At 64.8% G+C, this 55,507-nt stretch carries 56 protein-coding genes (1 of these 56 cut by a window edge); 21 read left to right on the top strand and 35 right to left on the bottom strand.

Annotated elements, in window-relative coordinates; all coding sequences use genetic code 11:
* The 3 genes from M8523_RS18005 to M8523_RS17995 form a co-directional block, all read left to right on the top strand.
* Positions 1-532: the 3' portion of an electron transfer flavoprotein subunit alpha/FixB family protein gene (locus M8523_RS18005; protein ID WP_282586280.1), read on the top strand. The gene continues 398 nt to the left of window position 1, outside the view; 532 of the gene's 930 nt are visible here — the last part of the coding sequence; its start codon lies off the left edge, out of view; it ends in the stop codon at positions 530-532.
* Positions 533-561: 29 nt separating this feature from the next.
* Complete coding sequence (locus tag M8523_RS18000; protein ID WP_282586279.1) at positions 562-1,443, top strand: 3-hydroxybutyryl-CoA dehydrogenase; 882 nt, start codon at positions 562-564, stop codon at positions 1,441-1,443.
* A gap of 294 nt (positions 1,444-1,737) precedes the next feature.
* Complete coding sequence (locus M8523_RS17995; RefSeq protein ID WP_282586278.1) at positions 1,738-2,304, top strand: HNH endonuclease; 567 nt, start codon at positions 1,738-1,740, stop codon at positions 2,302-2,304.
* A gap of 245 nt (positions 2,305-2,549) precedes the next feature.
* On the opposite strand, the gene M8523_RS17990 is transcribed toward M8523_RS17995, so the two are convergent.
* The 3 genes from M8523_RS17990 to M8523_RS17980 all read right to left on the bottom strand — a co-directional run bounded on the left by M8523_RS17990 (position 2,550) and on the right by M8523_RS17980 (position 4,324).
* Positions 2,550-2,810, bottom strand: a complete 261-nt coding sequence (locus tag M8523_RS17990) for a hypothetical protein (protein ID WP_282586277.1) — start codon at positions 2,808-2,810, stop codon at positions 2,550-2,552.
* Between the two features lie 77 nt (positions 2,811-2,887).
* Positions 2,888-3,826, bottom strand: a complete 939-nt coding sequence (gene ubiA, locus M8523_RS17985; RefSeq protein WP_282586276.1) for a 4-hydroxybenzoate octaprenyltransferase — start codon at positions 3,824-3,826, stop codon at positions 2,888-2,890.
* Between the two features lie 33 nt (positions 3,827-3,859).
* A complete protein-coding gene (locus M8523_RS17980) occupies positions 3,860-4,324 on the bottom strand; it encodes a hypothetical protein (RefSeq protein WP_282586275.1) in 465 nt (154 codons plus the stop codon).
* A 180-nt stretch (positions 4,325-4,504) separates the two neighbouring features.
* On the opposite strand from M8523_RS17980, the gene M8523_RS17975 reads away from it, so the two are divergent.
* Positions 4,505-5,257 (top strand): 16S rRNA (uracil(1498)-N(3))-methyltransferase, encoded by a 753-nt coding sequence (locus M8523_RS17975; RefSeq protein ID WP_282586274.1) that lies wholly within the window; start codon positions 4,505-4,507, stop codon positions 5,255-5,257.
* Between the two features lie 18 nt (positions 5,258-5,275).
* Here the strand turns inward: M8523_RS17975 and M8523_RS17970 are convergent, their stop codons facing one another.
* Positions 5,276-6,025 (bottom strand): methyltransferase domain-containing protein, encoded by a 750-nt coding sequence (locus tag M8523_RS17970; RefSeq protein ID WP_282586273.1) that lies wholly within the window; start codon positions 6,023-6,025, stop codon positions 5,276-5,278.
* 127 nt (positions 6,026-6,152) lie between these two features.
* Here M8523_RS17970 and M8523_RS17965 point away from each other — a divergent pair, with 127 nt between their 5' ends.
* Together M8523_RS17965 and M8523_RS17960 are read left to right on the top strand one after the other, a co-directional pair.
* Positions 6,153-6,785, top strand: a complete 633-nt coding sequence (locus tag M8523_RS17965) for a L,D-transpeptidase (RefSeq protein ID WP_282586272.1) — start codon at positions 6,153-6,155, stop codon at positions 6,783-6,785.
* A gap of 3 nt (positions 6,786-6,788) precedes the next feature.
* Positions 6,789-7,616, top strand: a complete 828-nt coding sequence (locus tag M8523_RS17960) for a DUF72 domain-containing protein (protein ID WP_282586271.1) — start codon at positions 6,789-6,791, stop codon at positions 7,614-7,616.
* A 247-nt stretch (positions 7,617-7,863) separates the two neighbouring features.
* Here the strand turns inward: M8523_RS17960 and M8523_RS17955 are convergent, their stop codons facing one another.
* The 8 genes from M8523_RS17955 to mnmE all read right to left on the bottom strand — a co-directional run bounded on the left by M8523_RS17955 (position 7,864) and on the right by mnmE (position 16,515).
* Positions 7,864-9,549 carry a thiamine pyrophosphate-binding protein gene (locus tag M8523_RS17955; RefSeq protein ID WP_282586270.1) on the bottom strand — a complete coding sequence of 562 codons (1,686 nt, stop codon included), beginning with the start codon at positions 9,547-9,549 and terminating at the stop codon, positions 7,864-7,866.
* Positions 9,550-9,564: 15 nt separating this feature from the next.
* On the bottom strand, positions 9,565-9,885 hold the full coding sequence (locus M8523_RS17950; RefSeq protein WP_282586269.1) for an ArsR/SmtB family transcription factor: 321 nt from the start codon (positions 9,883-9,885) through the stop codon (positions 9,565-9,567).
* A gap of 77 nt (positions 9,886-9,962) precedes the next feature.
* Positions 9,963-10,850, bottom strand: coding sequence for a ParB/RepB/Spo0J family partition protein (locus M8523_RS17945; RefSeq protein ID WP_282586268.1), 888 nt, complete (start codon positions 10,848-10,850; stop codon positions 9,963-9,965).
* A gap of 8 nt (positions 10,851-10,858) precedes the next feature.
* Complete coding sequence (locus tag M8523_RS17940) at positions 10,859-11,680, bottom strand: ParA family protein (protein ID WP_282586267.1); 822 nt, start codon at positions 11,678-11,680, stop codon at positions 10,859-10,861.
* Positions 11,670-12,296 (bottom strand): 16S rRNA (guanine(527)-N(7))-methyltransferase RsmG, encoded by a 627-nt coding sequence (gene rsmG / locus M8523_RS17935; RefSeq protein WP_428350851.1) that lies wholly within the window; start codon positions 12,294-12,296, stop codon positions 11,670-11,672. Before rsmG ends, M8523_RS17940 begins: the two co-directional genes overlap by 11 nt.
* 41 nt (positions 12,297-12,337) lie before the next feature.
* Entirely contained in the window at positions 12,338-14,209 is a 1,872-nt protein-coding gene (mnmG, locus tag M8523_RS17930; RefSeq protein WP_282586265.1) for a tRNA uridine-5-carboxymethylaminomethyl(34) synthesis enzyme MnmG, read from the bottom strand.
* Between the two features lie 176 nt (positions 14,210-14,385).
* On the bottom strand, positions 14,386-15,072 hold the full coding sequence (locus M8523_RS17925) for a YkoP family protein (RefSeq protein ID WP_282586264.1): 687 nt from the start codon (positions 15,070-15,072) through the stop codon (positions 14,386-14,388).
* A 132-nt stretch (positions 15,073-15,204) separates the two neighbouring features.
* The gene (gene mnmE, locus M8523_RS17920) at positions 15,205-16,515 is read right to left on the bottom strand and encodes a tRNA uridine-5-carboxymethylaminomethyl(34) synthesis GTPase MnmE (protein WP_282586263.1); all 1,311 of its coding nucleotides are present in this window, start codon (positions 16,513-16,515) and stop codon (positions 15,205-15,207) included.
* 38 nt (positions 16,516-16,553) lie between these two features.
* Here mnmE and M8523_RS17915 point away from each other — a divergent pair, with 38 nt between their 5' ends.
* Positions 16,554-16,706, top strand: a complete 153-nt coding sequence (locus M8523_RS17915; protein WP_282586262.1) for a hypothetical protein — start codon at positions 16,554-16,556, stop codon at positions 16,704-16,706.
* A gap of 34 nt (positions 16,707-16,740) precedes the next feature.
* On the opposite strand, the gene rho is transcribed toward M8523_RS17915, so the two are convergent.
* The 5 genes from rho to M8523_RS17890 all read right to left on the bottom strand — a co-directional run bounded on the left by rho (position 16,741) and on the right by M8523_RS17890 (position 22,601).
* The gene (gene rho / locus M8523_RS17910; RefSeq protein ID WP_282586261.1) at positions 16,741-18,009 is read right to left on the bottom strand and encodes a transcription termination factor Rho; all 1,269 of its coding nucleotides are present in this window, start codon (positions 18,007-18,009) and stop codon (positions 16,741-16,743) included.
* A 310-nt stretch (positions 18,010-18,319) separates the two neighbouring features.
* On the bottom strand, positions 18,320-19,474 hold the full coding sequence (locus M8523_RS17905) for a DUF4167 domain-containing protein (RefSeq protein ID WP_282586260.1): 1,155 nt from the start codon (positions 19,472-19,474) through the stop codon (positions 18,320-18,322).
* Positions 19,475-19,928: 454 nt separating this feature from the next.
* Positions 19,929-21,185, bottom strand: coding sequence for a dual-specificity RNA methyltransferase RlmN (rlmN, locus tag M8523_RS17900; protein WP_282586259.1), 1,257 nt, complete (start codon positions 21,183-21,185; stop codon positions 19,929-19,931).
* Positions 21,186-21,200: 15 nt separating this feature from the next.
* Positions 21,201-21,686, bottom strand: coding sequence for a peroxiredoxin (locus M8523_RS17895; protein ID WP_282586391.1), 486 nt, complete (start codon positions 21,684-21,686; stop codon positions 21,201-21,203).
* A gap of 30 nt (positions 21,687-21,716) precedes the next feature.
* Entirely contained in the window at positions 21,717-22,601 is an 885-nt protein-coding gene (locus tag M8523_RS17890; RefSeq protein ID WP_282586258.1) for a protein-disulfide reductase DsbD domain-containing protein, read from the bottom strand.
* 49 nt (positions 22,602-22,650) lie between these two features.
* Between M8523_RS17890 and M8523_RS17885 the strand changes: the two genes are divergently transcribed.
* A complete protein-coding gene (locus tag M8523_RS17885) occupies positions 22,651-23,253 on the top strand; it encodes a YqgE/AlgH family protein (protein ID WP_282586257.1) in 603 nt (200 codons plus the stop codon).
* 27 nt (positions 23,254-23,280) lie between these two features.
* Here M8523_RS17885 and M8523_RS17880 read toward each other — a convergent pair whose 3' ends face one another.
* The 4 genes from M8523_RS17880 to M8523_RS17865 form a co-directional block, all read right to left on the bottom strand.
* Positions 23,281-23,754 (bottom strand): cupin domain-containing protein, encoded by a 474-nt coding sequence (locus M8523_RS17880; RefSeq protein ID WP_282586256.1) that lies wholly within the window; start codon positions 23,752-23,754, stop codon positions 23,281-23,283.
* A 143-nt stretch (positions 23,755-23,897) separates the two neighbouring features.
* The gene (locus tag M8523_RS17875; protein WP_282586255.1) at positions 23,898-24,479 is read right to left on the bottom strand and encodes a cob(I)yrinic acid a,c-diamide adenosyltransferase; all 582 of its coding nucleotides are present in this window, start codon (positions 24,477-24,479) and stop codon (positions 23,898-23,900) included.
* Positions 24,480-24,545: 66 nt separating this feature from the next.
* Entirely contained in the window at positions 24,546-24,743 is a 198-nt protein-coding gene (locus tag M8523_RS17870; RefSeq protein WP_282586254.1) for a twin transmembrane helix small protein, read from the bottom strand.
* 28 nt (positions 24,744-24,771) lie between these two features.
* Positions 24,772-27,375: a TIGR02302 family protein gene (locus M8523_RS17865; RefSeq protein ID WP_282586253.1), complete on the bottom strand. Its 2,604-nt coding sequence runs from the start codon at positions 27,373-27,375 to the stop codon at positions 24,772-24,774.
* Positions 27,376-27,616: 241 nt separating this feature from the next.
* On the opposite strand from M8523_RS17865, the gene M8523_RS17860 reads away from it, so the two are divergent.
* From M8523_RS17860 to M8523_RS17850, 3 genes are all read left to right on the top strand, one after another.
* Complete coding sequence (locus M8523_RS17860; RefSeq protein WP_282586252.1) at positions 27,617-28,171, top strand: SHOCT domain-containing protein; 555 nt, start codon at positions 27,617-27,619, stop codon at positions 28,169-28,171.
* Between the two features lie 110 nt (positions 28,172-28,281).
* On the top strand, positions 28,282-28,506 hold the full coding sequence (locus M8523_RS17855) for an antitoxin MazE family protein (RefSeq protein WP_282586251.1): 225 nt from the start codon (positions 28,282-28,284) through the stop codon (positions 28,504-28,506).
* Positions 28,503-28,859, top strand: coding sequence for a type II toxin-antitoxin system PemK/MazF family toxin (locus tag M8523_RS17850; RefSeq protein ID WP_282586250.1), 357 nt, complete (start codon positions 28,503-28,505; stop codon positions 28,857-28,859). The genes M8523_RS17855 and M8523_RS17850 overlap by 4 nt, the downstream gene beginning before the upstream one ends.
* Positions 28,860-29,135: 276 nt before the next feature.
* Here the strand turns inward: M8523_RS17850 and M8523_RS17845 are convergent, their stop codons facing one another.
* The 4 genes from M8523_RS17845 to M8523_RS17830 all read right to left on the bottom strand — a co-directional run bounded on the left by M8523_RS17845 (position 29,136) and on the right by M8523_RS17830 (position 32,696).
* A complete protein-coding gene (locus M8523_RS17845; RefSeq protein ID WP_282586249.1) occupies positions 29,136-30,524 on the bottom strand; it encodes an AlbA family DNA-binding domain-containing protein in 1,389 nt (462 codons plus the stop codon).
* A gap of 320 nt (positions 30,525-30,844) precedes the next feature.
* The gene (locus tag M8523_RS17840) at positions 30,845-31,672 is read right to left on the bottom strand and encodes an ImmA/IrrE family metallo-endopeptidase (protein WP_282586248.1); all 828 of its coding nucleotides are present in this window, start codon (positions 31,670-31,672) and stop codon (positions 30,845-30,847) included.
* Positions 31,669-32,106, bottom strand: a complete 438-nt coding sequence (locus tag M8523_RS17835) for a hypothetical protein (protein WP_282586247.1) — start codon at positions 32,104-32,106, stop codon at positions 31,669-31,671. The genes M8523_RS17840 and M8523_RS17835 overlap by 4 nt, the downstream gene beginning before the upstream one ends.
* Positions 32,103-32,696 (bottom strand): hypothetical protein, encoded by a 594-nt coding sequence (locus M8523_RS17830; RefSeq protein ID WP_282586246.1) that lies wholly within the window; start codon positions 32,694-32,696, stop codon positions 32,103-32,105. Before M8523_RS17830 ends, M8523_RS17835 begins: the two co-directional genes overlap by 4 nt.
* A 166-nt stretch (positions 32,697-32,862) precedes the next feature.
* Here M8523_RS17830 and M8523_RS17825 point away from each other — a divergent pair, with 166 nt between their 5' ends.
* The 3 genes from M8523_RS17825 to M8523_RS17815 are packed head-to-tail and all read left to right on the top strand — an operon-like array spanning position 32,863 to position 35,620.
* Positions 32,863-34,122 (top strand): nucleotidyltransferase domain-containing protein, encoded by a 1,260-nt coding sequence (locus M8523_RS17825; RefSeq protein WP_282586245.1) that lies wholly within the window; start codon positions 32,863-32,865, stop codon positions 34,120-34,122.
* On the top strand, positions 34,119-34,589 hold the full coding sequence (locus M8523_RS17820; RefSeq protein WP_345894262.1) for a type II CBASS E2 protein: 471 nt from the start codon (positions 34,119-34,121) through the stop codon (positions 34,587-34,589). Before M8523_RS17825 ends, M8523_RS17820 begins: the two co-directional genes overlap by 4 nt.
* Positions 34,586-35,620, top strand: coding sequence for a CBASS cGAMP-activated phospholipase (locus tag M8523_RS17815; protein WP_282586244.1), 1,035 nt, complete (start codon positions 34,586-34,588; stop codon positions 35,618-35,620). The genes M8523_RS17820 and M8523_RS17815 overlap by 4 nt, the downstream gene beginning before the upstream one ends.
* Before the next feature lie 189 nt (positions 35,621-35,809).
* Here the strand turns inward: M8523_RS17815 and M8523_RS17810 are convergent, their stop codons facing one another.
* The 9 genes from M8523_RS17810 to M8523_RS17770 all read right to left on the bottom strand — a co-directional run bounded on the left by M8523_RS17810 (position 35,810) and on the right by M8523_RS17770 (position 47,033).
* Positions 35,810-37,696: a TniQ family protein gene (locus tag M8523_RS17810; RefSeq protein ID WP_282586243.1), complete on the bottom strand. Its 1,887-nt coding sequence runs from the start codon at positions 37,694-37,696 to the stop codon at positions 35,810-35,812.
* 1 nt (position 37,697) lies between these two features.
* Positions 37,698-38,717, bottom strand: a complete 1,020-nt coding sequence (locus M8523_RS17805) for a TniB family NTP-binding protein (protein ID WP_282586242.1) — start codon at positions 38,715-38,717, stop codon at positions 37,698-37,700.
* On the bottom strand, positions 38,714-40,945 hold the full coding sequence (locus M8523_RS17800; RefSeq protein WP_282586241.1) for a TnsB C-terminal domain-containing protein: 2,232 nt from the start codon (positions 40,943-40,945) through the stop codon (positions 38,714-38,716). Before M8523_RS17800 ends, M8523_RS17805 begins: the two co-directional genes overlap by 4 nt.
* Positions 40,942-41,688: a hypothetical protein gene (locus tag M8523_RS17795; RefSeq protein WP_282586240.1), complete on the bottom strand. Its 747-nt coding sequence runs from the start codon at positions 41,686-41,688 to the stop codon at positions 40,942-40,944. Before M8523_RS17795 ends, M8523_RS17800 begins: the two co-directional genes overlap by 4 nt.
* A gap of 197 nt (positions 41,689-41,885) precedes the next feature.
* Positions 41,886-42,302: a hypothetical protein gene (locus M8523_RS17790; protein WP_282586239.1), complete on the bottom strand. Its 417-nt coding sequence runs from the start codon at positions 42,300-42,302 to the stop codon at positions 41,886-41,888.
* A 99-nt stretch (positions 42,303-42,401) separates the two neighbouring features.
* A complete protein-coding gene (locus M8523_RS17785) occupies positions 42,402-42,872 on the bottom strand; it encodes a hypothetical protein (RefSeq protein WP_282586238.1) in 471 nt (156 codons plus the stop codon).
* Positions 42,873-43,373: 501 nt separating this feature from the next.
* Positions 43,374-45,347 (bottom strand): AAA family ATPase, encoded by a 1,974-nt coding sequence (locus tag M8523_RS17780; protein WP_282586237.1) that lies wholly within the window; start codon positions 45,345-45,347, stop codon positions 43,374-43,376.
* An 86-nt stretch (positions 45,348-45,433) separates the two neighbouring features.
* Positions 45,434-46,012: a hypothetical protein gene (locus M8523_RS17775; RefSeq protein ID WP_282586236.1), complete on the bottom strand. Its 579-nt coding sequence runs from the start codon at positions 46,010-46,012 to the stop codon at positions 45,434-45,436.
* 220 nt (positions 46,013-46,232) lie between these two features.
* A complete protein-coding gene (locus M8523_RS17770; protein ID WP_282586235.1) occupies positions 46,233-47,033 on the bottom strand; it encodes a metallophosphoesterase in 801 nt (266 codons plus the stop codon).
* Between the two features lie 347 nt (positions 47,034-47,380).
* Here M8523_RS17770 and M8523_RS17765 point away from each other — a divergent pair, with 347 nt between their 5' ends.
* The 7 genes from M8523_RS17765 to M8523_RS17735 all read left to right on the top strand — a co-directional run bounded on the left by M8523_RS17765 (position 47,381) and on the right by M8523_RS17735 (position 54,966).
* Complete coding sequence (locus M8523_RS17765) at positions 47,381-48,115, top strand: hypothetical protein (protein ID WP_282586234.1); 735 nt, start codon at positions 47,381-47,383, stop codon at positions 48,113-48,115.
* Positions 48,112-48,948 carry a DUF429 domain-containing protein gene (locus M8523_RS17760; protein WP_282586233.1) on the top strand — a complete coding sequence of 279 codons (837 nt, stop codon included), beginning with the start codon at positions 48,112-48,114 and terminating at the stop codon, positions 48,946-48,948. The genes M8523_RS17765 and M8523_RS17760 overlap by 4 nt, the downstream gene beginning before the upstream one ends.
* A gap of 282 nt (positions 48,949-49,230) precedes the next feature.
* Positions 49,231-49,479 (top strand): hypothetical protein, encoded by a 249-nt coding sequence (locus M8523_RS17755; RefSeq protein WP_282586232.1) that lies wholly within the window; start codon positions 49,231-49,233, stop codon positions 49,477-49,479.
* Positions 49,479-49,811, top strand: coding sequence for a hypothetical protein (locus tag M8523_RS17750; RefSeq protein ID WP_282586231.1), 333 nt, complete (start codon positions 49,479-49,481; stop codon positions 49,809-49,811). Before M8523_RS17755 ends, M8523_RS17750 begins: the two co-directional genes overlap by 1 nt.
* Positions 49,808-50,449, top strand: coding sequence for a type IV toxin-antitoxin system AbiEi family antitoxin domain-containing protein (locus M8523_RS17745; protein WP_282586230.1), 642 nt, complete (start codon positions 49,808-49,810; stop codon positions 50,447-50,449). The genes M8523_RS17750 and M8523_RS17745 overlap by 4 nt, the downstream gene beginning before the upstream one ends.
* 223 nt (positions 50,450-50,672) lie before the next feature.
* Positions 50,673-50,864, top strand: coding sequence for a ribbon-helix-helix domain-containing protein (locus M8523_RS17740; RefSeq protein WP_282586229.1), 192 nt, complete (start codon positions 50,673-50,675; stop codon positions 50,862-50,864).
* Positions 50,857-54,966 (top strand): PAS domain S-box protein, encoded by a 4,110-nt coding sequence (locus M8523_RS17735; RefSeq protein ID WP_282586228.1) that lies wholly within the window; start codon positions 50,857-50,859, stop codon positions 54,964-54,966. The genes M8523_RS17740 and M8523_RS17735 overlap by 8 nt, the downstream gene beginning before the upstream one ends.
* A gap of 65 nt (positions 54,967-55,031) precedes the next feature.
* Here the strand turns inward: M8523_RS17735 and M8523_RS17730 are convergent, their stop codons facing one another.
* Positions 55,032-55,409: a response regulator gene (locus M8523_RS17730; protein WP_282586227.1), complete on the bottom strand. Its 378-nt coding sequence runs from the start codon at positions 55,407-55,409 to the stop codon at positions 55,032-55,034.
* Between the last annotated feature and the right edge of the window lie 98 nt (positions 55,410-55,507).

The following is a 55,507-nucleotide window of genomic DNA, read 5'->3' as shown; positions in this document are numbered from 1 at the left end:
GACGGTGCAAACCCAGGACGCCCACAAGGTCATCACCGTGCGGACGGCAGGCTTTCCGGCCACGGGCCAGGGTGGGGCCGACGCACCGGTCGAGACGATCGCGGCCGTAACGGATCCCGGCGTTTCGACCTTCAAGGGGGAAGCCTTGGCGACCTCCGAGCGTCCGGAACTGACTTCGGCGAAGATCATCGTGTCGGGCGGCCGAGCGATGCAGAACCGCGAGAATTTCACCATCTATCTCGAGCCGATCGCCGATAAGCTCGGCGCCGCCATGGGCGCGTCGCGGGCGGCGGTCGATGCCGGCTATGCGCCGAATGATTGGCAGGTCGGACAGACCGGAAAAGTGGTGGCGCCGGATCTCTACATCGCGGTCGGCATTTCGGGTGCGATCCAGCATCTGGCCGGCATGAAGGATTCCAAGGTCATCGTCGCCATTAACAAGGACGAAGAGGCCCCGATCTTTCAGATCGCCGATTACGGCCTTGTCGGGGACTTGTTTCAGATCCTTCCCGAACTGGCCAAGGAACTGTAGAAGCTCGGCTGCGACAGCGGGAGAGCGGGATGACCGGTGTGATCCAGAAACTCGGGGTGGTGGGTGCCGGCCAGATGGGCTGCGGCATCGCACAGGTCGTCGCCACATCCGGCTTCCCCGTGGTTATCAACGATGTATCCGAAGAGCGTCTGCGAGCCGGATTGGCGACGATCAATGGCAATCTCGCACGGGCCGTCAAGAAGGGCCAAATCAGCGAAGAGACGAGGCGGCAATCGCTTGCGCGCATTCAGGCGACGCAAAGCTATGCGGACCTTGGCGATTGTGACCTCGTCATCGAGGCGGCGACCGAGAACGAGGCTGTCAAGCGGAAGGTCTATGCGAGTCTCTGCCCAAACCTGAAGCCAACCGCGCTCATCGCCTCGAACACGTCGTCGATTTCAATCACGCGGCTAGCCTCGACGACAGATCGTCCCGAACGTTTCATCGGCATTCACTTCATGAACCCCGTGCCGCGCATGCAGCTCGTCGAGCTGATCCGCGGTATCCAGACCGAGGCCGACACTTTTACAGCGGCCCAGGCCTTCATCCAGGCGCTTGGCAAGACCACGACGGTGTCGGAGGACTTTCCCGCCTTCATCGTCAATCGCATTCTCCTGCCGATGATCAACGAGGCGGTCTATACGCTGCATGAGGGGATCGGTTCGGTCGACGCGATCGACACCGCCATGCGGCTCGGCGCCAATCACCCGATGGGGCCGCTGCAGCTGGCCGACTTCATCGGGCTCGATACCTGCCTGGCGGTGATGCAGGTGCTGCACGAGGGTCTGGCGGATTCGAAGTACCGGCCCTGCCCGCTCCTGGTGAAATACGTCGAGGCAGGCTGGCTTGGCCGGAAGACTCAGCGCGGTTTTTACGATTACCGAGGCGAAACCCCGGTTCCGACCCGTTAGAGCGGCTTTAATCGTCACACCACTTCAACCACAAGAGAACCGCCTGAAGCGAACCAGCGGCGGTTTGTGTTCTTCACAAGGGTGTCATAGCCTGTGTAGACTATAGCTATTGGAAGGCCCTGCGCACTCCAGGGCCGGTGGTTCAAAGGCGTGAACATGACGCTTTACCGAAGATCGCGTACCGAAAGGCAGACACCCGGCCGCGATATCCGCGGGGTGACTGGCTGATGAGCCACTGCTCCGCGATCGCTAATCCTTCATCCAGTCGCTGGGGCGCAGAAAAGAGACGGACTCATGGGGTTCCATAGACCCATTCCGGAGCTCTGCACGCTGGTCCTGAATGCGGACATGCAGCCCCTCAGCTGGGGGCCGCTCTCGGTCTGGACATGGCAAGATGCCCTTGTGGCGGTCATCCAGGGCCGCGTGCACCAGGTCTCCTGTTACGACCTGGAGGTCCATTCGGCGTCTCGGTCCTTCGCGATCCCGTCAGTGGTCTCGCTGAAGAGCTATCACCGGCGCAAACGGATCTCGTTCACGCGCTACCACGTCTTCCTGCGCGATAGCTTCAGGTGCCAGTACTGCGGCAAGCAGGACGACAGCACGAACCTGACCTTCGATCATGTGGTCCCGAAGTCCAAGGGCGGGACGACCTGCTGGACCAATATCGTGACCTGCTGTTCCAGGCACAATCTGCAAAAGGCGGACAAGACCCTCAAGCAATCCGGTCTGACCTTGCGCCACCCGCCGTTCGAGCCGACGCCGTCCCAGCTCGACGCCATTGCCCGAAAGCAGCGTGTGCCGGACAATCTGCATTCGACGTGGCTGGATTACCTCTACTGGGATTCGACGCTGGAACCGTAGGGCCAGCGTACTTCCCCTACGTTCCTTCACGGTTCACACGTCGCCCCCGCAAGGCGTCTCCGTGTGGTGGCTCACTCCGGACGGAGTACAGTGGAGAACCGGAACCTGGGGCTCCGCGAGCAATGTCTGAGGCCGATCCGGTTCGACTTCGCGGCCCCAGGAGCCGGGAGCCGCTTTGGATTGCTGCGTGCGATGCCGCCATGCGTTCTGTCTCGGCTCGCCGAGCGCGCGCGGCGCCTATCCCATTATGCGGATCGTCGCGGCCGTGCGGATGGCGTCTCGCATTTGGGGCCAAGACCCAGAATGGCGGCCTCGAGACTGCCCTCGGCGGGCTCCGGGGCGCCGTCGAGCATCGTGTTGGTCAGAGCGTTCTCATAGGCTTTGGCCAGCCGCTCACGGGTCCAGGCACCGCCATAGGCCTTGAACTCTTCAAGAAGGTTCAAGTGAAGAAGCTCTCCAAATGCGGTATCGAGCGTGTTCTCGGCCATATGCGCCCCCTGTTTCATTCCTTAGGAGCGTAGAGGAGACGTGCTGAACCCCGTTTAAGTCGATCGTTCAAATGCGGCCGATCGGTGACGAAGCGTCAGACGCCCTGCGACCGCAGCAGGGCATCGAGCGTCAGGCCGAGGAAGAGTATCGTCCCGGCCAGCCTGTTGGAGCGGAACAGAGCGAGGGACCGGGTGGTATCGGCGGCGTCGATGCGGAACACCTGCCAGACGCAGTGTGCGGCAAAGCCGGCCAGTCCAAGGTAAGCTGCCGGGCCAACGCGGCCGGTCACCAAAGCTGCGGTTCCGCACCCGACCGCGACGGCGTAGAGGGCGGCGACGCCCCCACGCACACGGTCCCCGAAATACAGAGCCGTCGATCCGATCCCCACAACGGCATCGTCGCGCGTGTCCTGCAACGCGTAGATCGTGTCGTAGCCCATCGTCCAGAAGATCGCGGCGCCGTAGAGCAGGAACGCCGGAACCGCGAGGCTGCCGTAGAAGGCGGCCCAGCCCATCAGGCCTCCATACGCGAAGGCCAAGCCCAACACGGCCTGTGGCCAGTTCGTGACCCGCTTGGCAAAGGGATACAGCGCGACGATGAGGAGCGAGACAAGCCCGAGGGCGATGCTGAAACGGTTGAGGCTGAACAAGACGAGCGCGCCGACGAGAGCTTGCCCGGCCAGGAACACCAAGGCCCGCGTGACCGACACACGTCCGCTTGCCACCGGGCGCCCTTGGGTGCGTTCGACACGCCTGTCGAGATCGCGGTCGACGATATCGTTGAAGGTCGATCCTGCCCCGCGCATTGCGATGGCACCGACCAGAAACAGGAGGAGATGAAGCGCGTTGGGCATCGTCCGGGCCGCATCCGCGGCCAGCGAGGCGCTCCACCAGCAGGGGAGGAGGAGCAACTGCCAACCGATGGGCCGATCGATCCGGGCCAGCTGGGCATAAGGCCACCAGCGACGCGGCCACATGCGCAGCAACCAAGGAGCCGTCGTATCCGGTAAGGCGGCGGCCGGGCGCAGCGTCATGTCCGGCTCATAGGCGACCTTTCGGGTTACGGCTCAGAGCGGACCTTCGGGCAGTTTCGGCAGGGCTTCCTGCGCCTGCTGGGCCTGCTGAGTCTGCATTTGCTTCATCTTGACCGCGACCGCGCAGGCCTTGGCCGCAAAGCCGACCGTCTTCGCATGGGCGTCTGTCATCTTGGACACGAAATCCGGCGGCAGATTGCACCATTCCTGGTTCTTCGTGAAATACGCCATCCCTTCGGCTTCGACGCTGGCGAGGCTGCGCAGACGCGGACAAGCCGCGATCGGATCCAGCTTGCCGCCGTTCTTCTTGGCGATCCCGTTGATCTGTGCAACGGCATCTATCCGGCGCTTCATGATCGCGTTGATGTCGGTCTGACAATCGGCCCGCGCGGCGCCCCCACACAGCGAGACGAAGGATAGAGCCAGCGAAGCCAGGAGGACCGTCCGGGGCTGCCGGCTGACGGTGCGGATCGTTGACGTCGACGGTGCCTGGGTCACGGGTGAATTCCCTAGGGCCACAATATTGGTCGGGTCGCTGAGCGATGAAAGCATAGGCCCAGGGTTTCCGCAAAAAAGCGGCGGCTTCATGACTGTGACGCGAGAGTCGGGGAAAGCAATGCGAAACCGTCGTTTTCATGTGACAAGGCGCTGACTCGATCTCCATGCTACAGCGCGACCATGTCACGTCAGGATTTCACGTCTCCCCGTCTCTTTGTCGCCGGTCCTCTTGAGCCGCGACGTGAGATCGCGCTCGACAAGGGGCACGCCAACTATCTCCGCAACGTGCTCCGGTTGAATGCCGGCGCAAGCGTCTTGATCTTCAACGGAATGGACGGGGAGTGGCGGGCGTCCCTCTCGCTCCCGGCCAAGGGCGCTCCCTCGCTGACACCCGTCGAACAGATCCGCGCCCAACCGCCCGCACCCGACCTGCTCTACGGCTTCGCGCCTCTCAAACACGCCCGCCTCGACTACATGGTTCAGAAAGCGGTCGAGATGGGGGCGGGCGTGCTGCAGCCCGTGATGACCCATCGGACCCAGGCCACCCGCGTCAACCTTGAGCGCATGAGGGCCAATGTGGTCGAGGCCTCGGAACAATGCGGTATCCTGCATGTTCCGGAGGTCCGCGACGATCTCCGGCTCGACGCGCTTCTGGCCGCATGGCCGGCGGATCGCCTGCTCGTGTTTTGCGACGAGGACGCCGAGGTGGGGGATCCCGTGCAGGCCCTGCGTCAAAGGCTGGAGGGTGAAGCGGTCCCGCCGCTTGGCCTGTTGATCGGTCCCGAGGGGGGCTTCGACGACATGGAACGGGCAGCGCTCTGCCGTCTCCCGCAAACGATCCGTCTATCGCTCGGGCCGCGGATCTTGCGCGCCGACACGGCCGCGGTCGCGGCTCTCGCGGTGGTCCAGGCGGCGCTTGGCGATTGGCGCTGAGGGCCGAACATCGATCGTTCAGCTCTCGCGGCGGAGCCCAAGCGGTGCCAGAGCCGGTTGCAGTTGCGGCAGGCTGCGACGCACGACCTTCCTGACCATGACGGGACGATACAATTGCTTGGTGGCCTCGGCCACCAATAGCCCGGCGCCCGGCAGGCCCAGACGACGGCCGAAGCTTTCGAACAGCGGCGCCATCCGCAATGTCGTCTGCCGCTCGAACGGCGGGATGTAGAGGATCTCGCTAAACCGTTCCGGCGAGAACAGGCTATCGCGCAGCAGCCGGTGGAGCTGGCCCTTCGAAAAGGGCTGGCCATGCCCGAAGGGCGTCGTGTCGACGCTCGCCCACCAGCCGCGCCGGTTTGGTGCCACCGCGATGAGCCGGCCACTGGGTGCCAACACGCGCCAGACCTCGTCGAGCACATCGCGTGGAATCTCGGTGACTTCGAGCAGATGCACCAGAAGAACCCGATCCACGGAGCCATCCGGCAGCGGCAGGAGATCGGGGTCGACGAGGGCCGAGGATGTCAGGGACTGCGTCGCGTGAGGTGGCCAATGCACCACCCCCTGATCGGCGGGCATGAACGCCAGACTTCGCAGTGCCTCCTGGCGGAACAGGTCGAGATAAGGAAGTGCGAATCCACACCCGAGGACCGCGAGCCCGGTCGTATCGGGCCACCAATGGCGGATCACCGCCGCGAGAAAGCGGTGAGCCAGCCGCCCGAGCGGAGCCGCATAGAAGCTGCGAAGGTCGACGACATCGAGCGCCACTCTGGACGCTCACAGCCGGCGAAAGTGGAGGGATTTCGTCAACCTTGTTTTCAGCCCGTTGTTTACGCGCCCCCCATAACGCGAGACGTTCAAACCGCTCAAGCAGGTTCGACCCCGAGGCTTACCGATGCGTTTCGTCATTATGTTCATGGCCATGCTGGGTACGATGCTGGCCATGATGCAGGGCGCCGAGGCGCGCGTGCGAATCCGGGTGGATCTCGCCTCGCAGACCATGCAGGTGAGTTCAGCCAGCGGGGCCTATGTATGGCCGATCTCCTCCGCGCGTTCAGGCTTCCGCACCCCGCATGGGACCTTCGGGGTCAAGTGGATGGAAGCGATGCACCGGTCGCACAAGTACCACAACTCGCCGATGCCGCATTCCATCTTCTTCTCCGGCGGCTATGCGATCCATGGCACCTACGCGACGGGATCGCTTGGCCGGCCTGCCTCGCATGGATGTATCCGGCTCGCGCCGCAGAACGCGGCCTTGCTCTACGGACTCGTCAAGCGCGAAGGGGCGCAGATCGCTATCAACGGCGCGGTGCCGGCGGGCGGTCGCGTCTATGCCAAGCGTAATGTCCATCCGACTGTTGTTTATGCCAGCAGCCGGAGCCGGAATAGCATCCCACGCGCCGCCACCTATGCCTATGATGGCGGCCAGACCTACGATTACGGTCGCCGCCTGCATGGACGGGCGCTGGGCTATGCGCCGGCAGCGCCGGGCATGGGAGAATGGTTGCTCGATCCGGGTGGTTGGTGAGGCATGGTCAAGCGGCCGGCGGGAGCGATCAGGGTCGGGATTGGCGGCTGGACATTCGAGCCCTGGCGGGGAACATTCTACCCCAAAGGATTGCCTCAGAAGCAGGAACTCGCTTATGCCAGCAGCCATCTGACCGCGATCGAGATCAACGGCACCTATTACGGCTCGCAGAAACCCGAAAGCTTCGCCCGTTGGCGTGATGAAACCCCAGACGGCTTCATGTTCGCCGTCAAGGGCCCGCGCTTCACCACCAACCGGCGGGTTCTGGCCGAGGCGGAAGCCTCCATCGAGCGCTTCGTGACGGGCGGCGTGACTGAGCTCAAGGACAAGCTTGGGCCGATCAACTGGCAATTTCTGCCGACCAAGAGCTTCGACCCGGCCGATTTCGAGGCTTTTCTCAAGCTGCTGCCGACTGAGGCCGACGGCTTGGCCCTACGGCATGTGGTGGAGGTACGACATCCAAGTTTCCGGGTGCCGGAGTTCGTCGCACTGCTGCGAACCTATGGCGTCGCGACCGTATTGACCGACAAGGAGGAGTTTCCTCACATCCCCGACGTGACGGCGCCCTTCGTCTACGCCCGTCTGCAACAGGCCTCGGAGGCGTGCGAAACCGGCTACGCTCCTGCCGAATTGCAGCACTGGGCCGAGCGGGGCGGCACTTTCGCGGCCGGCGGCTGCCCCAAGGACCTCGACTATGTCGTACCGCCGCCGCGGAAGGGCGCCGCGCCGCGCGACGTCTTCGTATTCATGATCAACGGCCACAAGCCCAAGGCCCCCGCGGCCGCTATGGCGCTGATCGAGAGGCTTGGGGCGAAAAGCGACGCGCCTTAGCCCGCCGGTGGAGGGGGAACGAGCCACCTCTCGATCGACGCGAGTGCTTTCCCCCCCCACCGTCTTTGCGAGGAGCGAACCTACGCGGCAATCCATGCGGCGCCGGGGGATGGATCGCCACGCTTCGCTCGCGATGACGGAGCTCCCAGCATCGCTAGCTGCCCTTCTGGGCTCTTATAGACGCGAGCTCATGAGTTGGTGGCGTCCGCGTTGCCCGCGCACGGACCTCCGTCGGTTCCGTCCAGGCTTATCCTTTGTGGGCCGCAAGTCCCTCCTGCCGAAGCTGCGACAGGCTCTTCGCAGGCGTGAGGGCTTCGGGATCGACCTTCACATGGATGATGGCCGGGAGCCCGGCCTGCAGCGCTCGCTCGAACGCCGGCGCGAAATCCTGCGTCCGCTCCACCGTCTCGCCGTGGCCCCCGAAGGCGCGGGCATAGGCGGCGAAATCCGGGTTGTGCAGGTCGGTGCCGGACACACGCCCCGGATAGGTGCGCTCCTGGTGCATGCGGATGGTCCCATACATGCTGTTGTCGACCACGACGACGATGATGTTCAGGCGATATTGCACGGCGGTCGCGAATTCCTGGCCGTTCATCAGAAAGCAGCCGTCGCCCGCGAAGCAGACGACACAGCGCTCGGGCGCGACCCGCTTCGCGGCGACCGCCGCCGGCAGCCCGTAGCCCATCGACCCTGAGGTCGGGGCCAGCTGGCTGCGCGCTCCAGTGAGCCGCATGTAGCGGCCGACCCAGATGGCGTAATTGCCAGCTCCATTGGTCACGATGGCGTTCGCGGGCAGGCGGTCCCGCAACCACATCACGATTTCGGCCATGTCGACGGGTCCAGGCACGTCGGCGGCTGGCTGACCCGTCCAGTCAAGGTAATCCTTGCGCGCGGACCGGGTTTCGGCGGCCCAGCGCAAAGTCTGGGGCGGCTGAACGCTTTCGAGCGTTGCCGCGAAGGTGGCCGGGCTCGCCTGGATTCCCAGGGCCGGATGATAGACGCGGCCGAGTTCCTCGGACCCCGGATGGATCTGCACGAGCGTCTGGCCGGGCGAGGGGATCCGCAGCAGCGTGTAGGATTGCGACGGGATCTCGGCCATGCGGGCGCCGAGCAGGATCAGGAGATCGGCCGCCTCGATCCGGGCCTTCAATCGGGGGTTCGGTCCAATGCCGATTTCGCCTGCATAGGAGGAATGATCGGCGTCGAAGAGCGACGCGCGCCGGAACGAGGTGGCGACCGGCAGATCGAACCGTTCCGCGAAGCGGCCGACGCTGGCTCGGGCCGTGGTGGTCCAGCCGGAGCCGCCGAGAACCAGAAAGGGCCGTTGCGCGGCCCAGAGCAGCTTTTGCAGTTCCGCCATTTGGGTCAGGCCGGGCCAGGCCTGCACCGGCTCCACCCGGGAGGCGTCCGCCACCTCCGCGACATCGACCAGCATGTCCTCCGGCAAGGCGATGACGACGGGTCCCGGGCGGCCCTGCAGGGCGACATGGAAGGCACGCGACACAAGTTCGGGGATACGCGCGGCATCGTCGATCTCGACGGCCCATTTGGCGGTCGACCCGAAGAAGGCGGCGTAATCCATTTCCTGGAAGGCGCCGCGCCCTCGCATGCCGCGTTCGATCTGGCCCACGAATAAAATCAGCGGCACGGAATCATGCTGGGCGATATGGATCGCATGGGCCGCGTTGGTGGCGCCCGGTCCCCGTGTCACCATGGCAATGCCGGGCCGGCCCGTCAGTCGTGCATGGGCGTCGGCCATCATGCCGGCGCCGGCCTCCTGCCGGCATACCGTGAGGGCGATCGGCGAGTCGTGCAGCGCGTCGAGAACCGCGAGGTAGCTTTCCCCCGGCACGCAGAAGACGTGGTCGACACCCTGTGCCACCAGTTGGTCGACAAGGATTCGCCCGCCGGTTCGCGCTTCTCGTGTCGTCATTCGTGATCCTGTCGTTCAGTCGCGGCTGAGGTCGGCGGCCACAAGAGCCAGCAGACCCGGAAACCGGCTTTCGAGGTCGTGGCGCCGCAAGGTTGCGGCCCGGCTGTTGCCGCGGTTCTCCTGACGGATCAGGCCCGCCTCCCGCAAGACCCGGAAGTGATGGGTGAGCGACGCCTTGCTGACCGGCAGATTGAACGACACGCAGGTGCGTTCGTGACCTGCCTGGCAGCGCAGCAGATCGCCGACCACACGCCGACGCAATGGGTCGGCCAAGGCGGACAAAACGGCGCCCAACTCCATCTCGTCCAGGTCAGGGTGGCCCTCGGCGTCGGGCATATTGGTTCGCGACCTCGACTATCGTCAGCAACGGCCGGAGCATTCCGGCAACATCGCCCTACCCTATCCCTCGTCGGTTACGACCGCAATTGGCGACACAGGCTGTGCAGCTGTTCCAGCGTGTTGTAGCGGATGCGAAGCTCGCCGCCGGCGCCTTGATGATTGAGAGTCACGGAGAGTCCGAGAAGGTTGCTGAGTTCTTCGGCCACGGCGGCGGCTTCCGTGCCCCGCCGGGGCTTGCGCGGCGGCAGGACCTCGACAACAGCCGGGGCGGCTCGCTTGTCCTGCTGGCGCTGCGCCAGTTGCTCGACATCCCGCACATTGAGGCCGCGTTCGATGACGCGTCGCGCCACTGGTTCGGGATCGTCGAAGGCGAGCAGCGCCCGGGCGTGACCGGCCGTCAACTGGCCCGACGTCACCATGCGGCTGACCGGCTCGGGCAGCTTCAGCAACCGCACCGTATTGGCCACGTGGCTGCGACTCTTTCCGATCACCTTGGCCAGATCGGTATGGGAATAGCCGAACTCGCCGCTCAACCTGTCGTAGCCGCGCGCTTCCTCGATGGCGTTGAGGTCGGCACGCTGCACGTTCTCGATGATGGCGAGTTCGAGAGCCTCCTGGTCGTTGACCCTGACCACGATAACCGGGACATCGCCTTGCCCGGCCAGTTGCGCGGCACGCCAGCGACGCTCGCCCGCAATGATCTCGTAGCGATCGGTGGTGCCCCGGAGAGGCCGAACGATGATCGGCTGCAGAATTCCTTTCTCGCGGATCGAGGCCGCGAGATCGTCGAGTTCAGCGCCGTCGAAGGCATGTCGCGGATTATGCGGATTGGCCGCGAGCGCTCCCACCGGCACCCGCATCTGCTCGCGTGCGGCATCGGCCACCGGCATCTGGGCGCTGGTGTCGGCCAGCAGCGCCGCCAGGCCCCGCCCGAGACGGGGACGGGAATGTTCTTCGGCCATGCTCATCCTCATGCCGCCTGCAGGTGCCGTTCGCGCTGGATCACCTCCGAGGCGAGCTTCAGATAGGCTTGGCTACCGGCACATTTCAAATCGTAGAGCAGCACAGGCTTGCCGTGCGACGGTGCCTCGGACACACGGACGTTGCGTGGAATGACGGTGTCATAGACCTTATCGCCCATGAACTCCCGCACATCGGCCACCACCTGGGTGGCGAGGTTGTTGCGCGGGTCGAACATGGTCAGCAGGATCCCGTGGATCGTCAGCTCCTGGTTCAGGCTGCGACGCACCTGCTCGACCGTCGCCAGCAGCTGCGACAGACCCTCGAGCGCGAAGAACTCGCATTGCAGCGGCACCAGAACGCTATCGGCGGCCGCCAGTGCGTTCACGGTGAGAAGATTGAGCGAGGGCGGGCAATCCACCAGGATGTATGTGAACCCCGGGGCAGGCTCACCCCCGGCCGGATGCGCCAGGGCCGTGAGGGCGTTCCGTAGTTTGAACGTGCGGTCCTTGTGGCTGGCAATTTCGAGGTCGACGCCGAGCAGGTCCATGGTCGAGGGCGCGACGTGGAGGTTCGGCACCGCGGTCGCAAGGGTGATGTCGGCGAGACGCTCTTCGCCCGTCAGGACGTGGTAGGTCGAACGGTTGCGGCTCCGTCGATCGATCCCGAGGCCGGTCGAGGCATTGCCTTGGGGATCAAGGTCGATCAGCAGAACCTTCTCGCCGATGGCCGCAAGAGCCGTTCCCAGATTGATGGCCGTCGTGGTCTTGCCGACGCCTCCCTTCTGGTTCGCCAGCACCAGAACCCGTGGCCCCGCCCCTTCACCGCGCATTTGAATTCCCCTCCTCTCGGCCGGCCGCAGCATCGACGGCTCGCACCCGCACGATCCGGCCGCTACCCGGCGTCACGCTCTCGACGAAGTCGATCGCATAGGCCGGATCTTCCGCGACCGTAGCTGATTCGGTTGCGATCTCCTCGCCTTTCAGGAAAAGGCCGAGCGTCCCGGCGTCGATGAGTCTTTTTCCCCACAGGAACAATTGCGGAAGCGGAGCCAAGGCCCGCGCGGTCAGCACGTCGATCGCCCCAAGATCCGGCACGACGTCCTCGATCCGGCGAGGATGCACGACGACCGGCGCCCCGGTTTCCCGCGCGACCTCGCGCAGGAACGCCGCCTTGCGGTTGTTGCTCTCGATCAGATGGACCTGCGCGCCCGGGCGGTCGCGGATCTCGATGGCGACAACGAGTCCGGGGAAGCCGGCGCCGGAGCCCATGTCGGTCCAAACCCGGGCGTCAGGGGCGAGCGCAACGAGCTGGTGCGAATCGGCGATGTGGCGAGTCCACACCTCCGGGAGCGTCGATGGGCCGACCAGGTTCTTGATCGACTGCCAGCGCGCGAGCAGGTCGACATAGATGGCGAAAAGATCGGCTGTTTCACGTGAAACAGCCATCAGCCGCAAGGCGCGCTCGCGGTCCAGTTCGATGGAGCGGCTCACGAAGCGAGCGCGGCCGGGGAAGGGCGATCGACATGGGCCAGCAGCAACGTGATGGCCGCAGGCGTGACGCCTTCGAGCCGCTGCGCCTGGCCGAGCGTCATCGGCCGCGCCGCCGCCAGCTTGTCGCGGATCTCTCGCGACAGGCCTGAGATCGCCGCATAGTCGAGATCCGGGGAGAGGGTGCCACCCTGTTCGCGCCGCGCGCGCTCGATGTCGGAGGTCTGCCGGTCGAGGTAGACGGCATAGCGCGCGTCCGCTTCGATCTGCGGCCGGATCGTGTCGGGCACGCCCGCAATCTCGGGCCAGAGGGACTGCAACATTTCCCATTCGACCGACGGGTAGGAGAGGAGCTCGAAGGCCGAGCGGCGCAAGCCGTCTTGGCTGACCGACATGCCGTGCCGCGCGGCCTCGTTGGGCGTCGCCTTGCAGCCGTGCATCAACTGACGCGCCGCTTGCAGGGCCTGCAGCTTGGCGTCGAAAGCCTCCGCGCGCTCGGTCGTGACGCAGCCGATCGCCAGCCCCAACGGGGTCAGCCGCTGGTCGGCATTGTCGGCCCGCAGGGTCAGCCGGAACTCCGCCCGGGAGGTGAACATTCGATAGGGTTCGGTCACACCACGTGTCACGAGATCGTCGATCATCACGCCGAGGTAGGAGGTCGACCGGTCGAACAGGATCGGCGCCTTGCCGCCGCATCGAAGGGCTGCATTGAGCCCTGCCGCGATCCCCTGCCCGGCCGCCTCCTCGTAGCCCGTCGTTCCGTTGATCTGACCGGCGAGATAGAGGCCCGGCAGCCGCTTCGTCTCCAGCGTCGGATGAAGTTCGCGAGGATCGACGAAATCATATTCGATGGCGTAGCCAGGTTGCAGGATCTCGGCACGCTCAAGACCCGGGATGGTGGCCAGGAAGGCCGTCTGCACATCGGCCGGCAGGGATGTCGAGATCCCGTTCGGGTAATAGGTCGTGTCGTCGAGCCCCTCGGGTTCGAGAAAGATCTGGTGGCTCTCGCGATCGGCGAAGCGCACCACCTTGTCTTCGACGGACGGGCAATAGCGCGGACCACGCCCCTGGATGGCCCCGGAAAACAACGGCGCGCGATGCATGTTGGCGCGGATCACCGCGTGGGTCGCCTCAGTGGTCCGGGTGATGTGGCAGTCGACCTGAGGCGTGGTGATGACCCGTGTGAGGCTCGAAAACGGCTCAGGCTCGTCGTCGCCGGGCTGCCGCTCAAGGCCTGAGAAGTCGATGGTCCTGCCCTCGAGACGAGGTGGCGTCCCGGTCTTCAGGCGGCCCAAGGCAAAACCGCGTCCCGCCAGTGTGGCCGAGAGGCCGAGGGCAGGGGCTTCGCCGATCCGCCCGGCGGGAATCTGGGTCTCGCCCATATGGATCAGGCCGCGCAAGAACGTGCCCGTGGTCAATACCACGGCACCGCAGGCCAGGGTGCGGCCGTCGGCCGTTTGCACGCCGGCGACGCGGCCAGCGTCGTCGAGGACGAGATCATGCGCCTCGCCTTCGAGGATCGTCAGGTTGGCGGTCGCACCCAACATGTCCTGCATGGCTAAGCGGTAGAGTTTACGGTCGGCCTGCGCGCGTGGCCCACGCACGGCGGGTCCCTTGCGGCGATTGAGCACGCGGAACTGGATGCCGGCCGCGTCCGCGACCCGTCCCATCACGCCATCGAGGGCATCGATCTCGCGGACGAGGTGCCCTTTTCCCAACCCGCCGATGGCCGGATTGCAGGACATGGTGCCGATCGTCCGTGCCTTGTGGGTCAGCAGAAGAGTTGTGGCGCCGAGTCGCGCCGACGCCGCGGCCGCTTCGCAGCCCGCGTGGCCGCCGCCGACAACGATGACGTCATATCGGGTGGTCATGATCGAGACGTCCAACACAAAGCCGGCCGGATCTCGCTCGCCCGGTCTACGGCAGTCCTGATCGCTGCCGAGTCCGGTCGGCCAACCTCAAGGGTCGGCGTCAGCCAAGCTCGAGCGAGAGATGTCGAGGCTTCACTTAACCGATCCGGATTTCGTTGGCCAGTTTCCGCGCAAGCTCAGCGTCGGTAAGCCAAGCCTTCAGGGGTTTTGGCGACGATCACGGCCGTACCGGCATAGCGTTGCAACAGGGTTTCGCGTGAGGCCCAGACCGGGCGCTTTTCCCGAACCATCTTGTCACGGCGCAAAGCCTTGGGGTTGTAGGTCCAGACGAGTGCCGCTGTAAGGACGTTTTCAAGTTGATCGTGGATGAGCGCCCAGGATGAGCTTGGGCCCTCATTGATATCTTCAAATCCAAGTCGCCCGATGATGCGCGAGACGCTTTCATTGGAGCAGCCGCGCCCGACGAAGTTGACGCGCGCGCGGCAGGCGCGCGCCGGCTGGAGCGCGGGATCGGTGATCATCTCGGCCGCGAGCAGCCGGAGGGAGTATCGGAGGCGTTTCGAAATATCCTGCGCCCAGGCGAGTTCCGGTCCTGAGGACGGCATCGGCGGGACCCGCTCGTTCCAGCAATGGATGTCGATGACGGGGTCGCCCCTCTCCACCCGCGAACCGTCTGAGAGGGAAAAACTCCAGGGCGACCGAAGGAGGGCATAGCGCAAGATGCAGCGTTCGTCGTGGCTGAAGGGTTTGACACCCTGATTGCGGCTGAGCCGCTGGTCGATCCCGCCGATGATCTGGCGGACGGGTCCCGCCTTCTGGACCTGTGGACGATCATAAGCGAACCCGTCAGTCGATAACGTCATGACCGCGCCACCCCGTCGTTCAACCATCCGACCAGCAATGTTCCTATAACGATCGGACGCGTCACAAGGTCCAGCAAGAACCCTGCCGCGCGACGAAAGGACTGTCGCGTCGCGTTTCACGTGAAACGCGCGTCACTTCCCAATGCAGAAGCGGGAGAAAATGGCCCCAAGCACGTCCTCAACCTCGATGCGGCCCGCGATCGTGGCCAGCGCATCGTTCGCCATCCTGAAATTCTCTGCGACGACCTCCGGCGCCTCGTGGAAGCCGAGCGACTGACGCAGCGCCCGCAGGGCGGCTTCGAGTGCCCCCCGATGTCGGGCACGCGCCAGGACGGCTGACTCGCCCCCCGAAAGCTCCTGGCTGACTTTCTGGCGGAGCCGCTCGGTGAGGTCCGAGAGACCCTGGCCGGACGGCGCCGCGATCAAGAGATCGTGGCCGGGAGCAGGAGTGAGGGTTCGATCCAACATCGTGCCGATCGTCCAGATCTCCGCGAAACCATGCTCGGCCGGTAGGGCAGGAGAGTCCGCGCAATCCTGTAGCCAAAACACGAGGTCGGCCGCCTTGGCGCGGGCGCGGGCGCGCTCCATTCCGGCCTGTTCGAGAGGGTCCTCCGAAACATGCAACCCGGCTGTATCGATCAGGATCACGGCGAAACCGCCGAGATCGAGTTCGATCTCGATCGCATCCCGCGTGGTGCCGGCGATGGGTGAGACGAGGGCCACGTCGCGTCTCGCGAGCGCGTTGAGGAGGGTCGATTTGCCGGCGTTCGGGGGACCCGCCAAGGCCACCACGAAACCATCCCGGATGCGCTCCGCGGTTCGCGGTTTGGCCAGTTCCTGCGAGATCCGCTCCGCAACCGCGGTGGCTGTGTCCAATGCTATGGCGAGAGCGTCCGCCGCCACATCGTCCTCGTCCGCAAAATCGATCGCCGATTCTGCGAGCGCCAGGGCGGTCAGGAGGTCGTCACGAAGATCCTGCACCCAGCGGCCGAGCACACCATCGAGCTGGTGGAGGGCTTGCCGACGCTGTGCCTCAGTCTGCGCCTCGATGAGGTCGGCGAGTCCCTCGACGGCCGCGAGGTCGAGTTTGCCATGCCCAAAGGCACGTCGCGTGAACTCGCCAGCTTCGGCCAGACGGCAATCAGGAACACGGCCGATGGCGTCGAGCAGCGCCGCCACCACGGCCCGACTGCCATGCACTTGGAACTCCGCTCCGTCCTCGCCCGTAAAGGAGGCCGGACCCGGAAACCAGAGCACCAGGCCGCGATCGAGCAACTCATGGGTTTGGGGATGAACGATCGCGGCCAGCACCGCGCGTCGTGGCTCAGGGCATCGGCCGATCAGGCGTTCCAGCACATGACGGCTGGCCGGGCCCGAAACGCGGATGATGGCCACCGCGGATCGGCCGGCTCCGCTGGCCAAGGCATAGATGGTTTCAGCCATTGCCGCGGGCCATGAAGGGAGAGGAAGCACGATGCGGCATGCCGGATCCGATCATCCAGAAAGCCCTTGGACCGATCTGCGTCGAAGGAGCCTTCGGAGAGCGCTGCGCCAATCCGAACCCGCCCCTGGCGCGTCGCTCTTCACAAGCGATGAGCGGCGGCGGGTTCACGCCGCCGCCCTTGTTTCCTTGACGTTCAAACCTCAGACGCGTGACGCAGGTCAGCGTCAGGTGTTCATCGAGTCGAAGAAGGCGCTGTTGCCCTTTGGCGTCTCACGCAGCTTGCCGAGCAGGAACTCGATCGCGTCGACCGTGCCCATCGGGTTGAGGATTCGACGCAGCACATACATCTTCTTGAGGATCTCGGGGGCGACCAGGAGTTCCTCCTTGCGGGTGCCGGAGCGCGTGATGTCGAGCGCCGGGTAGATCCGCTTGTCCGCCACCTTGCGGTCGAGGATGATTTCCGAATTGCCGGTGCCCTTGAACTCTTCGAAGATCACCTCGTCCATGCGCGAACCGGTGTCGATCAGCGCCGTCGCGATGATGGTCAGCGAGCCGCCTTCCTCGATGTTACGGGCCGCGCCGAAGAAGCGCTTCGGGCGCTGCAGCGCGTTGGCATCCACACCGCCGGTCAGCACCTTGCCGGAGGACGGGACCGTGGTGTTGTAGGCCCGACCGAGGCGGGTGATCGAGTCGAGCAGGATCACCACGTCACGACCATGTTCGACCAGGCGCTTGGCTTTCTCGATCACCATTTCGGCGACCTGGACGTGACGGGTTGCCGGCTCATCGAAGGTGGAGGACACCACCTCGCCCTGCACCGAGCGCTGCATGTCGGTCACCTCCTCGGGCCGCTCGTCGATCAGCAGCACGATCAGGTAGCATTCCGGGTGATTGGCCGTGACCGATTGCGCGATGTTCTGCAGGAGAACCGTCTTGCCGGTGCGGGGCGGGGCCACGATCAGGGCGCGTTGCCCCATGCCGATGGGTGCGACGACGTCGATAACCCGGGACGAGAAATCCCGGCGGGTCGGGTCTTCGATTTCGAGCTTCAGCCGCCGATTGGGATAAAGCGGCGTGAGGTTGTCGAAATGGACCTTGTGCCTGATCTTTTCCGGGTCCTCGAAATTGATCGTATTGACCTTGAGCAGCGCGAAATAGCGCTCGCCTTCCTTCGGGCTGCGAATCAGGCCCTCGACAGTATCGCCGGTCCGCAGACCGAAGCGGCGGATCTGGGAAGGAGAAACGTAGATGTCGTCCGGTCCAGCTAGGTAGTTGGCGTCCGAGGAGCGGAGGAAGCCGAAGCCGTCCTGCAGCACCTCGACCACACCCTCGCCGACGATCTCGATGTCGCGGCTCGCGAGCTGCTTCAGGATACCGAACATCAGCTCCTGCTTGCGCATGATGGAGGCGTTCTCCACCTCGTGCGTCTCGGCGAAGACCTGAAGCTCGGTCGGGGATTTCTCTTTGAGGTCTTTAAGTTTGATTTCCCGCATGAGACGGATCCTTGGCGCGCAACAGGAAGGGAGGGCGCGGCGCTATGGCAGGAAGGAAGTCCAGGCGCTCAGGTCGATCAAAAAGACCGGCGGAGCGTGGCCTGGAACAAGGAGGGAATTGTGCCCTAGCCGATTCGCTCAGCTAGAGCAAGAGCGATAAGGCGAGGAGGAGAGAAAAGGCCAACTCTTAGGAAGGCCCAGGACGGGAATTTCGTGTGTCCCCGCTACCCTCACATGGAGACGACGCGAAACGTCTCCATGGGCTTAAAACAAGCGTCTCCGCGCGATGCGGAGATCCAAGAGACGCCTGCTATTCGGAATCCACTTCACCGGCGGCCTGAGCTGCGGCCGCATCGGCCTCGATGGCGGCGCGGGTTCGGCGGCGGCGGCGTGGGCGAACCGCGAAACCTTCAGCCTCCGGCGCGGCATCCGCGACCGCCTCCGCAGCGGGCTGAGGCGACTCGGCTGCCAGGGTGGGGCTCTGTTGCGTAGCCACCTCGACAGGCTCGGGAACAGGAGGAGCAGCGGGAACCACGCTGCGCACCGGCGCTGTGATGAAGGCCGGCAAGTCCGAACCAATCTCCGGGTCCACCGTGGCGATAGGCTCCGGGATCCGGGGTTGCTCCCTCACGGAAGGATCACGGGTGTCGCGCTGATCACGACCCTCCTGTGGGGCTCGTTCATTACGCTCGCGGTAGTCCTGGCCGTCGCGCGGGTAGCGAGGCGTGCGCTGCGGGCGCGTGCCACGATCGTTCCGATAAGGCTTGTCGCCTTCGTACGGGGCGCGCTCGCCTGCGTTGCCGGACGCTGCCGGACGCTGGTCGCCAGCGGGCCGGTCGGTGACCGGGCGGTCCTGACGCGTATCGCGCTCTTGGCGTTGATCACGATCTTGTCGCGGCTCGCGATCCTGGCGCTGGTCGCGGTCCACTCGGGGCTCACGATCCTGTCGCTCGGCCCGGTAGCCATTCTCCTGTCCCTGCGGACGTTCGGCTCGTTCCGGCACGCCGGTTCGCTCGCCGTTGAATCCGGCGCGGTCGGCGTAAGGTTGTTGTCCCGTCCCTGTCGGCTGGGCGAATCTCTCGCTCGGCAGGGAAAACCGGTCGGGCATCATCACCTCGTCGTCGCCGTCGGCATCGTCACTTTCGGTGTCGCCGGGCTGGCGTGCGTAACCAGGTTGTGCCTGCTGCTGCGCCTGCTGGGCGGCCGCGATGATCCTGAAATAATGTTCGGCGTGCTGCAGGTAATTTTCCGCCGCGACGGGATCACCGGAGGTCTGTGCATCTCGGGCGAGCTGCAGATACTTCTCGCCGATGTGCTGCGCTGTACCCCGGATCTTCACATCGGGGCCGTTCGATTCATAGGACCGAGTGAGCGGGTTCGGACCCCGGCGGTGGCCGCCGCCACCATTGCTGTTGTTATTGTTGTTGTTCCGACCACGCATACGCTTGTTCTGACCGGGTCTCATCGAGTGTCCTTGAAACACCATCGCACTCACATGTTTGAAACAAGGACCCGACCGAGTCGCCCTTGCAGGCACTGCTTGGTTCAAGCCCACCCAATGTCACGTCGTGATCCCGAGTTTCTTCTTTAGAAGAAGGGTCCGTTTCGCGCCCATTACGAGAATCGTTGCACAATCGACCTCCAGGAGCCGGACGGTCCGGCTAAACAACCAGAGATAATCGCGCTCACGATCCAAGCGTTATTTGCGATACATTTTCACGGTCCTGTTCGGAGCGGATCGCCAGCAATAACGCCAATATCCCATCTGGGATGCGGCCACCCTGTAGGGGCCGCGTGGTTCTATTTTCTAGATAGCAGCTTCCACGACCCTTGCCAAGCCAGCTTTATCCAAATCTGCGGATCCAGCGGAGAAATCGTGGCCGCTCGGCTGATAAGCTTCGTTGGGCTGCACGGCCGTCTCAGGCCGAGAGGATATCCGCACCCGACGGTTCCGCTTGATCGCCCGCTTCCAGCATGAGCCGAGCCCGAGCCCGCAGCTTTTCCGTCTCGCTCTTGAGCTGACCGCAGGCGGCCAGAATGTCACGACCGCGTGGGGTGCGGACCGGACTCGCATAGCCGGCATTGAAGACGACGTCAGAAAAACGCTCGATCACGTTCCATTCGGAACATTCATAGCGGGATCCCGGCCATGGATTGAAAGGGATCAGATTGATCTTCGCCGGAATCCCCTTGAGGAGCCTGACGAGCGCCTTGGCTTCGGCCAGCGAATCGTTGACGCCCTTGAGCATCACATATTCGAAGGTGATGCGCCGGGCATTCGAGACACCTGGATAAGTGCGGCAGGATTGGAGCAGGTCGGCGATCGGATATTTGCGGTTGAGGGGCACGAGTTCGTCGCGCAGGGCATCGTGCGTGGCATGCAGCGATATTGCCAGCATCGTGCCGGCCGTGGCGCCCAAGGGTCCAATCTGCGGCACGACACCGGAGGTCGACACGGTGATGCGGCGGCGCGACAGCGACAGTCCCTCGCCATCGGCCATGATGCCGATCGCGGCGGTCACATGGTCTAGGTTGTAGAGTGGCTCGCCCATGCCCATGAACACGATATTCGAGACGGCTCGGTTGCCCTCTCCGGGTACAAGGCCGTCGGTCGGTGCCGTCAAGCCCGGGAAATCTCCCAGACGGTCCCGGGCCACGAGCAACTGCGCCACGATCTCGGCCGATGTCAGGTTGCGGACGAGTTTCTGGGTTCCGGTGTGGCAGAACGTACAGGTCAGCGTGCAGCCGACCTGGCTCGACACACAAAGCGTGCCGCGGTCGCTTTCGGGAATGTAGACGCATTCCACTTCGGCGCCCCGGTCATGTGGTCCCGTCGGAGCCAACCGGATCAGCCATTTTCGGGTGCCGTCGACCGACACCTGCTCGGTCACGACATCCGGGCGATCGAGCGTGTAAGCTTCCGCCAGACGGGCACGCAACCCTTTGGCGACATTCAACATCCCGTCGAAATCGCGAAGCCCGTGAAAGTAAATCCAATGCCAGACCTGCGCGACCCGCATGCGGATTTCACGTTCAGGCACATCGATCGCCCGAAGCGCCGTCGCCAGTTCCTCCCGCGTCATGCCGGCGAGCGTGAGCTTGGCTTGCGCCGGCCCCAGCTGCTTCAGCTCACCAGGGAGCGACAACCCGGATAGGGGAGCCTCGACGAGGGTCATGCGGGAAGGTCCTGGTTAGAGCGCGTTCAACATGGCGTCGGCGCCAGAGACCTCGGCTTGGCCGGGCGCATCTTCCACGGCCAATCGGGACACCACGCCGTCCTTCACCAGCATCGCGTAGCGCTTGGACCGCAGGCCCATGCCGTGCGCCGACCCGTCGAGGTCGAGTCCGACCGCTTTGGCGAAATCGCCGTTGCCGTCCGACAAAAACTCGATCTGCCCGGTTGCGCCGCTCTCTTTGGCCCAGGCCGCCATCACGAACGGATCATTGGTGCTGGTGACCGCGATCGTATCGACACCCTTCGCCTTGATGGCCTCGGCGAGCCGCAGGTAGCCGGGCAGGTGGTTCTTGTGACAGGTCGGCGTAAAAGCGCCGGGGACCGCGAACAGCACCACGGTCTTGCCTTTGAAAATCTCGGCCGTGCTGCGGGTCGCCACGCCATCGGGCGTGGTGATCCGGAACGTGGCATCCGGCAGATCCTGTCCGACTGCAATGACCATCATGTTCTCCTGACGTGCTATGTCGGCGTCTTAGGGCTTGGGGGGCGGCGCGTCGAGCGTTACCGGGACTTCGATGGCGGTTTCGACCCCCACCAGCGTCAAGCGCACCGGCAATGGCGCCGGGTCCTGCGGCCTCGCGAGCACATTGACGGTGTATTTGAGGCTTCCGTCGTTCAACCACAAGCCCGCGCCGGCCTGAACGAACCAGGGGTCCGGCGCTTCGGCAAACAGCATCGGAATATCGTTGCTGGTGGTTCTGGCCAGAACCGTCAGATGATCCTGCCCGGCATCCCCCTCGACGGAGAGAATGCGCAGCGGCCCGGCTCCGCCAACACCCGCCGGCGCCGGTACACGCGCCAGGGCATCACGAACGAGCCCGGCCTCGGGGCTTTGGCCATCTCCCGTGAGCATCAGCTTGCACTTCGCCTGCGCGGGCAGGCATTGCCGCTCGCAGAGGGCGAATGAAAGGGTGAGCACCAGCGACACCGGCTTGGCCGGCTCGGCCGGCGTGACCTCCAAGGGAAAGACCACCCCGCCTTTGTAGCCGAGGGCCTCGGCGCCATCTTCCGAAAACCGGCCCGGGGCAGGGAACAGGATCTTGCCATCCTTGACATTCGTCGAACCTTCGAATGCCGCGACCGGCGCCACACCCGCGTCCCCGGGCGATCGCCAGTAGGTCAGGTACATCGGATCGAGGTCGATCTCGATCCCGGCGAGCCGGACGCCATGTTGTTTCGGGGACGGCCCGGCGTCAATGAGCCGCACGCGAACATGATCGGCCTCCCACCAGTCCGAAACACCTCCGCCTGGTTCCGCCCGAGCGGCGCGTAGCCCGACTGTTCCCGCTGCCGCAAGGCCGGCGCAAACGGCGCGCCGTGTTGGTCCCGCAATAAGGGTCCGGAGTGCTTTTGCCATGACTCACATCGTTTCTTGCCACTTGCGCCGGGAGGCACATAATCGCCAGATGACGCAAACTCGTTCCAGATCGAAACGCGACGGCTATCTGGATGGCCAAATGCTCGTCGCGATGCCGGGCATGGCGGACGAGCGCTTCAGCCGCTCTGTCATCTACATCTGCGCCCATTCTCAGGACGGCGCGATGGGGATCATCGTCAACCAGCCGGCGCGAAAAGTCACCTTTTCGGAAATCCTCGTCCAGCTCGACGTCTTCGGCGGCGAAGCCGCGGGGGCTGCGCCGATCGACAATGTCCCGGTGCTGCGTGGCGGGCCGGTCGAATCCGGGCGCGGCTTCGTGCTCCATACGGCGGACTATTACGTCGACAATTCGACCCTGCCGATCGATGATACGATCTCGCTCACCGCGACCCTCGATGTCCTGCGCGCCATCGCGGCCGGCAAAGGGCCGCGCCGGGCCGTGCTGGCACTCGGTTATGCCGGGTGGTCGCCGGGACAGCTCGAAGCGGAAATCCAGAGCAATGGCTGGCTGAATTGTCCAGCTGACGCGAGCCTGCTGTTCGATCCGGTGCTCGACGAGAAGTACAATCTCGCCCTGCACAAGATCGGCATCGATCCGGTCATGTTGTCGGGCGAGGCCGGGCACGCCTGAGCCGCGTCTGCCAGCCCGCTCCGTTCATCAGGAGCCGGGATGGGATTCGGGATAAGGTGTGCCGTCCTTGCGGACGAACCGACCGTCAGCGTTGGTGCTCATCATGTCGATGTCGGAGCAAGTCGTCACATCGGCAGGGGAGCGCGTGCCGATTTCAATGTAAACCGCCGTCGTCGCCGATCTGTTGATCATGTGATGACCGTTGCCCGAGCCTTTCGGAAATGCCGCGCACTCACCGGCGCGCAGCACCGACTCGCCGCCATCCTCGATCAGGATCAACTCGCCTTCGAGCACATAGACGAACTCGTCTTCCGCCGAGTGCCAGTGGCGTTGGCTGGACCAGGCGCCCGGCGCCAGACGCATGAGATTGATGCCGACCTCGGTGAGGCCGCCGGCATCGCCGAGCCGCTGTCGAAGCCGATCCGCACAAGGTTGATCGAAGGGCGCCGGATAACCCGTCCCTTTGTGGACCGGCACGGTGGCGACGTCGACCTTCGGCATGGCGTTTTCCCGCGATCTGTCATCGAGCCGATGCGTGGCCGGCGCGCAGCTCGACCGCACGCCGATATACTCCCAAGCCTAACCTCCAACGGGAAGAAAGGCTTTGCGTTTCCCCGACTTCAACCTGAAGCGAGCCAAGCTGTTCAGCGGTTACGGCCTGGCACCCAGAGCACGTCCGCGTCTCCCTTGGCATTCACCCAGCGCGACGCCACGAACAGAAAGTCGGAAAGCCGGTTCACATAACGGAGCACCGCTTCGCTGACGATCTCATCGGGTTCCCCGCGCAGCGTCACGATTGCCCGCTCGGCGCGGCGGCAGATGGTGCGGGCGAGGTGAAGGGCCGCGGCCGCCGGGGTGCCGCCGGGCAGAACGAAGGACCGAAGGGGCGACAGGTCGGCATTCAGCGTGTCGATCTCGCTCTCCAGCCGGTCGACCTGATGCTGCGTCACCCGGAGCACCTGGCCTTCGTCCTCGCTGGGCGCCGGGGGGCGGGCGAGATCGGCCCCGAGGTCGAAGAGATCGTTCTGGATGCGTCCGAGCATGGCGTCGACCTCAGGCGCATGGGCGGCGAGGGACAGGCGCGCCAGACCGATCGCGGCGTTCGTCTCGTCGATCGTGCCGTAGGATTCGACCCGGAGATCCGACTTGCTGCGGCGCGCCCCATCGGCGAGCGCCGTCGATCCGTCGTCGCCGGTACGCGTGTAGATACGATTGAGAACGACCATTGCGGCTCCTGATTTGGCGCGAAAGCCTGAGCCAGAGCGGTCGTCGGACCGGCTCGTCGTTCAGGTTCAACCCGAGTGGCGGAAGTACAGGACCGTCATCATGACCACAATGGCCAGGAACTGCAGGCCGACACGGAGCCGCATCAGGCGTTGCGACGTGTTCGACGAGCCGCCCCGCAACATGTTGATCAGCCCTGCGAAGAGGACGAGCACCACCAGGCCGAGGGCGACGCCCGACACGATATTGCCGGTTGTATAGGACATGGGCGTCTTTCGGGTTTGGCCGCCGACCTTAGTAGCGCTTGAGCAGGCGTTCCAGATAATCCTGCTCGTCCTGCGACCGCGTCGGATCGGCAAGGCGACGGCGCAATTCCTCCATGACCCGCGCCGCCCGGGCGGCGAGCCCGCCGCTTACGTCCAGCTGATTGTTCTGCGCGGAGCCGCGTCCCTGTCGCGGACGCCCGAGTGGGTCTGTGCCGTCGCCTTCGTCGGACGGGGTGTCACCCTCTCCGGGCGCCTGCGCCTGACCGGATCCCTCGCCACTGCCTTGTGCCATCTGCTGGCCGGCTCCGTTCATGCCGCGCTGAAGGCCTTCAAGGGCCCGGCCCTGGGCCCCAACGGCGTCACCAATCCCGCTCTGACCCTTGCCAAGGGCATTTTCGGCCTGTTTCATGGCTTCCTGGGCATCGGAAAAGCCTTGCTCGTCCTTCAACCCCAGGCCACGCAAGCGCTGCTGCAACGCCTGCAGCTGTTGCGACAGAGCATGTTGACGGCGCTGCAATTCACCCAGGCCGGGGGAGGGCTGCTGGCCGTCCCCACGCTGTCCTGGCGAGGCTTGGCCCTGCTGCCCAGGATCGCCCTGTTGCCCATCTTGCGCCGAATCTTGATCCTGCCCGGCCTCCTGGTCGCCCTGTTGATCGAGATCCTGTCCGTTGCCCTCCCGAAACGTCTTGTCCCGCACGTCGCCCTGGTCACGCATCATGCGGTTGAGCTCGTTCATGGAATTGTTCATCTCGCGCGCCGCCTGCGACTGCTGGCCTCCGCGGCGCGCGGTCTTCAGGTTGTTCATGATGCCGTTGAGCTGATCCAGCAGGCGCTGCGCCTCGGCCATATCGCCATTGCGGGCCGCTTCCTCCATGCGGTCCATCAAGGATTTCAGATCCTTGTCCGTGACCGTTCTGTTGCGTTCCCCCTGGGCCTGCTGTGAGGGATCGCGGTTCTGGTTTTGCTGCCGCGCCATTTCGGACAGGAACTTGTCCATCTGGCGGCGCAGGTTCTCGGTCAGGCGCTTGATTTCGTCCGGCGGCGCGCCCCGCTCCATCGCGTCCTTGAGATCCTTCTGGGCGGCCCGCAGATCCTGCTCGGTCTGGCTCATGTCGCCATTCTCGATGCGCAAGGCCATCGCCCAGAGAAAGTCCGCGACCGCGACGAGTTGCGGATCGGTCTTCGCCTCAGCGAGCGTCGTCTGTGCGGTGTGGAGGCCGAGATAGATGCCGAGCGGTACGTCGAAGACCTCCGGTGCCATGGCAAGGGCGTCGAGGGCGGCCGCCACCCGGTCGCGGTTGTCGGGATCGAGCACGAGGTTGCGGCGCTGCTCCACGAGGGCTCGGGCGAGCGGGTTGGTGAAGGGACGCGCCGGCAGGACGAGATCCACCGGCTTGCTTTCCCCGGTGTTGCCGGCCTCGTCGCGTGCCGTCAGGGTCATGGTGACCCGCGCGCCCGCCCACGGGTGATCCGACAGGTCGAGGGTCGTCTTGGCATCACCGAGCGCTCCGGGCGTGGCCGGCAGGCTCAGCACACCCTTCGGCGGATCGACCAGCGTACGCCCTGTCACGGGTTTGCCGCCGATGACAGGATGGTCGAAATGGGCCTCGGCCCCGACCACCCCGTAATCATCCTCGAGCGTGTAGGCGAGACTGAGAGATCCCCGATAATTGGGGCGCGGAACGCCGCTGAGCGCGATACGGGGCGGGAGGTCGGGGATGGCCTTCAGGGGAACCGTCCTGACCGTCGTGCCGTCCTGCGTCACCGTGAGCGTGCCGTCACCGGAGAGGATCAGGTGCCGATCCAGTCCCGTCGTGCCCGGCTTCGGCGCCGGTGGCGCCTTCGCGCCCTCCTTGACGGGCGCCGGCCGCAAGCCGCCGTCGGTCGTGACGTCGACCAGGCTCGGGCCGGCAGCTCTGACCACGACGGTGGAGCCCACCGGCACGCTGATCGCCTCGGCCGTCTGTTGCCTCGTCGCCGTCCCCTGGCCCATCAGAACCAAGGGTGGTCTCCCGGTATAGGCTGGTGGATCCACCCAGGCGTCGATCCGGGTCCCGAGCCGGCCGCTGTCGTCGGTTCGCCACGCGAAAGCCGCCGCCACGCGCCCCTCCTTGTCCGGGCCGGCAACGAAACCAGCCGCCACAAGGGCCAGGATCACGCCGGCCCGCAGCGCGAAAGCGTCGCGTTCGACCAGGCGGGGCGACGGCGCCGCCACGCGCGTGCCCGTGGCTGCCTTCTGCAGACGCTTGCGATGGAGATCCCACAGGGCGCGGGTCGCGGGATCGGCACCCGGATTGGCGAGCGCATCCTGGCTCGTCGCAAAGGGCCGGTGGGGAATCTTCGAGTCACGATCGAGCCGGGCCAGAGCCTCGGCTCGCCGCGGCCAACGCAGGCGGAGGAGGCGGGACGCGGCCCAGCCCAAGGCTGCAACAAAGACGACAAGGCCGACGCCCCGCCCCCAGAGCGGCAGCACCAGCCACAAGCCGAGCCATGACAGAACGAAGAAAATGGAGACGATGGCAAGACCGAGAACGATCGGGGGCCAGACACGCTCGAACAGCAATACGGCCTTGGCCCGCCCGATGAGACGGTCGAGCAGGCTCGATTCCATTGTTTCCGGCCCGCGTCCCATATCCGACTCCGGTTCGGCCGCGCGTGTCACGTCCTCGCCACGACTATAAGGCGGCCTTTCCGGCCTTCACAAGGCGGCGACACCGCGAGTGCCGCGACAGATGACCCCGCGCCGGCAGCGGCCTTCGGCATTTTGTGCCTCGCTTCAATGCAGTTCAACGGATCGGGCATGCCGAATAGCCAGGCCGCGCTTGCGTGCGACCAGGGATGGCCCATTTCATTGGAACATCAGAGAGGGCAACATGAGCGTACAACCGGAGCAACTTGCAGAAGCCGCCCGCCGCCATGGCTTCAGCCTGGCCGCCGCCGAAGCCCTGTTTGGCGCCCTCGTGGCCGGCGGGGGTGGCCAAGCACAATTCAGCCATCCCGAACTCGGCGGCATGGGCCAATGGTCGAACGGCATGACCCAGATCGGCGACATGTTCAATGACGGGCTGAAGGCCAGGGTGAACGGCTTTTGCCAAGACATGAGCGCCGCTGCACGCGCGGCGCGTTCGACAGCGACCGGAACGAACGGCGGTACCGGAGGCGCCGTCGGCCGGCATGGCTCGGCCCATTGGTGGCCCTCCGATCTCGGATCGGCGTCTTCCTCAGGCGCGCAAAATGGCATGCGCTACGCCTGTTTCCCCGAACGCCGCCGCCTGGCTATCGAGCGCGACGGTCAGGTCACGATCTACGATACCGGGCATTACCGCCTCACCGGCTTCTCCCAGCAGCAGGGCAGCGATTATTCCTTGTCCTTCTCAGGTCCGGACGGTCCCGTGTCGCTCGATAGTTTGTCTGTCGTTGGCCCGTAAAGGGGCGAAGAGTGGGCCCATGGGACTTCTCTTCTTTGTTGCAAAACCGGGAGATAGCCAGGGTATACGACTCATGATAGGTTACATGTAACTCATTCGGATTGCCAGTCATGGCGCGGACAAGAGACCCTAAGCCGACCCGCGTGAAGGTGCAGGAGCATCGCGATCGGCTGCGCGCGCAGGGACTGCGGCCGATCCAAATTTGGGTGCCGGATGTTCGGGCACCGTCCTTCCGTTCGGAGGCTCACCGTCAGTCGTTGGCCGTGGCGGCGAGCATTCATGCGACCGAAGATCAGGCGTTCATCGACGCGGTGTCGGGCTGGGACAATGAATGAGGCGGGGCGACATCTGGACCGTCTCTGGCGGAAAGGATTATGCGGGCAAGCCGCACCCGGTCGTCATCGTGCAGGACGACGCCTTCGACGCGACGGATTCCATCACTGTCTGCGCCTTCACGACCGACCCGACCGAAACGCCTCTGTTCCGGCTGCCGGTGGAACCGAGCGAGCGCAACGGGCTGCGCGCTCCTTCCCGGCTGATGGTGGACAAGATCACCACCGTCCCGAAATCCAAGGCCAGCGAGCGGATCGGCCGGCTGGATGACGAGGATGTGGTGCGGCTCAACCTGGCCGTGATGGTGTTCCTCGGCCTGACGGTGTCGCCGAGAGCGGGGCGGAACGGGGAATGATGAGCGGTGCCCCCAGCAGGGTGAAGCGCGGCGTGGGGCAATCATGGGCCATTTCGTGCTTCAGGACGGAGGGAGCCAAGCCGCAGATATCGGTGTGCCTACTCAGGTGTCGTGCCAAGTTCAAACTGATTCTCATTCACCCTGAGCGGCCAATTTAGAGGTGATTCAATTTCCAACTTAGGGGTGATTCAGATCCTAGGGCGGCCAAGTTAGTACCGATTCAGGGCAAACTACGCGGATCGGGGCCTGCAAATTACAATGCATACTTTGTAGCACTCAATCGTCAAACAATCGAACGCCGCCCGTTTTGAACTTGCCGAACTCACGCTCGACCACCCCGCGATTGAACCAACGGTCGGGAGTGCCCCACCCCGCTTCAGGGAACAGGTTGTACATCGGCATGATGACGGCGGTGAAAGCGTCGAAGTACGTATCCCGAAGCCGGGCCCATGGAAGCGTGACCGTGTGGATAAAACGGTCGTCGGCCACTTGGCCCGGCGTGACAAACCTCTGTTCGTCCCACGTCAGCATGCGTCCGGCCATCCCTCGCCAATCCATGCGGACGACGATCTGCTGAACACCTGGGATTTCCTGTCCCATGAATCGTGCATGGGCCAGGAGAGAGTGCACGCGAAGAAGCGAAAAGCCGACTTCGATGCGGCGAGGGATTCCGGAACGCAGGCCGCCGTTATCCTCCGGATAACTTTGCGATATCGCCGCTATTCCCGTTTCATAGATGCGCCAATAATCCAGGGAGCCGCCGATAACGGCGCTGGCGGCAAGGCGCATGCCTTCCAAATAGCTTCGATCACGCCCGAGGAGCCGGCCCGTCCTGAGCTGGGGGGCTCGTTCGGGCACGTTCAGCGGCAGGAACGAGGCCCATCCGATGTAGGCCACCTCACCCATGGCGATGGAAGCGCGCTGGTTGAGGCCACGAACATTGCCCAGCTCGATCAGTTCTCCATCGTCGCCGACCAAAGCGTAGGCGAGCGTACTGAAGTTCTGGCCGGCCTGAGCGATGTTCTTCTGGTCGGATGCGGCGACGCGCGGCGCCAACTCGCCGGTCTGCTCGGAGAAGTCACTGGCGGTGGCCTCCACCGCCTCCAGCAAGGCGTCGATAGCGATAGCGCTCGGCCGACCCGGTCGTGCGATGGTTTGCCGGACGATATTGCCCAGAAGATCCGCGCGGTGCGTCAGGCACCGATCCAGCAATGCGTTCCAGTCGTCGGCGGAGCGGATCTGGGCCCTTTCGGGCCCAGCAGCCCTGACGTAAATCTCCCCTTGGCGAACGCCGACCGGCCGATTGTTCTCCTGCGGCCCATCAGTGACGGCTATGATCGGCCTTCCGGCATGCGAAGGCACGACGATCACAGGGTACAGAACGCCGTCATGGCTGGCTTCTTCCAGGCGGACCTGTATGCGGGGATCGAGGTACTTCTTGACGATTCCGGAGATGGCGTCCTGGGAGAACATGCTGCGATCGAGCCCAGGGCCGGGTTCGCCTTGGGGGAGACGGCTCTTGTCGTCGACGCCGAAGATCAGGTAGCCACCACCGTGATTCGCCAGCGCAGCGATGTGCTTCGCCAATTTGGCACGGACTGGACCCTGGGTGGTGTCCATCCAAGCTTTGTACTCGACGCTCAGGTCTTCGCTCTTGCCGCTCACAAGCTCCGACAGATTCGAGTTCGGCATGCACCTGCTCCGTTGAGGAAGTGAGCGACTCCCGCGGACGGCTTCGAATTGCAAGCGTCACGAACGCAGGGCGCGACCATCATCCATTTCGCGACGACCCTCCGTCCAAGGTCGCCATCCAAGTCAAGCCTGATTCGCTCAAATGCCTGACGACAAGTCGCTTTCGCAAACTCCAAGACAGAATTGATTCGACTGCACAGGACAAAACTGATTCAGGGCTGCCAAGATACTGCTGATTCACCCCGGCAACCGTTCTGTGCCGGACACCCGCTGAGGGGATGAAAAGACCTGTTTCAGCGAACGCGTATGGCTGGGTCTATCGACAGACCGTACTGGCGCCGTTCCCTTTGCTCTTCCATCATAGCTGGATCGGAAAAGGTGAGCAGCGTGAGCACCTCGTTGTTCGGCAGCGGAAACGACTGTTCCGAGACTTCGTAGCGCTCCGCCTCGGGACGATCGAACCAAGCGTCCGCTCCGATCTTCCTCGGGTGGACCTGCTCCGTCTTGTTGGCGAGAACCTCCTTCGCATAGCTCTCGCAGTCGAGCGTGGCTTTCGGAAACCAACGATCTGGCACGCAGTCGGCCCGTTCGAACCACGGCTTCTTGCCAGGCCGGTGGCAGACGATCATCGCGTGAAACGTGTTGCTTTGCATGATGCGGATGGCGGTCGCCGTCAGGCTGGCATTGAACGCCGATCCGACCTCTCGCATGGTTTTCAGGTTGAGCGTCCTGTAGCCCTTCAACATCGGGTGCAGGATGTAGGAGGGGAGGATCAGTTCCGAAGCGAAACGGTCTGCAACCTTCTCCGGATCGGTGGCGTCCCGTCTTGATCCCGAGGATTTGCCAATGTCCACGGAACGGCAGATCAGCAAGCGTTCCCGATGGTGCGTCCAGTGTCCAAGTTCGTGGGCGAGCGAGAAGCGCACGCGCCGAGCGCTCTTCCGGTCGTCGACGGTGATGATCGCCTTGTTCCCATGGCCGCATATCCGAGCCTCGCACGAACAGAGAGGCCGGTACTTGACCTTTGCTCCCAGGCTCCACGCCACCATCTCAAGGTCGATGTCCTCCGGACGGTCGATGCCCAACGACTCAAGGATCGCCTCCGCCCTCGACAGGCTCATGGCCCAGGCTTGTCCTTGTCCGCATCCTTGATGAGTCCAAGCTCTGCGAAGTCCTCCAACATGCCGTCCATGTCGGCTTCTGCATCACCGTCCTGGTTCCGGGCCGCCATCGTCATGCGCGTCGCGGCATTGTCGTTTCCAGCCAGCAATTGCTCGTACTTCGAGCGCGCCCGGTTGAGGTCCAGAACTGCTGGCGGCTTGGCGCGGTCGCGAGCCATCTCGTCTCGGATCGCCGCCTGCCTGTTGCGGCCCGCGACCTTGCCTGCTTCGCTCAGCGACGCAAGGTGCTCGTTCCTCAGCTTCGTGAGATCGATGCCATCCTCCGAAGCTTCTCGCAGCAGTTCCTCGTCCGTGGTTGCGAACAGTTGCTCCTCCACGAACTTGTCGAGATTGGCGAGCTTCTTTGTATCGTCGCTGGTTCGATCCCGGGTCATGACTTCCGGTCTCGGAAATGCTTATCCAGCCGCCGCCGCACCAATCTGCGCAACGTATCGAACTCGACCTGGGATACGCCGAGCAGCTCCCGCAGCTCCTGGCCTTCCATGTCCTCAATGATTCCCTCGAACATCGTCTTCGCCCTTTCATTGTCCTCGAAGAGGCGGAGCGCCTCACTCAGAAGCTGTTCGCCATCGAGCTTTCCCCTGACCTGCTCCAGCAGATCAGGGCCAATTCCGCTCATCGACCCGGCTTCCAGCGAGTCGGCAGCGATCATCTCGTCGATGTCGGCATGTTCTGCTTCCCGGTCCCTCTCGGAAGCTATGCTGCGCATGACGTTGGAGAGGGACAAGGCCAAGTTCACGTTCCGGGGGCATTTGCGCCGACCGTCGAGCACTCGGACGAACGCCTCCTGCCTCAAGTCGCGGGCAAGCCGCCCATTCCTGTATTCGAAGTGAGCCGCCGCCTTCGCGAGACGCAGCATGTCCGCTGGCCCGAGATGCTCAATCGCGACTCGCACCTCTTCGAGAGTCAGCGCTTCGGCTTCGTCCTGGTCGCCTTCAGGGGACCCGAGTGCGGAATCGGACATCAGGGAATCCTTGTCCCTGCCGTCACCACCTTAGGCGCCGTAGAAGATTTCACGCGGACATCGAAGTCGCATGTCCGCGTGGCTTCCGCAGCAGCGCCTAAGGTGGTGACGGTTCTGATGCAACGCCAATCGGGCGCTCCGCATGTGGCCCGAAAGGAGTTGTCGAATGAACAGACTGGTTTCCCACCCACCCTCGAATCCCTTCCTGCACCCGCTCGACGCGATTCTTGCCGATATCGCGATCAACGTGCAACTGCCGCCGGGCCTTCACGCGAAGACCTGCGAGCGGGACGAGTCAGTCCGGGCCTACATCGAACGCCCCGGCAGCCCCCTGGAAGGCAGGGTGCTGCGCTTCACGCCGCAGGGCAGCATGGCCATCGACGCCACGGTATCGACCCGTGGCACCGACGACGAATACGACATCGATGTCGTGGCCCAGTTGTCAGTCGATCCGCTCATCGCGCCGCACGTGCCGCTCGACCTCCTCGAACAGGCTTTGGAGGGCTACCCCGTCGAGAGGGCCATCGTCCGACAGACACGCTGCGTCACCATCTATTATGCGGACGGGATGCACATCGACGTGACGCCGTCGTCACGGCTGAACACGCCCGGCGAGCGCGAAAGCCACATCTTCCACGCCAAGCGCGAGGAGCCCAGGGCAGATCACTTTCACGTTCCCATGAACGCCCACGGATTCGCGGTCTGGTACCGCGCCAACACCCCGATGGAGTGGAACTTCGCGTTCGAGCTTGCGCGCAGGTACTATGAGTCGGGCGGCATGGAGTTCCGAGCCGATGCCGAGCACGACAAGGTTCCCGATCAAACGCCGCTCATCGCGAAGAACACCGCCACGGTGGCGCTTCAGCTCCTGAAGCGGTTCCGCAACGTGCAATATGCGGATTACGCCGGACGGGTCCCTCCCTCCGTCATGCTTTCCTACTATGCCGGTCGCGCCGCGACGCCGGGGCTCAGCCTGTCCGCCATGCTGGTGCGGCTTTGCCGTTGGATCGAGCGGGAGATCGCCGCGGCAACCAGCCGCCGGGATCGGCTTCATGTCGCGAACCCCGTGTTCGCACGGGACGTCTTCACCGACCGTTGGCCGGCGACCATCGCTGACCAGGAGGAGTGGCGTCGGAAGGTGAAGGACCTCGGCGACACCATCGAGTTCGCCCAGCGCAGCGAGATGTCCCAGGAGGAACTCAGAGAGGTCCTTCGCGGCATGTTCGGCAACCACGTCGTCTCGCGAAGCCTGAAGCTCTTCAACGAGCGTATCGGAGGCGCCGTGCAGCACGGACGGCATGCGCACACGGGCCGTGGTTCAGTCTTCGTCCCGAGCCGGCCCGCTATCATCACCGGGGCCACGGCAACGGCCGCCACGGCGGCGCCCGCGCGCGCCCACACTTTCATGGGCGGGCTCCTGAAGTGAGGATCTTCCCCGACATCGATGACCAGATCGCTGCCTTGAAATCGGACTTCCCGTCGTTCGAGGTCATGCAGAGAGAGGGCCCTTCCGCGATCTGGCGCGGCACGTTGAAGCCGCTGATGCGGACCTACACGGTCGCGATCAGCTACCGCGTGCCAACGGTGCTCGAACGCATCGATCTGCTCTCGATGCAGCCCCGGGTTCGAGTGCTGAACCCCAGGTTGGCGCCACGTCGAGGCGATCCCGAGGGCGACCTGCCGCACGTCTACCGAGTGGAGGGAGAACCTGTACCGATTCTCTGCCTCTTCGATCCCGACACGACGGAGTGGACGCCTGCCGACCTACTGTCCCGAACGACTGTCCCTTACACGAGCGACTGGCTCGCCTGTTATGAAGGATGGCGCGCGACCGGGACGTGGACGGGAGGAGGCCGCCATCCCCAGCAACTGCCGACCGGAGCGCCCCGATGAACTACATGCCCCCCCGCCGCTCTGACGGCACGATTCAAAACCTCCGCGTTCAACAGCCCTGGTCGCCGGAGCGGCCGTTCCGCATTCTCTCCATTGACGGAGGTGGCATCTGCGGAATCCTGCCGGCTTCCATCCTCGCTGAGATCGAGGGCCGCTTCCTGGGCGGCAAATCCGTCGCGAGCCATTTCGACATGATCACCGGCACCTCCACCGGCGGCCTCATCGCGATGGGTCTCGCCTCGGGAATGACCGGCAAGGGTTTGCGCGACTTCTACATCGAGCGCGGGCCCAACATCTTCCCAACCAAGGGGATAAGCGGCGCTGCGAGGGGGTTGTTCAAGAAAGCCAAGCGCACGGTCGCGGCCGTCTACGATGCCGACATACTGGAGCAGGAACTGCTTCGCGTATTCGATCACAAGCTGTTCGGCGAGGCCACGACGCGGCTCTGCATTCCGGCCTTCGAAGGCCGGCACGGCGAGCCGTGGGTCTACAAGACGCCTCACCACCCCGACTACAAGAAGGATCGGTCTGAGAAGATGGTCAGGGTCGGTCGAGCGACGTCGGCGGCGCCAACCTATTTTCGGTCGCTGAAAGAACTTGGTTACGAACTGATCGATGGCGGTCTATGGGCGAACAATCCGATCATGATCGGCTTGGTGGACGCCTTGGCCTGTTTCGACATTGACCGGCGGCAGGTGCAAATCCTGAGCCTGGGCTGTGGCGAATCCTCGTTCCAGGTCTCCGAAGACCGCTCGGCTGGCGGCATGTGGCAGTGGCGTGACGCGCTGCGGGGGGCGATGAAGGCGCAGTCCCTGAATGCGCTAGGGCAGGCTTTCCTTCTGGTCGGCAAGGACCAGGTGATGCGGCTCGACGCTCCTGAGTCGCCGAATCCTATAGCGATGGACGACAGTGACAGGGCCATCGCGGAGCTGCCCAACATGGCGCGTTCGCTGGTGGAGAGTGGAGGTCATCGCATCCGCGAAATGTTTCTGACGACCGAAGCGAACCCGTATATCGCGTGCTCGGTCTAGTTAGAACGCACTCAGATGACTGCTACGCGTTGCGCCTGGGCGACGTTCGACGAACTGCGAGAGAGGCGACAAGCCAAGGGTGATTCACCTAACCCTCTGAGGGGATGACTGAATTCAAGACATCCAACATAAAGCTGATTCAGCCAGCCAAAGTTAAACCGATTCAGGTCTCCCCAAGCTAAGCCTGATTTAGGCGCATCTCTGCCTTGCAGGGCCGATGGCCACCTCCACCTGCTCCCGTCGCCATAAGGCAATTTCGCCACGCTGAAGGGTCGCTGCGGGGGAAACACCCTGATGGAAGAGGACTTCTCGGACGCTGCCAGAATATCCGAGGAGTCGTGCGACCTCGCCGGACAGGATGAAGGCGGAGCGAAACGCGATGACGTCGGCCGTCCGTAGGCGGCGTGTTGCAGGGTCGTTGATCAGCAGTCCATCTTCGACCATGGACTGCACGATCGAGACCGTGACGCCGATCATCGCCGCAGCCTCCCTCAGGCTGACGTGCTGCCCCTTGGGCGTCAGGACGACTTCGGGCGGAACGGATGACACCAAGTCGCGGAGCCGCCACTCCACGACGTTCAGCGCCGACGTAAGGGCGCGCTCTCCCTCGCCGTCGCAAGGGTAAACTTCGAGGGCGCCGACCAGGATGGCGCGGAAGATTCCGACCCACGGTGCGGCGGTAGGCAGGCGCCTTGCCGCAATGGCGAGGGGCACCGCGTCGCAGGATTCAGGGTTTGCGCGGATGGCGCCCCTGGCCCTCATGACGAAGGCATCGACGCTCGACCGATCATAGGCCTCGCCCGCTTTGGACCACGCAGAGGCGCCGTCGACACGTGAGAACAAGCCGGCGTCGGCTAGCCGCGCGACGGTCAGGCAGTCCACCCCGAGTTGCATCGCGATCTTGTTGCGGCCAATCTTGGCGCGGCGCACCACCGGCAACTTCGCGGCACCCCTCTTGGGGATCGGTGGCTTTTCGAGCGATGACCGCCCTGGAGCCGCCGACTGCCGTACATACGGTTCTCCTGCGACACGCCCTTTATCGGAAGGGCGACGCACATGAGGTCGGCGCAGTTTCAAGCCAAACCTGAAAATCTCGATGCCCAACTCGCGACGCATCTGCTCCCTGAATGCAGGTGCCAGGTAAGGATCGGCGAACAATCGAGCCAGCATTCCAAGGCGCCGTTTGAGGATGCCTTGATCCGGGCGTGCCAAGCCGGCGACACCGGCCCAAGCCTGGAAGCTCGTCGGCCACTCCAAGATGGTCCGACCACCCCACGCGAGCGCGTCGGGAGTGACGGCGGCAAACCCGGTGGAGCGGACCAGCCGTTTCTCGGGTGCATCGGATGCGAACGTTGAGGCGCAAGCCAACGCCATGCATGCCTCGAACGCCTCGCCGTTATCGAGCCCAGACAAGGGGTGCGGGAGGCTGCGATGAGCCCGCGTTCGCCGCGCCGGGTCCGGATGAATGAGGTCGACCAGGAAATCGAGCGCTTCCCAATCGACGCACTCTACCTTGGACGTCGACGCGTCGCGCAGGTCTTCTCCGCAGTGCTCGCAAGAAGCGATGCCGACCGTCCACCGCCATCCGAGTTTGGCATCGCAGTGCGGACAGGCCGAGATGAGCGTCTCCCTGGACTCGGGGCAGAACGAGAAGACCTTCAAGTCCCAGAGGGCGCGATGGTGCGGGCTTGTGGCGAGACTTGCCGGCGAGAAGCGACGGCGTCTCGCCTCCCGATAGTGTTCTCGGATCGGCGTGCCAAAGAAATTCATGAACGAGTTCGGCCGGCCGGGGACGTCGATAGGCTGATGACATCTGAGCTTGACCTCGTCGGGCGTGGTGCCGAGGAGGGCGGCGATGGCCTTAGCCTTTTTCCGGTGCGTGGTCGGGAGCGCTTCCGGAAAGAGGGTGTCGATGCCGGCAATCCGCAACACCGGTGCGATGCGGTCGATGCCGTGATGCGCAACCGTCCGCGCCAGGAGGCCCATGATCGATTCACCCGGGATGGGCGAACGGCTCCATGGCAGCGTCCCGCATCCCTCCACGGTCTCGAACGACTGCAAAGTGCTCCCAGGCATTCTAATGCACCTTTTTCAAAAGCTTGAGGTCACGCGGCCCCTTCATCCAAGGATCGTGGTCCGTGAGGTCCATGGGCATCGCCCAAGTGCGCGTGGCTTCGCTTAGGTGTTCGCGCCCGATCCTGTCCTTGCCCTCCCTGATGGCGATCGCGGAGGCGTTGTCGACCAGGCGTGACACCGTCCCGACCACGCCCCTGGAAACGTCGTAGAAGCAGGCGACGAAATCCTCTCGGGTGAGGCCCTGATCCTCGTCGAAGACCCCATGCTTGATGAGCAGCTTCGACAGGGAGGCGATGTAGCCGATGAACAGCGTTCGATCCCCCTTCAGCGTGATGTCGAGCGGGTCGAGCATCACGGGGGCAGCGCAACGCGCCGCGAACTGCGGGTTGTTCTTCGCCGACACGATCCGCATCGCCGTCGACGTCCCGATCACGGCGACGGGACAGACGCCCATGTCGGCAAGTACCTTCAGCGCCTCGCTGACAGTCCAGGCGATCTTGCCTTTCTGGTCCTTGTCGATCAGGTGGTGCAACTCGTCGATGGCAAGCAACTCGATCCCCGCGTTGTCGAGCGCGACCGCCGCCGCGTACATCAACACCGCGTCCTTGAGATCGTGGAACGGGTCGATAAGACGCGTCCTCCGCCCGCGCTGGCGACCTCGGAGGTCGTCGACGATGTCGACCGGCAGTCCGAACTGGCCGAGCGCTTGCAGGATGTCGGCCCCGAGCTGTTTGACCGAGCACTTCGCGCTCAAGGTCACGTGGAGGATGGCCGGCGGACTGTTGGAGCCGGGGAGTACGCTGGTTGCGACGCCATCCCTCCAGGTCTTGAAGTTCGTCGTCTTCCCCGAACCCGATGGCCCGATGATCGGCAGGATTTTTTGCGGCTTGCCTCGGGTGGCGCGGCCGAGCGCCCGCAGTTCGTCGAGACGCTGATGCGTCTGCGTGAGACGCGGATGCATGACCAGCATCTCCTGGAAAGCGATTCCGGAATTCAGGAGGCGTTCGGTTTGGGAGGTCATCGGCCATTGTCCTTTCGGGTCACCCAATCGAGGTTGGAAGCCGCCTCGATCTCGTCCGCATCGAACCCGAAGCCGGATGCGGGCGGCCGTGTATCTGCTGTCTGCCTTCGGAGTTCATCCGGCTCCGCCGCTGCGGATTCCAACGAACCTGCGGCCGGCTTCCGAGGTTTTTTCGGCTTCTTGCGGTTGCCCCGCTGCGGCCCGATCTCGGGCATGCCGTCGTCGTCGCGCGTGTGCATGGCGACGCGTACCTCGATGTCGGTCGGGCCGAGGCCAGCGGCGGTGGGCATCGCGGTGACGAATTCAACCGTGTCGCCGGACATGGGCTTCGGTGGATGCAGCATGCGGCGCGCCTTGCGGATGAAGCCGTACCGAGCGTTTCCGGCGGTGGCACGCTCGATGGAGGAGCGGAGCGCGTTGCGCGCGGCCCACTTCTCCTCGTCGCTCAAGAAAGCCTTGTTCTCGGCCTGAGCCCATTCGCGGATCACGTCCGCGTTCCTGAAGCTCAATCCCGTCGCGAAACGCCGGTCGACGTTCGGCAATCGCTCATAGTTCTTCGCTACGGGATTCCAGACGTCGATGAACGAGCAGTCGGCCGGATCGTACTTGACCTTGATGGCCGCGGTGGCGCCTCCCTTCGGGCGCTGGCGCATGGGGGTGTGGTGCGCGAGGTCATCGAGGAGGCGCGTGGTCGCGTCCTGGTCGTGGAACCGGTGGCCTCGGACACGGACGCCGTCCCGGCGCAGCTTCGCGCGGGCGAGCGCGCCAACCATCGTTCGAACTTGAGAGAGGTCGTCGATGAACGCACGGCCATGCACGGCCTTGGACTGGCGCCAGGCCAGCGCGGGAGCCTTCCCGAGCGTCGTGTGAACTTCGGTCTGGTAGGTCTCAACGACGGCTTGGTGCAGCAACGCCTTGTAGTCTTCCAGCTCGACGATGGCCTCCTTGGCAGGATTGATCTTGAGCTTCTGCATGAGGTGGGGAGGGAACGGTACACCTCCCCTGCACCGATGGTTCACCAAGGTGTTCAGGGTCCCGAAGAACCGCTCGACGATCGCCTTGTACTCGGGATTGGCGACAGGCGCCCAATCGACCGAGATCGTGGCGTCCTCGCAGGCGTCTTGAAAGCTGACGCCTACCTGTTCCCAGGCGTTGTCGACGATGATCGTGCCGGGCTTACCCCACGCATCATAGTCGCGCGTCAGGTTCGGGAAGTGCTCACGCCAATCGTGCTTCGGCCGGCACGTCTGGTACAGCGCTTGGCCGATCGTGTAGAGCGACGGCGGTTCCCAGGTCACGACGATGGCGAGCACCATGCGCGAATACACGTCGATCGCCACCGTGATGGTCGGGCGCCCGAGTGGCAGACTGCGTTCGGCGTCGAAGATCCAAGCGTCGCCGATTGTCGAGTCGATCAGCACGACCTCAAGGATCTTGTCGGCTGACAGGCCCGGGCCCGTGCCGAGAAGTTTCTTGGCCTCGATTGGTCCGAACTTCGCGGCCAAAGTGTCGTAACACTCCCCCGCTCGGATGCGGAGGCGTGTGGTTTCCCTGTGCGGCAGCGTGACTTCAGCCCAGGCCAAGAAGGCCCTACGGCCAAACCGGTTCACGCGGTCCGTGAAGGTGACGAGGCGGGCGTGAGCGTCGGTCACCGTCCGGGGGCGAGCGGCGTAAAACCAAGCGACCGTTCGGCGCATGATCTCGCCGGCCAGGATGCCATGTCTCGGGGCTCGGGGTACCCTGCCGGTCCTTCTCTCCATGACCTTTACAGGCCTGGATCCACTCTCCCCGCGCTCGTTGATGGCGCGGCGAAGAGTTCCGGCGCTGGGTTCCCAGGTGAAGCCCTTCCTCACGGCGATCGGGCGGTTTCGTTCGATGAATCCTTCGAGCGCCTTGGTGCTGAGAGCGGTCGGCTGTTTGTCCCACTGGCGTACGTAGAAACACCTCGTCTGCGCAGGGAGGCTGGCGCCTTCGGGCGGGACGGCGTCATCGTTGTCGTAGGAAGAGGGCCGACCAGCCCGTGTGGTGTGCCGGCGCAGCCTGCGGAACGCTCCGGAGCCGACCATTTCCTCGATCTGCCGCTCCGGGAGGATGATCTCCCCGTCGGTATCCTCACGCAGGAACAGCATGCGCGAGCCATCCAGCTCCTTGCTGGTCCGGAATCGGGCGATCCGGTCGCCGAAATCCATTTCGACGAGGTCGCCGACAGAGAGGGCGAGCGAGATCATGCGGGCCTCCGGCGGTCGGGGTGGTCCGCGACCAGCGTCACGGGAATATTGGATCGGATCGGGCGATCGAGATCGAAGGTGAGCAACCGACGAACGACCAACGCATGCAGCCTTGCGACGCCCTGAGGACCGCCGCCGAGGACGTCCCCGACGCACCCGTAGGTCGAACCGCCTGGACGATCGATTAAGTCCAAGGCCGCCAGCGTCTCCTCGGACGTGACGAGCGTCGGACCATGGCTCGCGATGATCTTCGCGTTAGGGAACCTCGGCTCGCGCCGAATCTCGGCGTCACGCATGATCCGGAACCGCCACCCGAGACCTCGGTAGATCTCGGCGGCAAGTTCGAGCTTGCGCTCGTAGTCAGGTTCGAGCTTTTCGCCCGCCCTCTTGACCTCGATGATCTCGGTCACGCCGGAGGCAAGAACGTGCTCGGCATCCGGGATGTAGACGAGCGGACGCGCCTCGCCGACGTCGATTTCGAGCCTGTGCGGCTGGACGAGGAAACGGATCACGTCCGTGTCGGCTTCCGCGACGATGCAGAGGTCACGCTCGGCTTTCGATTCCCAAGGCATGCAGCGACCGTTCTTCGTCGAGTACCAACGGCCCGTGGGGATGACCTTGCGGCCCGTGATGATGAGCCGGATCGGGCCGCCACGTGGGGACACGACGAGGCGCGCCTTGCGGCGTCGGATGTCGAAAGGCGTGTGGGGCGTCAGAGACGCGAATGGGTCGGAATGGCTCATCCTGCCCTCCAGGCAACAAGTCGTCGTTCCCGGCGGCGTGCCGCCGGGTGCTATGCTGTTTCGGGTGTTGGGATCCCCGGTGTGGATGCAGGAACACCACGCGCGCGAGCCGGCAGCCGCGAGGTGTCACGCCCACGCCGTTACGGTCGCCCGAAGGGATCCGGCCGGGCGGCGTGACACCTCGGGCGGGCTCGGGTTTACGCCCGGCGCCTCACGTCCTCGGCCATATCCGACTGAGGTTGATCGCTCGCCCGGACAACCAGCGAACATGGCTGCCAATCGAGGTCCGTCAAACGGTGCGCCTGCAAGAGGCGTCCGTCTTCGGGGTGACAAACCAGCACGCGGTCTTTGTCCGAAAGGTCGATCAGCACTCGGACCTGGACGTCTCCGACGAGTCCGCTCAGATCGAGCGTGTCGGCCGACCAGAAGGTCCCGCCCGGCACCGTGAGCACGCCGCGCCGAACGGAGTCTCCGACTCGTCCGCCCAGATCGACCGCGTCGGGCGACCGGAGGATCCCTCCCGGCACCGTGACTGCTCCGCTCCGAAGGGTACCTTCGCCGGACAGCAACGTCGGGGATTCGACGGTGCCTTCTACTACAAGGAAGTAAGTCATGTCTGACTCCTAGTCAGTTACGGGTGCCGGGTGGCATGAACGCAGTCTGTTTGGTCGATCCGGCGGAACGGGCATTCGCCCCGCCGGAAAGGGAAAAGGTCAGTCCAAACCGGAACCCGCCGCGCCGTCCGCCTCGTGCCAGGGCGGCGGCATGGGATCCGAGCGGACGTAGTCCTCGATCAGCCTGAGGTGCGCTGCGAAGGAGACGCCCCGCGCATAGCGGGTTTGCACGCAGCGAACGGGGAACCACTCACCCAGGAGAGGATCTTCGATCCAGGCCGAGGAGAGGTCGGACAGGTCGATCCTGACCTCGACCTGTTCGCCGTCCGGGACGTTCTCGACGAGATCCAGGCCACGCGCGTCGTACGTGAGCCCGTTCAGCTTGAACCTTCCCCGGTGCAGTCGCGAACGACGCGCGATCAACCCGTCGTCGTTCGGATAGCCGAGCAGGTTGGGCACGCCGTCCGCCGGCAAAAAGCCGCTGTACCAGTCCGGTGGCGGCGGATTGTCGTTCGCGTGGACGGCGAAAGGGTTTCGGCGGGGTCGCTGATTGTCGTTGCTGTAGGTCATGGGGCGCTCGCGAGATGTAACTCCGCCGTCGCCCGAGAATGGTCCTCGGGCCGGAAGGAGCGAATGTCTGGAAGGCGGTGCAGCGCGGACGGCGCGACGGGCGGGCAGAATCTGCCGTGGCCATGGTTCGCCGATATGAGAAGCTTAGAGCTTCCCGCCGCGCGTTCGACGGAGTCCGAAGGCTGTGCCGCCTTGGAAGGACCCGGGCGGAATCAGGCGATCAGAGCGTCGCGGATATCGCTATCAGAAGGAAGATCTTGGACATGGGTCCCTCCTCTCGCCGGGGCATCTGTCGAAGCACGTCATCGCTGGGAAGCCGTGCCGAGTGCCGAGTGAGCGGGCGAGAGGCCCGCAATGGCCGTTCGCCGACGCCTAAAGGGCGCTCGTTGCGTTGCCCGCTATCGGGCTATGGTGGACCATGCTGCTCATGTGGGAGACCATACCTGATAGAGCTGTAGAAGAGCTGAATCCGAAAGGATCAGAATCTACGCATTTAGGATCCTAACGATCCGAGCTGCGATCACTTAGGATCGGAGTCAAAGCTCCGTTAATAGGACCGCCCGCGTGCAGGACGGCTTCGATATCTGCCGCGCTGAGGAACCGCCGCTCCTGAAGCGCCGCCGCGATGGCCTCCACTGCTGCGCGGTTATCCTCCACGATACGTCCGGCCCGCGACATGAGCCGGCGCATGTCGGCCTCCACCGCCTTGCGAAGCACCGGATCGCTCTCCAGGAGCGCGATCGCCTCGTCGTGGGGAGCACGGAAAGCCAGGGCGTCCGCGAGCCCGAAGCTCACCCGCAGTATCGCAAGGATTTCGGTCGTCCTCGCGAGGTCGGACCCCTTCACCCCGCCGGCCCCGACCGATCGTTCGCCCAGGATCACCTCCTCGGCGGCGGCCCCGCCCAGCGAGACAACCGCGAACCTTTCGAGTTCCGACCGCACGGGCATGCCGCCCATCACCGGGTCGCTCGCCATCCAACCCCCGGACAGCTCTCCCTGTACGACACTGACCCCACGGACGGTCACGCCGGTTGCCGACGACACCACGACGTGTCCGGCTTCGTGCACCGCGACCCGGCGCAAGGTTGCGGCATCCCGCGTTTCGGGTGGCATCACCAGGGCGATGAGGTCGGCCGGCGAGATCGGTCGAGCGCCGGCTCGCGCGTTCCTTCGCGCCCGCCTCACGATACCGGCTAGATCGGCGCCGGTCGCGCGTGGCGTCAGCCTGCCGACCAGCGACAGGTCATCGTCGCGCAGGTCACTTCCAAGGTGGCTGCGCAGGATCTCGACCCGTGTCTCGGGGTCGTCCGGCGTCTCGATCGTGACGATCCGTTCGAGACGTCCGGGTCGGACGAGCGCGGCGTCGAGGTGATCGCCGAAGTTCGTCGCGCCGATGATGATGAGATTGCGCGACGCCTGAGACACCGCGCTGTCGAGGGTGGTCAGCATGAACGTGATGACCGGCAGCCACCAGTCTCGCCCCCTGTCGCTCATGGTCGCCCGATTCGGGATGGCGTCCAACTCGTCGAGGAACAGGATGGCCGGGCTGGCCGCCTTCGCCGCGGCGAACACCTCCGCGATCTGCTTGATCACCGAGTCCAGATTGCCGGGAGAGTTCGCGAACCAGTCGCCCACCGAGGTCGGCACCAAGCTGAGCTGTCCGGAGCGCGCCAGGGAGCGCACCAATGTGGTTTTTCCCGTGCCGGGCGGGCCCGCGAAGACGATCCGGGAGTTGGTCGGGAATGGGGCCTCGCCCCTTCGCCACGCTTCGACGTCCGCGAGCAGATCCTTGCACCAAGCCATCGCTTCGCCGTAGCCGGCGAGTTCGTCCAGGAGCGGCACGTGGTCGGTTGCCGTCGACCCGCTCCTGGCGTTCGCTGCGGCGGCGAGCCGTTGGACGCACTCCGACGCCTTCGAGCCGACGCGGATGGCTCCGCAGATCTCGGAGTAGGACAGCGATTGGCCGAGTCCCGGCGGGATGTCCTTGGGCCTGCGTGCAGTGGCGACGAGGATGACGTCCGAAATGACGGCTTCGTCGGGCGGCGCCAGCGTCAGCCGGACGTCCGCGCTGCCGAGGATCGACGTCGGCAGCAGCGTGTCGGGTGCATGGGAGACGCCGAGGACGCGGCCGCCGTTGGACAAGTATGTGGTGACCGACGCGTTGTCCTTGTTGCGGTTTTTGGGGTTGGACTCCCCCTCGTAGATGGCGCGCCAGGACCCCAAACGGCGGCAGGCATCCACGACGGGGCGCGTCCAGTCGGCCGCGGGAACCTCGATGACGAGGCACAGGCTTGCCCGGCCTCTGATCCTGCGTTTCAAGCCTGCCGGAAGCGTCGCCTTGATGACCTTGTCGACCAGCGTGTCGCTGGCCGGCAGCCTGCGGCCCGGCTTCCCGTTCTTCGCGAGCGCGTAACCCTCTCGGGCGTCCTTCTCGAATTGGTCGGCCTCGGACAGGTCGTCGTTCTCGTCGGGCATCATGGCCTCCGGGGATTGGGGCGACGCCTGCACGCGGCGGCATCGGCTGTTACGAGGGGGCTTGAGCAGGGCGGCAAGCATGGCGCTCACGGCGCAAGGCGGCGCGCGACCCGCGTTTCTGGACCGAGCGGCCCGGACCTCAAGTCGAGTTCGAGGAGGTCGCGACAGGCCATCGCCATGAGTGTCGCGACCGGATCGCTCGAAGCCGATGCGGCCTGCGCGGCGTCGATCAGGGAACTCTCCCCGTTCTCCTGCAAGAACCTGAGGATGCGGACCTGATCGCCGGCGGGGTACCATCGGCGGGCACATGCCCAGGCGAGCCGAACGTTGTTGGCGAAAGGCTCGGCGCGAAGGTCGGCGGGACGGAGCACGACCGTCTTCAATCGGTCGGGCGAGGGCTCGACGTCCGGTGTGTGGTCTTCCACGGCGACATGCACGCCGATCCTCTCGTCGGCACGGGTCACCACGAAATGGGCGACCGGGTGGGCGTCAGGCGACCAGGTCGGGGGCTGCACGGGCGCGATGACGAGGACCTCGGGATCGAGGCTTGCCTGGACGAGTGCCGTCTCGACGAGATCGGATGCGATCGGGACCGCGTGAGCGGTCTTGGCCGAACGGAAGGTGCGGACCGCGACGGCGCGGGTTGAGGCAGGAAGCGATGACATTGGGGACCACGCTGATCATGCGTCCCCCTTAATGGTGGCTTGGCCGGCTACGCAGGGGGACATGCGAAGGCGGATTCGGTCGCGTGATGCGCCGATATCCGGGGGGTCCGCAGGTGTGTCGCAACGTGGGTCATGAGGAACGAATGCCGAACGGTTCGATTCGAGTCAACGGCCATTGGAGGCCAGGAAGCTTGGCGGGAATCCTCCCGCCAAGGCTCTTTCAAGGGAGATCGATGACCAACGTCGGATCGAACACCTTCCGCGACGCCTGCTCGCGGTTGCCCAGCGCGTTGCACACGATGCGGGTGTCGCCGATCCGGTAGTCGAACCTGCCGTGCACGTGACCGTGCACCCAGACGTCCGGCTTCGCGGTGACGATGAGGTCATCGAGCGCGGTGGCGTAGCACCACGGCAAGTCCTTCACGTCCGCGTTCAGGGACCGTGCCGATGGCGCATGGTGCGTCATGACAACGGTCGGGCCGTCATGCGGCTGCGACATACGGTCGGTGACGTAGGCAAGGCTCGTCCGGTGCACGGCGAGCAAGTCTCCCGTCCGAACGTATTTGTGGGGCCCCGCCGACCGGCGCCTGATGCGCCGGTAGTCGAACATCGTGCGTTGGGCGTGCTTGGCGGCATGGGCGAACGGCGCCGGCCCTAGGGCCAAGTCGGTCCAGAGCGTCGTGCCGATCACCCTGACGCCGTCGACCGTGACGGTGTCGTCAATCAGAAGGTCGATGCCGTAACGCGCGGCGAGATCCCGCCCCCAAGCGATCTGGTCGGCGAAGGTGAATTTGTCGTCGCGGTTGGCGTCCGTCCAATGGTCGTGATTGCCCGGCGTGTACAGGACCTTGGTTCCCGGGAAACGGGCGTGCAGCCAATCGAGCGCCGCCGTCAGCGGCGAATGCACGTCCCCAGCGACGAGCAAGGCGTCGAAGCCGCCGGGCGGCACGCAACGTGAGGGGTCCCAGGCGTTGTCGGCCCAGTTTTGATGCAAGTCTGAGAACGTCCAGAAGCGAGGCATAGAGGCCTCCATTGAGGTCGCGAGTGCGGGATTCGGCGACGAAATGACGAGGGGGGACGAACGGTGACGGCCGAGCCGTCGATCAGACGCCCGATATCGTCGACGCGCGGCCGCGACGGCGGCGCGTGATGGCGCTGCCTTTCAGGCGGTTCTTTGTGGCGGGCGATGTCATGCGATCGGAAATAGTCCATGCATCGACGGGCGACAAATCGGGAGCGAAGACATGGTGAACGCATCGTTCGAACGATCGTCGACACACCGGGTCGGTAACGGGTTGCGCTACCTGTTTCCCACGGCTTCACGCTTTCCTCAGCTGCCGGTGGCAGGCTCCCTGTGGAGGTGTCGCCATGGCCGAGAACAGGAAAAAGGACGAGAAGAAGGACAAAGCGATCTTCCCGCTTGCCGACAGGTTGTTCGGCGAGGAAGGCGACGTGTCGATACGAACGTTGATCCAGGCCCTCCCCAACGGTGGCTCTCACCGTGACGTGGGCCGGTCGTTGCAGCGCTGGAAGGATCAGAGGATCGAGTTCAGGCTGGCGAGGAAGGGATTCGCGCTGGAAGAACATCAGAAGATAGACTTGAGGTTGATGCTCATTTGGAAGAGGGCGACGCAGAAGATCAGGGCGGAGTTCGATTCAAAAATCGAGAAGCTTGACTCGCAGCGGCGCTACGCCTTCGAACTCAGAAACGAAGCGCTTGCCCTGGCAGACGGCCACCTCGCGGTGGCCGGACAAATGAGTGTGCAGATCGTCACGTTGCGCAAGGAATTGAGGGCCGAGAAGCTCCTCCAACGGCGTCGGTCCGAAGAATTTTGGGATCGCGTCGTGCTTGAGATCGCGGGTCTGATGGTGCCCAACGAGTGGAAGACCCCCAAAGAGATGCTCGTCGATTTGGACGAGGGACTGCGTCGCGAGGCGAGGTTCCATGTGGAGCCCCTCACGGAGGCCACGATCAGGAAGAAGATCCTGATGCGCGAAGACCATGAGAAGCTGTTCGAGGCGGAACCGCGTGCCGAGGGAGACCCGCCCGTTAAGCGGTTCCGATTGAGACCGGACGCCAAGGGCCGCGTGAAGGCTGCGTGACGGCGGGATCGCCGGCCACATTCATCGGGTTCGATTCGGCCTGGGCCGACAATTCGAAGGCGCCTGGCGCCATCTGCTCGATCCACTTCGACGGGTCGGTGTTCAGCGGCTTCCTCGCACCTCGTCTCGTCGGCTTCGCCGCCGCATTGGAGTTCATCCGCGCTCTGCCCAACAGGGCGGGACCGACTCTGTTGGCTCTCGATCAGCCGACCATCGTGCCGAACGCCACGGGCATGCGTCCTGTCGAGAAGGTCGCTGCGACCTTGGTTTCCTGGGTCGGCGGCGGCGTCCAGCCGGCCAACCGTGGCCGGCGCGGCATGTTCGACGACGGCGCTCCCGTGTGGCGGTTCCTATCGGGCCTGGGCGCCGTCGAGGACCCATTGGCCGTAAGGACCGCAATGACAGGCTTGCACCTGATGGAGGTCTTTCCCGCGCTCGCCTTTCCTTCGCTCGCGGACGAGTTCTTCGGTCGCTTGGCCGGCCCACGCTACAACCCGGGTCGTCGGGCCACGTTCCGCCTGGAACACTGGCAGCGCGTCATCACGGTCGTCATGTCCGAAGCAACCCGCCTTGGTTGTCACGAGGCGGACACATGGCTCGCAAATTTGAGAGCGTCAGACCGACCCACGAAGGGGGACCAAGACCGGTTGGACGCCCTCATCTGCATGTTGGTGGCGGTGCGCTGGCGCCTCGATGAACCTGACGCTTCAGCGATGATCGGTGACCTCACGACCGGGTACATCGTCACGCCGACCAGCGCTGCGGCGCGAACACGCCTTGCGGCGGCAGCCTATGAACGACGCGTCCCTTACACTATGACGGGTGCCAGGTAGCGCTATTTGCTACCGAACTGGATCTTCCTTGACTCCGAGGCCGGGACGGATCAAACGATCGCCGCCCGGCGCCAACAGAGAAGGCCGCCCCTTGCAGCTTTCCTTTCGCCTGACCTGCACGAACATACCTCGCTGATCATGCGCTGAAGCCCATCGGGCTCGGCAAGATCGCTTCCGCCCGTCACCGTCCCCTCGATCGGCGCGGCGGGCCGGCATGACCACGCGGTCGCTGCCGGGGTCGCATCAGGCCGCCTTGACGGCCCTTCTTGAACGGACATCGGCATGGACATCGAAGACGACGCCCTCGGGCGTTTCGGGGGCGTGCTGCGCGAGGCGTTCGGCGCGCGGCTGCACGGCGTGCACGATGTCGACTTAGATGCGACCGGACTTCTTGTTGCCGTGGTGTTGGTTGGGGCCATCGCGGAGGGAACCCGGCGCCTCAGGATCGTGGATGCCGTCCGGCGGTCAGCAGAGCGACCTGGCCGACGCCGCAATGGGATGGGCTCGGCACGTGCCCGGGGAGGCGCGTGATGCCTGACGCCCGGTTCACCGTCGACGGCGCCGGCCGCGCCATGTCGCCGCTCTGGCATTTCGTTCATGGGTGCCGGGCCGAAGGCATCCGCCCGGACGAACCTTTGCAGGCCTATCTCGGCCATTGGAGCATGACCGAGTCCCTGCCGCCCGTCGTTGAAGCCGCGACCGAGACGGAACGTTGGGCGCGGGTCCGGGTCGGCGTCACCGTCATGCAATCCATCACTGCCGTGCGGGCGCGCCTGCATGACGAGATGCTGTTCCGCTTCTGGGAATGGACCACCGGCCAACCGAGGACGCCCGAGGTGCCAGGCGAAGGGGACACGCGATGAGGGACGAGCAATCTCGCCTGGACGCCGTCCTCGCGGACGACAACCTGCACACGGTTCGGGAGATCGTCCGGGCCGGCGTGCCGCGCGGGGCGCTGGCGCAAGCGGCCAAGGAGGAGCGCGCCATCGAGGTCATCGACGGCGTGTGGATCTCGATGGCCGGCCTGAGCGAGCACTTCGAATGGCTGTCCTACGGGGCGGCCTGTCTGCTGCACCCCAGCGCGATCATCTGCATGTACAGCGCCTGCCTCTTCCACGACATCAGCGACGAACTGCCCTGGCAGTTATGGCTGGCCGTCGACCCGAAGCTGACCCGCAGGACCAGGGGGCCGACGCTTCGCTCGGTCGGGTGGTCAGGTCCGTTGATGACGGTCGGCATCGAGACCCACATGATCGGCGGCGCCCGGATGCGGATCACCGACAAGGCGCGGACGACCGCTGACGTTCTACGCCTCCGCAAGGTTTACGGCGACGAGCCCGCGATGAAGGCCCTGCACGATTACGTACGGCACGGGGAGGACATCGGCCTGCTGTGGGACCGGGCGGTCGCCATCGGGGCTTTGAAGGCCGTCGAGCCGTTCGTTCGGGCGGCCGACGAGTTCAAGAGGTCCATCCCGATCAGCCGGCCGATCCGGTCTTGAAGTTCAATCGTTCGGCACGGGCCCGGCCTCGTCGTCAACGTTGGTCACAGCCGAAAGCAGGTAGCGTTTCCTGATACAAACCAGGCGAGGTCATAAACTTCCATCTGGCGATGGGGCCCGTGACTTGCGAGGCCGTCACGTCCTGACGTGCAGGGCCTTCCGGAAGAACCGATGTGGCGCGGCGCTTGGGTGACACCTTTGTGGACCCATGGTAATTCCGCTCATGCCCGCGAAATATACCCTTCACGTCGTGCTCAACGAACGGCTCGTCAGGTACGTCCGCGACAAGGTCGTCGCCGGGCACCATCCGACCGCCAGCGACGTCGTCCGCGACAGCCTACGCAAGCTGATGGAGCGTGATGACATGCAAAAGCTCCATGCGGACGTCAGTCGCCGGGCCGATGCGGATGGTTGAAACCCGCGACGCCAACGCCGACGAGTCGAGACGCCTCTCGATCCTCGATGGCTACGGCATCCTCGACACCCCCGCCGAGCCCGGCTTCGACGGCATCGTTCTCCTGGCGAGCCAGATCTGCCAGGCGCCGGTCGCGCTCGTCAGCCTCGTCGCGGCCGACCGGCAATGGTTCAAGGCCCGGACCGGATTCGACGGGTGCGAGACGCCGCTCGACGTGTCCATCTGCCGGCATGCCCTCGCCCGGCCCGGGCTCCTGGTCATCCCCGATCTGACAGCGGATCCCCGCACCCGCGAGAACGCGCTCGTCACCGGCGAACCCTTCATTCGCTTCTATGCCGGGGCCCGGCTGGAGACACCCGAAGGCCTCGCCCTCGGGACCCTCTGCGTCATCGACACGAAAGCCCGTCCGGAAGGGCTCAGCGCAGCCCAAGCGACCGCGCTGGAGGTACTGGCGGGCCAGGTCATGGCCCAGATGGAACTACGGCGCACCATGCGGGCGCGCGACGCCGCGCTTCGGGCGATGCGCGAAGGCGACGTCCGGCAGCGTCAAATCCTGGAAAGCGCGGTCGACTTCGCGATCATCGCGACCGATCGCGCAGGCCTCGTGACGGATTGGAACGCCGGGGCGGAGCGGATCTTCGGCTGGTCGATCGCCGAGATGCGGGGGGAACCCGCCGACCGTTTCTTCACGCCCGAGGATCGCGCGGCCGATCGCGTCGGCCATGAGATGCGGAGCACCCTGGAATCCGGGCGCGGCAACGACGAGCGTTGGCACCTCAGGAAAGACGGCTCGCGCTTCTGGGCCAACGGCGAGATGATGCCGCTTCGCAACGAGGCCGGCGAGCACATCGGCTTCATCAAGATCGTGCGCGACGAGACCAGTAGGCGCGAGGCGGACGAGAAGCTTCGCGTCAGCGAGGAGTTCCTGCAAGGCGTGCTCGCCTCGTCGGACGACTGCATCCAGGTGCTCGACCTCGACGGCAATCTGACCTTCATGAGCGAGGGCGGCCGACGCGCGATGGAGGTCAACGACTTCGAGGCGCTCCGTGGCCGCGCATGGCCGGTCACGTGCCCCGACGACCTGCGCCCCACCGCGAACGTCGCGGTGGAGGCCGCGAGGGCCGGTGGAACGGGACATTACCAGGGTCGGACGGACACTTTCGGGGGCACGCCGAAGTGGTGGGACGTGCGGGTGACGCCCATCCTGGACGGCGAGGGCAAGCCGGAGAAGCTGCTGGCCATCTCCCGCGACATCACGGCGGCCCGGCACGCCGAGGCGGCGCTGCGCGAGGCCGAGGGGCTGAACTCGCTGATCCTCAATTCGAGCGGCGACTGCACCGTCGTGCTCGACCTCGACGGGCACACCCTGTTCGTCAGCCCCGGCGGCATCGAGGCCATGGAGATCTCGGACGTCGACGCGATCATCGGCCTGTCGTGGCTCCGCGTCTGGAACGGCGCGGACAACGAGGCCGCCCGGAACGCCGTGGCCGAGGCTCGGGCCGGACGAAAGGGCCAGTTCCAGGGGTTCTGTCCCACCCACAAGGGGACGCCGAAGTGGTGGGACGTGGTGATCTCGCCGCTGCTCGGTCCCGATGGGGAACCCGAACGGCTGGTCTCGGTGGGTCGCGACATCACCGCGTCCAGGCAGGTCGCCGAAAAGCTCGCGCGAAGCCAGGAGCGCCTGAACCTGGCGCTCGGCGCCTCGGGCATGGTGGGCATCTGGGACTGGGACCTGCGGGCCGACGTCATCTATGCGGACGCGAACTTCGCGCGGATCTACACTGTCGATCCAGAGTGGGCCGCCCGCGGCGCCCCGTTGTCCGAGTATGTCAAGAACATCCACCCCGACGACCTTCCGGACTTCCAGGCGGAACTGGATCGTCTGTTTGCCGGCGCCGAGGAGTTCTCGAACGAATACCGCATCTTCCAGCCTGGCGGCTCCGTGCGCTGGGTGCTGGCGCGGGGGCGGCTGGTCCGGCACGACGACGGGACTCCCATCCGGTTCCCCGGCGCGTCGGTCGACATCACGGAGCGGAAGCAGGCCGAGGCCCGACGTCTTGCCGTGCTCGACCTGGGCGATCGCCTTCGCGACCTGACGGATCCCGCCGAGATGGCCTTCGCGGCGGCCGAGGTCATGGGCCGGACGTTGGGCGCGAGTCGAGCCGGCTATGGAACGGTCAGCCTCGCCGGGGAGGTCATCACGATCGAGAAGGACTGGGCCGTTCCGGGTGTCGCCGGCATCGCGGGCACGCATACGTTCCGGGATTTCGGCTCCTTCGTCGACGAGTTGAAACGAGGCGCGATGGTCGTCGTCGACGACACCGAAACGGATCGCCGGACGATCGCCAAGACGTCCGCGCTCGATGCGATCGGCGTCCGGTCCGTCATCAACCTTCCGATCTTCGAGCACGGCCGGTTCGTGGCGATGTTCTATGTCCACGACGACAAGGCCCGGCACTGGGGCGTGGAGCAGACCGCCTTCGTGCGCAACGTCGCCGACCGCACCCGGGCCGCGATCGAGCGCCGGCTCGCCGAGGACCGGCTGCGGGATCTGAATGCCGACCTCGAACGGCGCGTCGAGGAACGGACACGCGAGCGCGACCGCGTGTGGCGCAATTCCCAGGACCTCCTGGTCGTCATCGACCGAAGAGGCGTGTTCCGTTCGGTCAGTCCAGTGGCCGAGAAGATCCTCGGCTGGTCTCCCGAAGAAATGCTCGGCCTGACCGTGTTCGACTTCGTCCATCCGGATGACTTGCCCTCGACGGGGCGCTCCCTCGACAAGGCCAAGGGCGAGGAGCTGCCGACCTACCTCAATCGGTATCGTCGCAAGGACGGGACTTATCGCTGGATGTCCTGGGTGGCCGCGCCCGAGGACGACCTCATCTACGCCTACGGTCGGGACGTCACGGCCGAGAAGGAAAAGACGGAAGCGCTCCGACTCGCCGAGGAACAGCTTCGGCAGGCGCAGAAGATGGAAGCGGTGGGCCAGCTGACGGGCGGGGTCGCGCACGACTTCAACAACCTGCTCACCGTCATCCGCTCTTCGGTCGACCTGCTGAAGCGTGCCGACCTCGCCGAGGAGCGACGGCAGCGTTACGTCCAGGCGATCTCCGACACGACGACCCGGGCCTCGAAGCTGACCGGCCAGTTGCTCGCCTTCGCGCGGCGGCAGGCGCTCAAGCCCGAAGTCTTCGACGTCGTCCGGAGCGTCGGCACCATCCGTGACATGGTCCGGACCCTCACGGGGTCACGCATCCGTATCGAGACGTCATTGCCCGACCGGCCCTGCTTCGTCGATGCCGACCCCAGCCAGTTCGACACGGCACTCGTCAACCTCGCGGTGAATGCCAGGGACGCGATGGACGGGGAAGGCCAGCTCACGATTTCTGTGACGACGGCGACGAGCGTTCCACAGACGCGGTCCCAACCCGTCGTGAAGGGGGACTTCGTGGTCGTCGCCATGTCCGACACGGGCTCGGGCATCGCGGCGGCCGACCTGGAGAGGATCTTCGAACCCTTCTTCACGACCAAGGGCGTCGGCCAAGGGACCGGCCTCGGGCTCAGCCAGGTCATCGGCTTCGTCAAGCAGTCCGGCGGCGAGGTCGCGGTCGAAAGCGAAGTGGGGCGAGGGACAACGTTCAGCCTCTACCTGCCGCGCACGTCGGAGCCGAACGACGCGGTCGCCAACGGAACGGCGTCGGACGCTTTGGTCGACGGCCACGGCGTCCGCGTGCTGGTCGTGGAAGACAACGAGGACGTCGGCTCGTTCGCCACCCTGTCGCTCCAGGAACTGGGGTACGGCACCCTGCTCGCGGCCAACGCCGACGAGGCCCTCGCGGCGTTGGCGAGCGATCCTGATCGGTTCGACGTCGTGTTCTCGGACGTCGTCATGCCCGGCATGAACGGGATCGAACTCGGCCAGGAAATCCGGCGACGCTACCCGAGCCTGCCGATGGTCCTGACGTCCGGCTACAGCCACGTGCTCGCGCAGAACGGCACCTTCGGCTTCGAACTCCTTCACAAGCCGTATTCGATCGAGGACCTGTCCCGCGTGCTTCGCAAGGCCGCCGGTTGGCGCCAGGGAACGCTCGCTCCGGCCTGAGCCTCGAACGACGGTAGGGTTCCTTCGATCAGGTTAGGCGGCGCAAGGCGAAATGGTCTTCCCGATCAAGCCGCCATTCGCCGAAGCGCGGCCACGATCTGCTCGTCCCGATAAGGCTTCGCGAAGAAGACGCTGCCTTTCGGCAGGTCCTCGACGGCCACGATCCGATGCCCCGATGTCACGATGATCTCGATTGGAGGCCATCGACCTCGGACGGCCTCAGCGAGCTTGATGCCGTCCATCGACCCCGGCATGTCGACGTCGGTGAACACGATGTGGATGTCCGTCCGAGCCTCAAGGATACGTATCGCCTCGTCGGCGTTCGACGCTTCGATGGCTTCGAAGCCCGCATCCGCGACCAGGTCCATGGCTGCCATTCGAAGCATGGCCTCGTCCTCGACGACGAGGACGATCGCCTTCTTTCCTTCCGATCGCGTCGCCATGCACATTCCCGGACGCCAGTGGAATTACCGGATTGTAATCATCCGATCGACCGGCGGTTCCACATGCGGCGTCATCGGTCGTAGCGTCGCCGCGAACG

Source organism: Lichenifustis flavocetrariae (assembly GCF_026130545.1).
Taxonomy (GTDB): Bacteria; Pseudomonadota; Alphaproteobacteria; order Rhizobiales; family Beijerinckiaceae; genus Lichenihabitans; species Lichenihabitans flavocetrariae.
The sequence above is the reverse complement of the archived record's forward strand: the minus strand, read 5'-3'. Positions and strand labels throughout refer to the sequence as shown.

Bases quoted from the DNA above. Each gene is read 5' to 3' on its own strand.
- M8523_RS17770 (WP_282586235.1), bottom strand. From the start codon at position 47,033: ATGCCTCGCTTCTGGACGTTCTCAGACTTGCATCAAAACTGGGCCGAC.
- M8523_RS17755 (WP_282586232.1), top strand. From the start codon at position 49,231: ATGGACATCGAAGACGACGCCCTCGGGCGTTTCGGGGGCGTGCTGCGC.
- M8523_RS17915 (WP_282586262.1), top strand. From the start codon at position 16,554: ATGCCGGATCCGATCATCCAGAAAGCCCTTGGACCGATCTGCGTCGAA.
- ubiA (WP_282586276.1), bottom strand. From the start codon at position 3,826: ATGACGCTGCGCCCGGCCGCCGCCTTACCGGATACGACGGCTCCTTGG.
- mnmE (WP_282586263.1), bottom strand. From the start codon at position 16,515: ATGGCTGAAACCATCTATGCCTTGGCCAGCGGAGCCGGCCGATCCGCG.
- M8523_RS17815 (WP_282586244.1), top strand. From the start codon at position 34,586: ATGAACTACATGCCCCCCCGCCGCTCTGACGGCACGATTCAAAACCTC.
- M8523_RS17840 (WP_282586248.1), bottom strand. From the start codon at position 31,672: ATGAGCCTGTCGAGGGCGGAGGCGATCCTTGAGTCGTTGGGCATCGAC.
- M8523_RS17825 (WP_282586245.1), top strand. From the start codon at position 32,863: ATGAACAGACTGGTTTCCCACCCACCCTCGAATCCCTTCCTGCACCCG.
- M8523_RS17865 (WP_282586253.1), bottom strand. From the start codon at position 27,375: ATGGGACGCGGGCCGGAAACAATGGAATCGAGCCTGCTCGACCGTCTC.
- rsmG (WP_428350851.1), bottom strand. From the start codon at position 12,296: ATGGCTGTTTCACGTGAAACAGCCGATCTTTTCGCCATCTATGTCGAC.
- M8523_RS17745 (WP_282586230.1), top strand. From the start codon at position 49,808: ATGAGGGACGAGCAATCTCGCCTGGACGCCGTCCTCGCGGACGACAAC.
- M8523_RS17890 (WP_282586258.1), bottom strand. From the start codon at position 22,601: ATGGCAAAAGCACTCCGGACCCTTATTGCGGGACCAACACGGCGCGCC.
- M8523_RS17775 (WP_282586236.1), bottom strand. From the start codon at position 46,012: ATGTCATCGCTTCCTGCCTCAACCCGCGCCGTCGCGGTCCGCACCTTC.
- M8523_RS17880 (WP_282586256.1), bottom strand. From the start codon at position 23,754: ATGCCGAAGGTCGACGTCGCCACCGTGCCGGTCCACAAAGGGACGGGT.
- M8523_RS17795 (WP_282586240.1), bottom strand. From the start codon at position 41,688: ATGAGCCATTCCGACCCATTCGCGTCTCTGACGCCCCACACGCCTTTC.
- M8523_RS17945 (WP_282586268.1), bottom strand. From the start codon at position 10,850: ATGGCCGAAGAACATTCCCGTCCCCGTCTCGGGCGGGGCCTGGCGGCG.
- M8523_RS17765 (WP_282586234.1), top strand. From the start codon at position 47,381: ATGGCCGAGAACAGGAAAAAGGACGAGAAGAAGGACAAAGCGATCTTC.
- M8523_RS17885 (WP_282586257.1), top strand. From the start codon at position 22,651: ATGACGCAAACTCGTTCCAGATCGAAACGCGACGGCTATCTGGATGGC.
- M8523_RS17730 (WP_282586227.1), bottom strand. From the start codon at position 55,409: ATGGCGACGCGATCGGAAGGAAAGAAGGCGATCGTCCTCGTCGTCGAG.
- M8523_RS17850 (WP_282586250.1), top strand. From the start codon at position 28,503: ATGAGGCGGGGCGACATCTGGACCGTCTCTGGCGGAAAGGATTATGCG.
- M8523_RS17995 (WP_282586278.1), top strand. From the start codon at position 1,738: ATGGGGTTCCATAGACCCATTCCGGAGCTCTGCACGCTGGTCCTGAAT.
- M8523_RS17785 (WP_282586238.1), bottom strand. From the start codon at position 42,872: ATGACCTACAGCAACGACAATCAGCGACCCCGCCGAAACCCTTTCGCC.
- M8523_RS17870 (WP_282586254.1), bottom strand. From the start codon at position 24,743: ATGTCCTATACAACCGGCAATATCGTGTCGGGCGTCGCCCTCGGCCTG.
- M8523_RS17855 (WP_282586251.1), top strand. From the start codon at position 28,282: ATGGCGCGGACAAGAGACCCTAAGCCGACCCGCGTGAAGGTGCAGGAG.
- rho (WP_282586261.1), bottom strand. From the start codon at position 18,009: ATGCGGGAAATCAAACTTAAAGACCTCAAAGAGAAATCCCCGACCGAG.
- M8523_RS18000 (WP_282586279.1), top strand. From the start codon at position 562: ATGACCGGTGTGATCCAGAAACTCGGGGTGGTGGGTGCCGGCCAGATG.
- M8523_RS17975 (WP_282586274.1), top strand. From the start codon at position 4,505: ATGTCACGTCAGGATTTCACGTCTCCCCGTCTCTTTGTCGCCGGTCCT.
- M8523_RS17800 (WP_282586241.1), bottom strand. From the start codon at position 40,945: ATGATCTCGCTCGCCCTCTCTGTCGGCGACCTCGTCGAAATGGATTTC.
- M8523_RS17790 (WP_282586239.1), bottom strand. From the start codon at position 42,302: ATGACTTACTTCCTTGTAGTAGAAGGCACCGTCGAATCCCCGACGTTG.
- M8523_RS17830 (WP_282586246.1), bottom strand. From the start codon at position 32,696: ATGTCCGATTCCGCACTCGGGTCCCCTGAAGGCGACCAGGACGAAGCC.
- M8523_RS17895 (WP_282586391.1), bottom strand. From the start codon at position 21,686: ATGGTCATTGCAGTCGGACAGGATCTGCCGGATGCCACGTTCCGGATC.
- M8523_RS17955 (WP_282586270.1), bottom strand. From the start codon at position 9,549: ATGACGACACGAGAAGCGCGAACCGGCGGGCGAATCCTTGTCGACCAA.
- M8523_RS17780 (WP_282586237.1), bottom strand. From the start codon at position 45,347: ATGCCCGACGAGAACGACGACCTGTCCGAGGCCGACCAATTCGAGAAG.
- M8523_RS17750 (WP_282586231.1), top strand. From the start codon at position 49,479: ATGCCTGACGCCCGGTTCACCGTCGACGGCGCCGGCCGCGCCATGTCG.
- M8523_RS17740 (WP_282586229.1), top strand. From the start codon at position 50,673: ATGCCCGCGAAATATACCCTTCACGTCGTGCTCAACGAACGGCTCGTC.
- M8523_RS17735 (WP_282586228.1), top strand. From the start codon at position 50,857: ATGGTTGAAACCCGCGACGCCAACGCCGACGAGTCGAGACGCCTCTCG.
- M8523_RS17835 (WP_282586247.1), bottom strand. From the start codon at position 32,106: ATGACCCGGGATCGAACCAGCGACGATACAAAGAAGCTCGCCAATCTC.
- M8523_RS17950 (WP_282586269.1), bottom strand. From the start codon at position 9,885: ATGCCCGACGCCGAGGGCCACCCTGACCTGGACGAGATGGAGTTGGGC.
- M8523_RS17925 (WP_282586264.1), bottom strand. From the start codon at position 15,072: ATGACGTTATCGACTGACGGGTTCGCTTATGATCGTCCACAGGTCCAG.
- mnmG (WP_282586265.1), bottom strand. From the start codon at position 14,209: ATGACCACCCGATATGACGTCATCGTTGTCGGCGGCGGCCACGCGGGC.
- M8523_RS17960 (WP_282586271.1), top strand. From the start codon at position 6,789: ATGGTCAAGCGGCCGGCGGGAGCGATCAGGGTCGGGATTGGCGGCTGG.
- M8523_RS17805 (WP_282586242.1), bottom strand. From the start codon at position 38,717: ATGACCTCCCAAACCGAACGCCTCCTGAATTCCGGAATCGCTTTCCAG.
- M8523_RS17905 (WP_282586260.1), bottom strand. From the start codon at position 19,474: ATGAGACCCGGTCAGAACAAGCGTATGCGTGGTCGGAACAACAACAAT.
- M8523_RS17940 (WP_282586267.1), bottom strand. From the start codon at position 11,680: ATGCGCGGTGAAGGGGCGGGGCCACGGGTTCTGGTGCTGGCGAACCAG.
- rlmN (WP_282586259.1), bottom strand. From the start codon at position 21,185: ATGACCCTCGTCGAGGCTCCCCTATCCGGGTTGTCGCTCCCTGGTGAG.
- M8523_RS17990 (WP_282586277.1), bottom strand. From the start codon at position 2,810: ATGAAACAGGGGGCGCATATGGCCGAGAACACGCTCGATACCGCATTT.
- M8523_RS17860 (WP_282586252.1), top strand. From the start codon at position 27,617: ATGAGCGTACAACCGGAGCAACTTGCAGAAGCCGCCCGCCGCCATGGC.
- M8523_RS17875 (WP_282586255.1), bottom strand. From the start codon at position 24,479: ATGGTCGTTCTCAATCGTATCTACACGCGTACCGGCGACGACGGATCG.
- M8523_RS17810 (WP_282586243.1), bottom strand. From the start codon at position 37,696: ATGCCTGGGAGCACTTTGCAGTCGTTCGAGACCGTGGAGGGATGCGGG.
- M8523_RS17965 (WP_282586272.1), top strand. From the start codon at position 6,153: ATGCGTTTCGTCATTATGTTCATGGCCATGCTGGGTACGATGCTGGCC.